Consider the following 56,183-nt stretch of genomic DNA (forward strand, 5'->3'; position numbering starts at 1 on the left):
GAGGTCGCCGACGTCGCGCAGGTGACCGAGGTCACGATCCGGAACCGCTACCAGGAGCAGATCGAAGCGATGGGGCTGCACAGTTGAGTGTCCCGCACTCGGGACCCCGCCCTGCGATCGCCGACGCCGAAGCTTCATATCCGTAGACGCCGCAGCACTACCCGATGAAACTGGACGAGTACGTCGACATCGAGCGCAACGAGCGGGCCGAGCGTCGGCGACTCGCCGAGGAGAAGTCCTACGACATCCTCGATCACCTCGAGACGTTTCAGGACCGCTTCGAGGAGACCCTTCAGGGCGATTCGCTGTACGGCGGCGTCTCACCGTCGATCTTCGTCGGGACGTCGAACTACCCGCGCGTCTCGACCGGACTGCTCTCGCCCGTCGGCCACGACGAGGACGCCGAGCGCTTCTCGACCTCCGGGGCGTGGTACGACGAGGGCGTCTCCATCGACGACGTCTTCGCGCGGCGGACGTCGCTTCTGAACTCCAATCGGTCTCAGAAGGTGACGAACGTCGCCGACTCCTGGAACGGCTTCCTCGGGACCCAGCGGGAGGTCGCGATCTCCGATCGGCCCGTGACCGTCGAGATCGGGCTGGACGAACGGCCCGACCTCGATCTGGACGCCGGCGTCGAGGACGTCGCGACTCCCGTCGGCCCCCGCGCCCGCGCCCGCTCGGCCGACCTCGCGGAGAACCCCCACGTGCCGCGGCTCGTCGAGAAGACCCTCGAAGACGACGACTGGAACGCCGAGGGGGCGATGACGTACCTCTACCGGCGCGGGTTCGACGTCTACGACGTCAACACGATCCTCTCGGCCGGCGCGCTCGGCCAGACCGAACAGCGGCGACTCGTCCCGACGCGCTGGTCGATCACCGCCGTCGACGACACCGTCGGGAAGTACCTCCGCGGGAGGGTCCGACCGAACCCCGAGATCAACGAGGTCGAGGTCCACCGCAACGAGTTCATGGGCAACGCGTTCTGGGTGATCCTCGCGCCCGGAAAGTGGGAGTACGAGCTCGTGGAGATGAAAGCGCCGGGCAGCGTCTGGAACCCCGACCCCGAGGCGGGGATGTACCTCGCCGCCGACAACGAGGGCCAGAAGGGTCGGACGGGCTACGTCGAGGAGACCGCCGGGGCCTATCACGCCGCCCGACTGGGCGTCCTCGAACACCTCGACTCCCGCGGTCGGCAGGCGAAGGCGCTCGTCCTCCGGCACGTCTCCGACGAGTACTGGGGGCCCGTGGGCGTCTGGCAGGTGCGCGAGACCGTTCGCGACGCCTTCGACGACGAGTACGGCACGGCCGAGACCTTCGCCGAGGCGGTCCGCGGCGTGGCCGAACACCTCCCGGTGTCGCTCGCGACCCTGCGGCGGAAGTCGACGATGGCCGCCGGGCTGCAGACGACGTTCGGCGATTTCGGTCCGAGTCCGTGAGTCGGTCCGACAGAGCGAGCCGAACGGTCGGGGCCGACCAGACGACCGCGTCCGATCGGACCGACCGGACCACGGCGTCCGACGAGAACGGCAGACCGCCCGTTCGCACCGCGAGCGCGGCGGTACTACTTTAACGGTTCGCCGAGACGTACCACCGGAGGACTGTACGGTGGAAATCTCAGATAAACTCTTGTGTCTGTTCAACGCGGACGTTCGTGAGGAAGACGACCGTTATCTCGTCGAAGTGCCGAAGCGCGAGGTCGAGACCGGTGCGATCGAACCCGGCGAGGCCTACCGCGTCGCTCTCATTTCTCGTGCGCTCGAAACGCCGCCGGAAACGACCGAGACCGAGCAGCCGTCCTCGGAGCCGCAACCCCCGGTCGAACCCGGCGAACTGCGGTACGTCGAGATCGAGGACATCGGCAAGCAGGGCGACGGCATCGCCCGCGTCGAGCGCGGCTACGTCATCATCGTCCCCGGGACGGAGATCGGCGACCGCGTGAAGATCGAGGTCAGCGAGGTCAAGTCGAACTTCGCGGTCGGCGAAGTGATCGAAGAAGAGGTCTGAGCGGGACTACCACGCCGCGCCCGCGCTCGATCACTAGCCGACTCGGAGCGTCACTCGACGCGCGACCGCTTCTCGCGCGGATACGTCCCGGTGAAAGTCTCGAAGTCGATCTCGGGACTCGGGACGGCCGCGACCGACTCGTAGGGCCTGTTGACGACGATGTCGCCGGCGGTTCGGTCCCCGATCCCCGGGATGGCGGTCAGTTCGTCCATCGTGGCCGCGTTGGGATCCAGCGGATACGGGACCGCCGTGACCGACCGGTAGCCGTGGTCGACGACCGCGACGTCGATCGTCCGACCGAGTTCCCGTTCCCCCGGAATGCCGACCAGAAGCGGGTACGTGCCGAGCTGTCGCCCGAACGTCCGACCGTCCTGGTGGTATTCGAGGTGGACGTCCGGCAGCACCGTCCCGACGGGAGCGAGCCGCCGAAGCATCGGCCGGTCGATCTCCTCGCGCACCTCGCGCTTGTACTCCTTGAACCGCTTTTTGTGCGCCTTCGCGATGTTCGCGCCCTCGTCGGCCATCTCCGTGCCCTCGAAGGCCATCACCTGCCGGATGTTGATCCGTCTGACCATCAACCCCGCGTCGTAGACGCGTTCGAGGAACCGCTTGTTGTGCTCGAACGTCTCCGCGCGCTCGCCCTTCAGCCCGTGGAGGAGGTTGATGCCGGGGAGGAGCTTCGGCAGCCGATTCGCCGCGTCGGGGCCGTGCGTCGGGGCGTCCGCGGGGTCGTCGCCGGGCCGCCAGCCCGCCACCTCGTTGACGATCTCGACCGCGCGAAAGCACTCGTCGGCGGTGACGTTGAGCTGGTTTTGCTCCTGAACCACGGGGTCCGCCGATTCGAGGCCGAAGGCGGCGGTGTCGCCCGGCGTGTTGTGCTCGGCGATGACCCTGATCCCCTCCCTCGCCTTCTCGGGCCATTTCACGACCGTGATCGGGTTCATATTGTCGAGGTGCAGCGTGCCCAAGTCGGGTGCGACCTCGCGGATCCCGCCGTAGAGCTCCCTGAGCGCGTCGGGGTTCGGCGCTTCGCCGTCGCCGCCGTACGCGAGGATGTCGGCCTGTCGGCCGATCCGGAGGTGTCGCACGCCGCGCTCGTAGAGCGCCTCGACCTCGCCGACGACCGACTCGGGCGACCGGAACGCGGGGTCGCCGTACATCGGCTCCGTGCAGAACGAACAGCGGTACGCGCAGCCGCGTGAGGTCTCCAGTTCGCAGATGAGGTACTCGGGGTGGTTCGGGTGCTGCTCGACGACGAACGCGCCCTTCGCGGCCCAGCGGTCCAGTTCGTCGTTGTCGCGGTAGCGGTTCTCGAACCCTTCGAGCCCGCTGTCGACGAGGTCGAAGGCGGCGGCCTCGACGTCGGCCATCGCGAGGAAGTCGTAATCGAGGTCCTGCCGCTGCATCTCCTGTGCGCCGGCGTTCTCCTCGCCGACGCCGAAGCGGATCGGCCCGCCCATCACGGAGACGCCGTCGGCGGCCCACGCGAGTTCGCGCACCTCGTCCGGCTCGGCGGGCGTCCCGCCGACGTACTTGCCGGGGACGGTCATCCCCCCGAGGTAGACGAGGAGGTCCGCGTCGGCGACGTCGGCCCACTTGCGCCTGTCGTCGCGGAGTTCGTCGATCGTGTGGTAGGTCACGTTCGACTCCGGCACGCCGGCGTCGACGATCGCACCGGCCGTGAACCGCGGGTACGTCGAGATGTACGGCGGCACGCCGAAGTGCGCCGGCTCGTCGACGTAGCCGTCGACGAGCGTCACCGAGAGATCGGCCGGATCAGTCATACCGTGGCAAAGAGCGTCGAGCGGTAAAACGCTCACTCTCTGGGGTCGAGGCCGGCGGGCGGAATCGTAAGACCGGTTACCGGCGGCACCCACCCGACGGATATGACCGAAACCGCCGATCCCGACGTCCGACTCCGGCCCGCACGTCCCGACGACGCGGCCGCCGTCCGCGACATCTACGCCCCGTACGTCCGCGAGACCCCCACGACGTTCCGCACCGAGGTCCCCTCCGTCGAGCACGTCGCCGACGAAATCCGCGAGAAGCGCGCTGCCGAGAAGTACCCGTGGTACGCCGCCGTCGACGCGGATTCCACGCTCGTCGGCTACGCCTACGCCAGCCAGCTCCGCGGCCGCAGCGCGTACCGCTGGGTCGTCGAGACGTCGATCTACGTCGACCCCGACGCCCAGCGCGACGGGATCGGAACCCGTCTCTACGACCGCCTGCTGGAGACGCTTCGGGAGCAGGGATACTGCGGCGCGTACGCCGCGCTCGGGATGCCGAACCCCGAGAGCGAGGCCTTCCACGAGCGACACGGCTTCGAGCGGATCGGGGCGTTCCCGGCCGCCGGCTACAAACTCGGCGGGTGGCACGACGTCGTCTGGTATCACCGCCGCCTGCGGAATCCGGACGGCGAACCGGCCGAACCGCGCCCGGTGTCGGCCGTCGACGACGCGTTTGCCGACTTCGCGCTCGACGAGTGACCCCTCTCCGGCAAGCGTCCGGGAGAGTCGCCACGTTCAAGCGCACCGGCCGAGTTGCACCGACAACGATGACACGAAGCGTCTGGCTCAAGGCCGACGACAGCGTCGGCGACTGGGAGACACGGAAGCGACGGATCACGGCCGGCCTCGAGGCCGGCGTCGACTGGGTGCTCGTCGACGAGGCCGACGTCGACCGCGTGCGCTCGCTCGGCGACGTCTCGGTGGCCGCGTTCCGGCGGAACGCCGACAGCAGCCTCATCGACGACGTCGAGGCCGACCGGGACGACGAGGGCGAGCGGTCGGCGGCCGACGCCTACATCGTCGGCAAAGAGGGCGAGGGAGACGGCACCGTCGACCTGCCCGGCGACTTCTCGGGGTCGGCCGACCTGACGACGCTCCGCCGCGAGGACGAGCGCGCGCAGGGCGCGTACGTCCGGATCCTCTCGGAAGACTACGAGTCCTTCGCCGAGGAGGCGGCCACCGAGGCCGACTACACCATCGTCGTCGGCGAGGACTGGACGATCATCCCCCTCGAAAACCTCATCGCGCGCATCGGCGAGGAGACGGACCTGATCGCGGGCGTCACAAGCGCCGAAGAGGCCAAGACCGCCTTCGAGACGCTCGAACTCGGTGCCGACGGCGTCTTACTCGACTCCGACGACCCCGACGAGATCCGACGGACCGTCGAGATCCGCGAGGAGGCCGAGCGTGAGACGCTCGACCTCCAGTGGGCGACGGTCACCGCGGTCGAACGCACCGGGATGGCCGACCGCGTCTGCGTCGACACGGGGAACCTGATGGAACACGACGAGGGGATGCTCGTCGGCAGTATGGGCCGCGGGCTGTTCTTCGTCCACGCCGAGACCGCGGAGTCGCCGTACGTCGCCTCGCGGCCGTTCCGCGTCAACGCGGGCGCGGTCCACGCGTACGTCCGAACGCCCGACGGCGGCACCAAGTACCTCTCGGAGCTCAAGAGCGGCGACGAGGTGCAGATCGTCGACGCCGACGGGAAGACCCGCGAGGCGGTCGTCGGCCGCGTGAAGATCGAGAAGCGCCCGATGTTCCGGGTCGAGGCCGAGATCGGCGACGACAGAATCGAGACGCTGCTGCAGAACGCCGAGACGATCAAGGTGCCCACCAGCGAGGGACGCAAGTCCGTCACCGACCTCGAAGCGGGCGACGAGATGTTGGTGTACTACGAGCAGACCGCGCGGCACTTCGGCGAGGCCGTCGAAGAGAGCATCATCGAGAAGTAACGCGAGCGGCGCTCTCAGCGTGAGCCACTCGGTCCGTTCCGGCTATTGATCCGAGCGGGCTCCGCAGTCCCGAACGATTACCGTTCCGTCTCCGGAGGCCGTTGCTCGGTCTCGGGGTACTCCCACTCCAGTTCGATCGTACACCACGGACAGAAGTCGATATCGGGGTCGAGGTCGCCGCCGCAGTTCGGACACGTCGGGCCATCGCTCGCGCGCGGCCCCTGCACGGCCAGCCGATAGGCGTCGAACGTGCTGACCATCAACAACCCGAAGATCGGGCCGGTGACCGTCGGCGGCAGCGACCCCGGATCGAGCGAGGCCAGCGCCGCCAGGTCCGCGGTGGCCATCGTCGACGCGTCGACGAACACCCAAAGCAGCACGATCGCCGCGCCGACGACGAACGAGAACCACGCCGCGGCGCGACGCCAGCGGCGGAGATAGAGGTGTCCCGCGCCGGCGACGCCGAGGCTCGCACCGACGACGGCCACGAGCGCCGTGATCATCGCACGGCGGCGCGTTCGGGGCATATCCGGTGTCGACGGGGTGGGTGCGTATAAATCTCCGGAATCTGATATCGCGGTCCGGAATCGGCGACTGCCGCCTGAATCGACCGAACGCGGCGGTCAGACGACCGAAAAGTCTACGCGAGGCCGATGCTCTCTTCGGCTTCCAGCAGTTCGTGGTACCGGTTGCGGATCGTGACCTCGGAGATGTCTGCGACGTCGCTGACGGCGGCCTGCGTCGTCTTCTCGTTGGTGAGAAGCGCCGCGGCGTAGACGGCCGCGGCGGCGAGGCCGACCGGCGACTTGCCCGAGTGGACGCCCTTCTCCTTGGCGTTCTTCAGGAGTTGGCGCGCGCGGAGCTTCGCCTCGTCGGAGAGGCCGAGTTCGGAGGCGAAGCGCGGGACGTACTGCTCGGGGTCGGCGGGCTTGACCTCCAGCGACAGCTCGCGGGCGATGTATCGGTAGGTGCGCGCGACCTCGCTCTTGGGGACGCGCGAGACCTCCGAGATCTCGTCGAGCGAGCGCGGGACGCCCGCCATTCGCGCCGCGGCGTAGACACACGAGGTGGCGACGCCCTCGATGGAGCGCCCCGGAAGGAGGTCCTCGTCGAGTGCGCGGCGGTAGATGACCGACGCCGTCTCGCGGACGTTCTCGGGGAGGCCGAGCGCGGAGGCCATCCGGTCGATCTCGCCGAGCGCCTGCTTGAGGTTGCGCTCCTTGGAGTCTCGGGTCCGGAAGCGCTCGTTCCACTTGCGGAGCCGCTGCATCTTCTGGCGCTGGTTCGACGACAGCGAGTTGCCGTAGGCGTCGCGGTCGCGCCAGTCGATGTTCGTCGACAGCCCCTTGTCGTGCATCGTGTTCGTCGTCGGCGCGCCGACGCGGGACTTCTGGTCCTTCTCCTTGGCGTCGAACGCGCGCCACTCGGGGCCGCGGTCGACGGAGTCCTCGGTGATGACGAGGCCGCAGTCGTCACAGACCGTCTCGCCGTGCTCGTCGTCGACGACGACGTTGCCGCCGCACTCCGGGCAGGATAGTTCCTCGTCGGCCGTCTCGGATTCAGTCTCCTCTTCCTTCTCGTCCGGTCGGACCCAGCGCTGGCCGGCCGAACTGCCGCTTCGGTCGTCGTTCGTTCGCGATTCGTCTCTCGTTCTCGCGTTCACGCGAGTGTACGTACTCTTCTCGCTCATCGGTATAGCGACGAATGCTCCGTGCCACAGACACGGGGTAAGAGAGGCCCGGAGCGGTCCGTATCCCTTCCACCGACGGAGAATATAAAAGCGGTTCGGAATCGCTCGCGCGAATGCGACGCACAGCCCCGATCGGAGGCATCTTTCGAAAACGACCGTTAGGATTTATATATAAGGCGTGTCCCTCCACAACGCATTTCGCCGTCGCCGCCGCGTGTCCGCGTATGACTGCCGAAGGGGGTCGGACGACGCCGACGGAGAGAGCCGCTCCGACAGTCGTCTCGCTGGCACCGAGCGCGACGGCGACGTTGGCGGCGATGGGCGCTGCGGAGCGAATCGCCGGCGTCACCGCCCACTGCGGGCTCGACCGACCCGTCGTCGGCGGCTGGTTGAACCCCGATTACGAGCGGGTGGCCGACCTCGACCCGGACCTCGTCTGCACGGCAGACGGCCTGCAGGCGGAGGTCCGCGACGACCTCCGCGAGCGCGGCTACGACATCTGTCACGTCGAGCCCGACACCCTCGAGGCCGTCGTCGACTCCTTCGAGACGCTCGGCGAGGCCGTGGGGCTCCCGGACGCCGGGGCGGAACTCGCCGGCGACGCGCGCGAGCGGATCGATGCGGTGGGTCGCCGCGTCGAGTCGGCGTTGGAAACCGGTGGCTCCGAACGCCCCGTCGTCTACTCCGAGGAGTGGGGCGAACCGCCGATGGCCGCCGGCAACTGGGTCCCCGAGGCGATCGAAGCCGCGGGCGGGCGGTACCCGTTCTGCGATCCCGGCGAGCGCTCTCGGGAAGTCACCCGCGAGCGCGTCGAGGCGGCGGCTCCCGACCACGTCGTCGTCCACCACTGCGGGCGGGGCGACCGCGTCGGTTCCGACCCGCTAGCCGACCACGGCTGGGACCTCGACGCGTCGGTGCACGTTCTCGACGACGACCTCCTGAACCAGCCGAGCCCCGCACTCGTCGACGGGATCGAGACGCTCGCGGACCTGTTCTACGGCGACGAGTAGCGTCGGTCAGGCAGCGAGGGTGGCTCGACGAGAAGCGACACACGTTTGCGCCGCGCGGTCGACGCACCGGTATGCAGATCGCAGTTGGCAGCGGCAATCCCGTCAAGCGCGAGGCGGCCGCCCGCGTCTTCGCCGAGTCGGCGGTGGCCGCCGAGCCGGTCCCGTCGGGCGTTTCCGAACAACCCGTCGGCCACGAGGAGACGAGGCGGGGCGCACGGAACCGAGCGACAGCGGCGCTTCGAGCCGGCGCGTACGACCTCGGCGTCGGTATCGAGGGCGGCGTCGCGACGTTCGGCGCGTCGGGGGCGGCCGCGTCCGAAGACGACGACCTGTTTCTCGTGATGTGGGCCGCCGTCACCAACGGCGAGCGGTGGGGCGTCGGCGCGGGGCCGAGCCTCCCGCTCCCGGAACCGATCACGGCGCGAGTCCGAGACGGCGAGGAGCTCGGACCGGTGATGGACGACGTCCTCGGGAAGTCGAACGTGGCCGAAAAGGAGGGTGCGGCGGGCGCGTTCACCGACGGGTCGATGAGCCGCACCGACGCGCTCGACGCGGCGGTGACCGCCGCCGCCTCGCCGTTTCTGAGCGATCTGTACTGACGTCCGCGAGCGGAGGGTTCGGCCGCGAGAGCCGACTCAGTCCAGGTTGACGGCCTCGTCCGTCTCCTCGCGTACGTCGCGGGTCTCCTCGACGGCGGTCGTCAGCGAGACGTTGAGCCCGAGCATCGAGCCGTAGCCGCCGATCACGGTGACGATGTTCTTTACGGCGTGGTCGAGGACGGCGGCTCCGAGCGCCAGCTCCGGCCCCAGCGGCGTCAGCGCGACGACCAGTAGCGTGAACGCGCCCTCGTAGAGGCCGACGCCGCCGGGCGACAGCGGGAGCACCTTCGCGAGGTTGCCGACGCTGACGGCGAAGAAGCTCACCGCGACCAGTTCGACGACCGGCAGGCCGGGGGAGAACGCCGCGAGGACGAACAGCGCGGTCACGACGTCGAGCGTCCAGATGAGAACGCTCGTCGCGCCGACGCGGAGGAAGCCCTCTCGCGTCCCCGCCACCGTCTGGAGGTCGCCGACGAAGCGACCGATGATCCCCGCGACGAAGTCCGCGTACGAGTCCGTGCTGATCCGGTGCATAAACGCCGTGACGAGGTCGCGATCGCTCCGCGCGGAGAGACCGATGACGCCGACCGCGCCGAGGGCGGCGAGGCTGACGGCGATGGCGACGACGACGGCGACGCGGCCCGCGCCGTCGGAGCCGACGATGGTCTCCGCGAGTTGGGCCGTCTGTCCGGTCACCGTGTAGCCGATGAGGACGACGCCGGCCATCCCCGCGATGGTGAGCAGGTCGAAGACGCGCTCGGCCGCCAGCGACGCGAACCCGGAGGGGTACGGGATGTCCCGGCGGGCCTTGACCACGTACGCGCGGATCAGGTCGCCGGCGCGGGCCGGAAAGACGAGGTTTCCGGTCTGGCTGATGAACACCGCGCCCGTCAGGAATCCGACGCGTTCGCGGAACCCGAGCGCCGAGAGGATGTCCCGGTAGCGGAGCCCGCGGAGCGGCCACGAGAGGACGTACACGAGGACTCCCGCGGCGACGAGGGTCGGGTCGGCCTCGCGCATCTCCGAGAGCACCGCCCCGAAGTCGATGTACTGCGTCATCAACACCAGCGCGAGAACCGCCAGGACGGCCCCGGCGACCATCCCGACGCGACGGGAGAGTCGCGGGCGAACGGACAGCTGCCACCACGTCCGGAGGATCTGACTGCCCATCCCGAGGACGTCCCGGACCAGGTCGACCTTCGTGTCGCCCTTCGGCGTCCAGTCGACGGGGAACTCCGCGACCTCGAACCCGCGCCGTTGGGCGCGGACGAGCATCTCGGTGTCCCAGAACCAGTGTTGGTCCTCGACGTCCTCGCGCAGGGCCTCGAACGCCTCGCGGCTGAACGCCTTGAACCCGCACTGGTGGTCCCTGATGTCCGATCGGAGGAACGTCCGCACGAGCCCGTTGTACGCGCGGCTCGGCACGCCGCGCTTGGCCGGCCGCTCGGCGACGTTCTCGGACATCCACCGCGAGCCCGTGGCGACGTCCGCCTCGCCGGAGCGGATCCGTTCGACGAGCTCTTCGAGGTGTCGCATATCGGTCGCCAAGTCCGTGTCGAAGTAGACGAGAACGTCCCCGCGGGCGGCCTCGAACGCCCGTTCGAGCGCGCCGCCGCGACCGAGACGCTCCTCGCTGTGGACGTGTCGCACGCGGTCGTCCTCGGCGGCCAGGCGGTCGGCGATCTCCGGCGTTCGGTCGTCGCAGCCGTCCTCGGCGACGATCACCTCGAACGTCCCGGGCTCTAGGAACGACGCGAGCGTCCGGAGCGTCGTCTCGACGGTCGACTCGATCGTCGCTTCCTCGTTGTACGCCGGGAGCACGACGCTGACCGCCGTCGGATCGCTCGACGGTCGTCCGTCACGCGTCGGTGACTCGAGATCGCGACGGTCCTCGCGCTCCGGGGACGTGTCGCCATCGGCTCGGTCACGAGGACCTGTCATTGGCTCCATCTGGCGCTCCGTTGGCTATGAACTTTCTGTCTCGTTCCTTGAGATTTCCTCGCACGGCCGCAGTCGCTTCGCCACCCGTCGCCGCGTTAGGCGACCGTACCCGCAACCGCGTTCGAGGTGGTAGATTTCTCGGGAGGTGGTCCCAAAACCGCAGTACTGCGCGGTGTTAACCTCCCGTACCAAACCGCTCTTAGGTGATTCTCCCGTGACTACAGATATGAGCGCGACCGCCTCGGCGACGACCACCACGAACCTCAGCGAGAAGCAGCGCCGGATCCTCCAGTACCTCCGAACCAACGTCGACGACCGGACCTACTTCAAATCGCGACTGATCGCGGAGGACCTCGGCCTCTCTGCGAAGGAGGTCGGCGCGAATATGCGCGCGCTTCTCGACGGCGACATCGGCCTCAGCGTCGAGAAGTGGGGATACTCGTCGGGAACGACGTGGAAAGTGACCCGATAGCGTCACAGCCGAGTCGCGGGCGAAGCGAACAACGGCGTTATCAGTGGCGGCGCACAACGTTCGCGCGTCAATGGACGATCTGACTCCGAGCGGACGTCGACGGTTCCTCGAGAGCGTGGGCGTCGGCGGCGCGGCCCTCCTCGCCGGCTGTACAGACCAACTCGACGTCGGCGACGGGGGCGGCGACGCCGACGAGCAGGTGACCGCGGATTCTGGAGACAACACGGCGAGCGTCGCGGCCATCGTCGCGGTCGATCAGACCGCGCTGCAGGAGGAGCAGGCCGAGATCCAGAGCGAGTTCCAAAACGGGAACCTGACGCAGGAGGAGGCCCGCGAGGAGCTCTCGACGCTCCAGGATGAGTACCTCGGGGAGGCGATCACGAACCTCACCGGGACGGTCGAGGAGACGGAGGGCGTCTCCGTCGACGACACGTACCGCTCGCTTGGCGCGGTGACCGTCAGCGGGAACGCGGCGGCCGTGCTAGCGATCCTCGATGCCGACTCGGTGAGCGCGTTGGTCTCGAAGGCCGACCTCGACGCGCAGGTGCAGACGACGCAGGAATCGTCGAACTGAAGCCTCGTTCGAGCAGTACTGACTTTTTTCAGGGGTCGTACCGGACCAGCGAGTCGGCGTCTGCGGCCAGCGAGACGGCCTCGGAGCCGAACGAGTCGGCGTACCTCACGACGAGCGTGAGCACCGTCTCCGGGCGCTCGACGGCGTACCCGTCGTCTCGCGAGAGGAGCCCCGCCTCGTCGAGTTCGCGGGCGTAGCCGCTGACGGTCGCTCGCGACACGTCCAGGCGGTCCGCGAGCGCCGACCCCGACGTCCCGGGCTCGCGGAGGAGTTCGATCAGCATCCCCCGCGGGGTGCGGCGGCGGAGGTAGCCGAGCGCGGTCTGTTCGAACGCCGAGAACCGCCCGGCCGGGAAGAACCGCTTGTAGTCGCCGTCGCGGGCGAACACCAGCACGCCGTCGTCGACGAGCCGGCCGAGGTGATGCTGCGTCTCGCCGGTTCCGAGGTTGAGGTCGTCGCGGACCTTCGAGAAGTGCGCGCCGGGGGTCGAGGTGACGTAGCCGACGATGGCGTCGCGGGCGTCGCTCGTCGTGTCGGCCTCGGCGGCGGCGCTCCCGCTCGCGCCGAGTCCGGCGAGCGGCGACGCCGCCCCCAGCGCCGCGAAGCGCCTGAGCGTCGCCCGCTTCTCCTCGTCGATTCTTCGATCCCCCATCTGTTACGTTTCCGTAAACGGCTGATTCAGTCAAAAGCGCTTCGTTCGGGTCAGTTTCGGGAGGGTCGGCGCGGTGTGTCGAACGCGGGGAAAACAGGCTCCCGTCGGGTCCGTTCGGCCCTTCGGCCTCACTCCCCCGACGACTTCCCACTCGCTGACGCTCGTGGGAATCCCGCCGGATCCGTGCTACTCCTTCTCGGTTTCGACGGCGGGGTCGGCCTCCTCCGTCGCGGCGTCGTCCGTTCCGGCCTCGTCGCTTGCGACTTCCTCGCTCGCGTCCCCGACGGCCTCGCGCGGGGGAACGTCGCCGGTGGCGTCGCCGACGACCTCGTCGGGGTCCCTGATCGTCGATTCGTCGGCCGCGTCGGCCTCGGCGACGACCTCGTCGGCGCTCCTGATGTCGGTGCCGCCGCCCTGCTTGATCGCTTCCGCCTCCTGTTCGAGCTCTTCGACGTCCATCTCGGTGGCCGCGTCGATCTGCCCGAGGATCTCCTCGATGTCGTCGAGGCCGAGGAGCTCCCGCGTCTCCGCGTCGAAGTCGAGGCTGTCGAGCCCCGCGGACTCTTGGACGTCGGAGTCGGTCAGCTGCCGGCCGTAGCGACCGAGGAGGCTCGTGAGTTCCTGCGGAAGGACGAACGTCGTCGACTCGCCCTGTCCGATCGTCTCTAAGCTCTCCATCCCCTTCTCGATGATCGCGCGCTCGCCCATCGACTCGGCGGACTTCGCGCGCAGCACCGTCGAGATGGCGTCACCCTGCGCTTCGAGGATCTGGCTCTGCTTTTCGCCCTGCGCGCGGATGATGTTCGACTGCTTCTCACCTTCGGCCTGCTCGACCGCGGAGCGGCGTTCCCCCTGCGCTTCGAGGATCATCGCACGGCGACGACGCTCCGCGGAGGTCTGCTGCTCCATCGCCTGCTGAACGTCCTGAGAGGGGTTGACCTCGCGGACCTCGACGCTCTCGACGCGGACGCCCCACTCGTCGGTCGGCTCGTCGAGTTCCCGGCGGATCCGCCCGTTGATCTCCTGACGCTTGTTGAGCGTGTCGTCGAGTTCCATGTCGCCGATGACGGCGCGCAGCGTGGTCTGTGCGAGGTTCGAGACGGCGCGCTTGTAGTCGTCGACTTCGAGGAAGGCCTTCTTCGCGTCCATCACCTTGATGTAGACGACCGCGTCGGCGGTCACCGGCGAGTTGTCGCGGGTGATCGCCTCCTGTCGCGGCACGTCGAGCGTCTGCGTCCGCATGTCGAAGGCGTACGTCCGCGAGACGAACGGCGGAATGAAGTTGATGCCCGGTTCCAGCAGCTTTCGGTACTCGCCGAAGACCGTCAGCGCCTTCTTCTCGTAGGCGTCGACGATCTCCACCATCTGATAGACGGTGACGATCGCGAGGAGGAGGACCAGTATCCCGATCGTCGGGATACCGATGCCCGCCTGTAGCGATATGGGACCAAGTGCCATATTCGGCCTTAGTGTGTCGCTCTCATAAGGGTTGGCCCCCTATATCGAAATAGCGTGGCGTGTGGCGCGGGACCCCCGTCAGCAATCGAGTGACAACGCCCTGCCTTCCTCGAATGCAGCTATCGGGGTCCGATGCCGAATCACGCCCGTTCGGTCTCGGTCTCGACGTCCTCGTCGCCCTCGTCGTCGGCGAGAGCGGTATCCGTCTCGTCGTCGGTAGCGTCCGCCCCGGTGTCGTCGACCTCCCGATCGACGTCCTCGTCGACCCGCCCCCGCGCGAGTTCCCGGTCGATCTCGTCGTAGTTCGTCGACAGCGACTCCACGGTCACGACGTTGCCGCCGCCGGGATCGACGACGACGACTTCGCTGCCGACCTCGATCTCGCCGTCGACGGAGCGGGCGGCGTAGAAGGGGTTGAACCCGCCCTCGTCGAGTTTGACTTCCCCCTCGGTCGGCGTGACGCGCTCGGTGACGCGCCCGGTCCGGCCGCGGAGGCTCGTCGAGTCGCTGGTCTGTCCGGATCCCTTCCCGCCGTAGAAGTCGAACTCGCGGTAGCCGTAGAGCGCGAGCGCGCCGAAGACGAGCACGAGGACGCCGAGCACGATCGGCGACGCGAGCGGGCCGAGGACGAGCCCGACGAGCCCCGCCGCGAGGAGCGCGATACCGAGCACGACGAAGTGCGCCCCAGGCGCGAAGGCTTCGAGGACGCTCAGTCCCAGCCCGGCGGCGACGAGCAGGAGCGGCAGCGTCTCCGGCGGGATCGAGAGCTGCAGGGCGACCGAGAGGGCTCCGTCGAACATACGCTGGCTAAGGCTGGCGGCGGATTAAGCGTTGTCACGGTCTGGAGCCGAATCGGCCCCGTCCGCCGGTGCGGCGGTCGGCAGTTCCAGAAACACGCTCGTCCCGTCGTCGGAGCTCTCGAACGCGACAGCGCCCCCGAGGGCGTCGACACCCCAGGAGACGATCCAGAGCCCCAGTCCGCTCCCGTGTTCGAGCGCGGTCTCCCCGTCGCCGTCGAGGATGGCGAGTTCGTGTTCCGGGATCCCCGGCCCGTCATCTCGGACCGCGATAGTCAGAAAGCCGTCTTCTCCGTGGCCCTCTGCGCCAGTCTCCGGATCACGTCCGGGGCCGGCGAGCCGAATCGCGGCCGTCGGCGACGCGGAGTCGTTGTGTTCGAGCGCGTTTTCGAGCACGTTCTCGAAGACGACGTCGAGAAGCGGGCGGTCCGCGCGGACGACGGCGGTCTCGGGGACGTCGATGTCGACGCTCGCGTTCGGGTACGTCGACGAAAGCTCGTCCCGGATGTCCTCCACGAGCGGCCGGACCTCGACGGCCGCCGGTTCGGTGTCCGCTCTCCCGAGCGCCCCCTCGATCTGTCTCGCCTTCTCGCCGAGGGCGACGACGCCAGCCGTGTTCCTCGCTGCGGTCTGAATCATTTCCCTGACTTCGGGGTCTTCGACCCTGTCTGCCGCGATGTCCAGATAGCCCTCCACGACGTTGAGGTCGTTGCGGAGGTTGTGCCGGAGCACCCGATTGAGCACGGCGAGTCGCTGCTCGCGCTGGCGCTCCTCGGTGATGTCCTGACAGACGATGGTGTCGCCGACGGCCGTTCCGGAGGCGTCAGTGAGCGGGGCCGTCGTGACCGCGTACGTCCGGTTTCGCCCGTCGAAGCGCCGCGACAACGTCTGCTTGCCGCCCGACGGATCGATCTCGGGGAAGAACTCCTCGAAGGGTCGTCCGAGCGCGTCGCCCGTGTCCGTGGCCGACAACCGAGCGGCCTCGTCGTTGAGTTCGATGATCCGACCGCCGCTGTCGACGATGACCACGGGCGATCCGAGGTTCTCGATGGCGGCGCGGTCGGCCGTTCGGCGCGCCGCCGGGACCATCTCGAACATCTCCCGCGAGAAGAAGGCGTACATGTCGAAGGCCAAGTGGATCGGAAACACCAGCGGCGTGAGGTTCAGCGGCGGCGTGGGACCGAGTTCCGCCAACCAGAGGAGGAACGGGAGCCCCGGGAAGATCGGCGAGACGGCGATCGCGGCGGCCTGCGATCGGTACAGGGGACCGTAGCTGAACACCGTGTCGGCGAGGAGAAACGACCCGACGGCGATCATCAAGATGAACCCCGCGGCGTTCACGAACAGCCACGGCTGGTGGGCGTACACCACCGTCGCCGCGCCGAAGGTCGGATCGATCCGGTAGCCGCTCCACGCGACGTGGTGCAGCGAGTTCGTGAGGACGACGAGCGTGTGCAACGCCTGCAGGCCGACGACCGCCGCCATCGCCCTCGAGCGGAGGACCTTCTGCCGGCCGGTGTACTCCAGCGCGAAGGCGAGGAAGAAGACCCCGATGAAGTTGATGCTGAACCAGATCGGTATCTCGAACAGTTCCCTGATACCCGGGTCGAACACGAAGAGGGCGACGCCGTACGACAGCGCCCACAGGGCCTCACACCCGATCGTCGCGACGAAGAACCGGCCGCCCAGGCGATCGCGGTAGGGCCAGAGGTACCGCATAAATCCCAGCGAGATCAACCCCGAGAGCAGCGAACCGATCGCCATCCACGAGAACGAGAGCGAGGAGAACACCACCGTCACGGGGGACGGACGTGACGAGTATAAAATTACGGAGACGTATTGGGGAGTGACGGGCGCGACGGCGCTCGCCCTCGGTCAGTTCCCGTCGCCCGCGACGGTCGCTTCGACGTCGATCGCACTCTCGCGAGTGAAGCGGACGTCCGTGTCGCCGGTCGTCAGCAGGGTCGCGCTCTCCCCGTCGGCGGGCACGCTGAAGACCGTCCAGACCTCGCGGCTCTCGCCGGGTTCGAACAGCCCGGCGCTCGGGAAGCCCGTGACCCCGTCGAGCGGCTGGTGGCCGTAGCGCTCGCCGGCGACGTCGAGCGCCAGCGAAGACTGATCGAGCTGCGTCGGGCTGTCGGCGGTGTTGGTGACGTTCATCCGGACGAGGAGGAGCCGCTCGCCCTCCGGCGCGTCGTACGTGGTGCCGTTGACCTCCAGCGAGGTGGTCGTCCGTGCGTTCCAACGGGCGTCGAGGGTCGCGTTCTCCCCCGCCGTCGACATCGCCGAGACCGCGAGGCCGTCGCCCCCGCCGCCGACGCCGAAGGGCGCACCGAGCCCCACTGCGGGCCCCATCGTGGCCCCGAGGACGAACGCGACGACGAGGACGACCGGGAGCATCAGCGCGGGGATCGAGCGGTTCGAGATCCCCCGGAGGCCCGCGAGCGGTCCGGACGGCAACGGCAGCCGTGATCCGCCGTCACCCCCGTCCGGGGCGTCTCCGTTCGCCCGCCCGTCGCGTCCGGCGTCCCCACCCGGGCCAGTCTCGCTATCCCCGCCCCCGCCGCTCAGTTTCGCGCGGAGCGCCGCCACAGAGTCGTCGGCGTCGGCGGCGCGTTCGAGGAGCGAATCGGGCAGCGGCAGGCCGAGCACTTGGAGACGCGCCGCGACGCCCTCGATCGGACCCGTTTTCGTGTAGCGTGCGAGCACGTCCTCGAGCCCGCCGGCTTCGACCGTGTCTTCGAGCTTCGAGCGGTCGAGGAGGTGGACGCCCCGCTGGGCGGCCAGCTTCTTCGCCCCGTCGGCGAAGGCCCCCTGCGTCGCCACGACGGCGACGTCGATCCCGCGCTTGCGGCAGAAGCCGACGAACTGCTTGAGGTGCCGGTCGGTGACGGTCGCCGTCGCCGTCGGGAAGACGTAGATGACGCCGCGCTTGCCGTCTCCGCGCTTGCCGATCACGAAGTGGGTCTCGTCTGCGCGCTCGCGGACGGAGGTCTCCCAGCCGCGGGCGTCCCACAGGTCCGCGAGGAACGCGACGAACGCCGGCGGTTCCAGTTCCGGGATCACGACCCCTCACCCCGACGGGCGAGCAGCAGTGCCGCACCGACCACCGCCGCGACGGCGACGCCGGGCGACAGCGGCAGGCTCGATTGCGAGGTCCCCCCGGGCTGTAACGGCGTCCGCGTCTCGACGGGGTACGGCGTCGCGGTCGGCGTGCCCGTCGCCGTCGCCGTTCGCGTCGGGGTGGCGGTCTCTGTCTCTGCTTCCGGGAACTCGACGACGGCCGTGTCGTTCACGACCGCATCGTCGACCCGATACGCCGCGGCGCTCGGGTCGTAGGCGTTCTCCTCGCCCGCCCGGACGACTTCCGCACGGAGCCGCTGCGTCTCGAACACGACGTTTTCGAGCTCTGCGGAGACGTTCTCGTGCTGTCCGGGTTCGAGGTAGTCGCTGCGACCGACCGGCTCACCGCTCTCGTCTTCGAGTCGGACGAAGCCGCCCTCGGGGACGACGGCGCTCGCGACCTCGACGGACGTTCCCTCGACGGTCTGGTTCTCGAGGCGGACCGACGGGTCCGGGGCGACCAGGTACACCTCCTGGGCCGTCTCCAGGAAGTGGCCTCGGACCCACAGCGTGGCGTTGGTACCGCGGGAGACCTCCGAGAGGTCGAACGCGGCCTCGAAGTTGCCGTTCTCGTCGACGGTGGCGTCGGCGAGTTCGAGGAACGCGTTCGGATCCGTCGACCGCAGTCGGACCTCGAACTCGGTGTTCGGCGCGCGGGTCGTCGACCCCTCGACCGCGTACGTCGGGTCGTCCCACGGGTAGTGGACAGAGTCGTTCACGGGCGACAGCGAGACCGACTGCCGTCGGAGCGTGAACGTCGTCGTCGCGACGGTCGCAGCGCCGTCCGAGAGTCCGCTCTCGTCGGTGAGCGTCAGCGCTGCGCGGTAGCGGTTCCGTTCGGACTGGGACTCGATCTCGACGTCGCTCGTGTCCCAGAGGACGTAGAACTCGTCGGTCGCGAAACTCGGGAACACCGTCACTGCGGCGGAGTCGGTCGCGACGTACTCGCGGGGGGCGTTGTTCGGTCCGGGGTCCGTCTGCGTGAAGTTCACCTTGAGGCCGTTGGCGGCGGCGCTCCCCGTGAGGTCGCTGGCGTTCAGCGCCGTCTCCAGCCCGCTCTCCTCGATCCGCAGCACGGCGTAGTCGCCGCGGGCGACGTCGCCTCCCGCGGTCATCTCCGACTCCAGCGGCCCCGTGTTGGCGTCGCCGTCCTCGCCACCGCCGAGGTACTCGTCCGGTTCGAACGCGCCCGGCGCGCGGAAGGATTCGGCGGCCGACTCGCCGCGCGGTTCCACGGTGAGCGTGCTGACGTCGCGCTCGACGCCGTCGACGTCGACGCGGAGCAGGTAGTCCTCGGGCTCCATCGGTTCGTCGAGGGGCTCGGAGTGAAGGGTCGCCGAACCGCCCTCGACGAACGCCGACGGATCGGACGCCGTCGTTCGTCGGGTGTCGAGGACGATCTCGTCGGTCCCGCCGCCGCCGAGTTCGACCGTGACGTGGAAGCCGAACTCCGGGCCGCCGATCGTCACGTTCGCGGATTCGGAGTGTGAGACCGCGATGGTCACCTCGTCGCCGCGCGTCACGCTGACGTTGCCGTCGGGGAACGCTCCCGACGCGTCGTCGACCTGTTGCCGAGAGTCGGTGTCGACGGCTCCCAGTTCCGACGTCGCGGGGACCGGCGACACATCGCCGAGGTCCGCTGCCGGCTGTTCCCGGTCGGGAGCGGGTGCGACCCCCGAGACGGGCGTCGCGCTCCCGACGAGAAGCGAGAGGGCGAGGACGAGGACCAGCGGAGTTGGGACGTGAGGCATCGGCGAGGGCGTTGTCTACCGACGCTACCGACCACGTTACATAAAGCACTGCGGTCAAACCATCAGATCTGATAACAGACGGGCAACGCGGCGTCTCACCAGGAGTGCGGTCGACGCCCGCGACGTCAGATGAGGCCCGGAGCGACCGCGCTCACGAAGAGGAGGATCGTCCCGACGACGCCGATGACGACGAACAGCGCGTTCTCCGCGCCCGGCGATTCGGGCTCGATCGGCGGCCGGAAGAACTCCGCCTCGCCCTCGTCGGCGGCGGAGTCTTCCCTCGTCGTTCGCGCTTCGCCGGCGATTCGCGGCCTCGGGATCTGCTCGCCGCGCCCCGGGTTCGAGGCGTCGTCGGAAGCATCGTCGGCCTCCACGACAGTCCCGCTCGGGTCGTCTCGCTCAGTCATTGCCGGCGATAGGATCCGCGTGGAAAAAGACCTGCCGCCGTCGGACGCCGCCAGTCACTCCTCGATCGCGGACCGCCCGCGGTGGCTGATGAGGTTGCCCTCGTAGACGACGCCCCGTTCGGCGTGCAGCGTCAGGGTCGCGCCGTCCGAGAGCCACTTCGGCAGCGGCGCACCGGAGATCATCGGAATCCCGAGTTCTCGGGCGACGAGCGCGGGGTAGCCGGTCATCCCCGGGCGGGCGTCGACGATTCCCGCGATCTTGTCGGTGTCGCCGGTGAACTCGCCCTCGAAGTGCGCCGGCAGCGAGAGGATCGCGCCGTCGGGCACCGACGAGAGGTCGCCGTCGTCGACGACCGCAAGCGGGCCGGCCACGCGGCCGCCGACGACCTTCCGGCCGTTCGCGACGGTCTCGGCGGCGACGTGGAGCTTCAGCATGTTCGTCGTGTTCGTCCCCTCCAGTTCGGTCATCATCCCCGAGAGGACGACGACGGTGTCGCCGGACGCGGCGACGCCCGCATCGAGGGCGGCGTCGACGGCGTCTTCCATCATCGCGTCGATCCCCTCCCGATAGGCGGAGTACTTCGGTACGACGCCCCACGAGAGCGCCAGTTGCCGCCGCACGCGGTCGGTCGGCGTTATGGCGACGACGGGGACGGCCGGGCGGAACTTCGCGGTCTTCCGCGCGGTGTAGCCGGACTCGGAGGCGGCGACGATCGCGCTGGCCCCGACGTCGCGGGCGAGATAGCGCGCCGAGCGGGCCAGCGCCTCGGTCCGGGAGTCCCCGTCGGCGGTCGGGATGTGTCCCTCGCGGCTCTCGGAGTACTCCTCGCTGGCTTCGACCTGGCGGACGATCCGGTCCATCGTCTCGACGACGCGCACGGGATCGTCGCCGATCGCGGTCTCCCCCGAGAGCATCACCGCGTCGGTCCCGTCGAGGACCGCGTTGGCGACGTCTGAGGCCTCCGCGCGGGTCGGCCGCCGGGCGTGGACCATCGAATCGAGCATCTCCGTGGCCGTGATGACGGGCGTCCCGGTGGCGTGGCACTTGCGGATGATCCGCTTTTGGATGATCGGGACGTCCTCCAGCGGCATTTCGACGCCCAAGTCCCCGCGGGCGACCATCACGCCGTAGGCTGCGTCGATGATCTCGTCGAGGTTCTCGACCGCGCCGGCGCGCTCGATCTTCGCGACGACCGGGATGTCGGCACCGAGTTCGTCGAGCGCGTCGCTGATGGTGTAGACGTCCTCGGCGTCGCGGACGAACGAGGCGGCGACGAAGTCAGCCTGCTTCTCTGCGGCGACGGCGAGTTCCCTCCGGTCGCTCTCGGTGATGAGGTCGATGTCGAGATCGACGCCGGGCAGGTTGACCCCCTTCCGTCCGCCGAGGCGTCCGCCCGAGTCGATCCGGGCGATCACGGCGTCGTCCTCGACGCGGCGCACCGTCGCCTCGATCCGCCCGTCGTCGAGCAGGATCGTGTCTCCGGGCTCGGCGGCGGCGATCGAGTAGGAGAGCCCGACCGTCTCCGGCGTCGCGTCGTCGCCCTCGACGAACCGGACCTCGCTGTCGGTCTCCAGCGTGATCGAATCGTCGAGGGGGGCTGTCCTGACTTCGGGTCCCTGTAGGTCGACCATCGCGGCCAGCGGCCGATCGATCGCGTTGTCGACCGCGCGGATGCGGTCGATCACCTCGCGGCGGTGGTCGGGCGTCCCGTGGCTCGCGTTGAGCCGCGCGACGCTCATCCCCGCGTCCGCGAGGCCGCGGATCGTGGCCTCCGTGTCGGAGGCCGGGCCGAGCGTACAGACGATCTTGGCCTTGCGCATACCCCGGGCTACAGGCGAATAGGTGAAAAAGGATCCGACAAGTGACTACGATCGTGGTAAAAATCTCAACCGCGAGGCCGTTCGCCCCCGGCGAACCCTCGATTTCGATCCCGACTCCGACGGTTCACTGTTCGGGCATCGCGGCTGGGATCCACTCCGGGCGTTCGCCGTCCCAGTCGGCGCGCCACTCCCCGTACGCGTCGTTCTCGGCCAGTGACCGGACGACTCGCTCCAGCACGTCCCGGCTCACGACGTACGCGCCGTCGGTCCGGCCGGTGAACCGGAGCTCGAAGGACCCGTCTTCCTGCGCGTGGACGGCGACGCGGCGGATGCCATCGCGGATCCCCTTCGGGACGTCCGCGTCGAACTGGAAACTGGCCGCGGCGAGTCCCGGTGAGAGCCGGACTGGGGGCCCACGGGAGAGTTTCACGTCGGCGCTCGTGAGACCGAAGTACATCTCCCGTGGTTTTCACATCTGATAGCAAAAACGTTGGGGTCAGACCGGCGGCGTCCCGGCTCCGCCGACCCCTTCGATGCCCTACTGGACCTTCGTCCCGGGGACGGCGTCCCCGTGCGTCGTCAACAGGTCCGCCTGCTCGCCCGCCGCGAGCAGCATCCCGTTCGATTCGACGCCGAACAGTTCGGCTTTCTCGAGGTTGGCGACGACGATGATCTTCGTGCCCGGGAGCGAGTCGAGGTCGTGGAGCTGTTTGATCCCGGCGACGATCTGGCGCTCCTCGACGCCGATGTCGACGGTCAGCTTCGCGAGTTTGTCCGCGCCCTCGACGCCCTCGGCGGCGACGATCTCCCCGACGCGGACGTCGAGTTCCTGGAAGTCCTCGAAGCTGATGCGCTCGTCGGCGATCGGTTCGAGGTCCGCGGCTGCGGCCTCGCCGTCGTCGTCGCCCTCGTCAGCGCCCGCTTCGCCCTCGGACTCGGCATCGGCGGTCGCCTCGGCGACGCGCGCTTCGAGCTTCTCGTTCAGTTCGTCGACGCGCTCCTCGGGGATCTTCTCGAACAGTTCCGTGGGCTCCCCGAAGTCCTGCGCGGAGACGTCGAGCGCGGCCTCGACGCCGACCGCGTGGACGTCGCCGTCCTCGTTCAGGTCGTTCCAGATGTTCTCGGCGGCCTCGGGCGTGACCGGCTCGAAGAGCACGGCGACCGCCTTCGCGATCTGAACGCAGTCGCGGATGACCTGCGCCTTCTCGGGGTCGTCGTCTTCGAGCTTCCAGGGCTCGTTGCGCTGGATGTACTCGTTGCCGAACTGCGCGAGGCGGACCGCGCTCTCGCCGACCTCCCGCACCGAGTACCCGTTGACGCCGGCCTCGAACTCCTCGATGGCCGTCTCGATCCGCTCGCGGACGTCCTCGGAGACGTCCACGTCCGGCGCGCCGCCGAACTCGCGGGCCGCGAAGAGCAGCGACCGGTAGACGAAGTTGCCGACGGTGCCGACGAGTTCGTTGTTCACGCGCTCGCGGAAGCGCCCCCACGAGAAGTCGACGTCCTGCTGGAAGCCGCCGTTGGTCGCGAGGTAGTAGCGCAGCAGGTCGGGGCGGAAGCCCTCGTCGAGGTACTCGTCGGCCCAGACCGCGCGGTCCCGGGAGGTCGAGAAGCCCTTGCCCTCGAGCGTGATGAACCCGGAGGCCATCACGGCCCGCGGTTCCGCGTAGCCCGCGGCGCGCAGCATCGCCGGCCAGAAGACGGTGTGGTGCTGGATGATGTCGCGGCCGATGATGTGGACGATCTCGCCGCCGTCGCCGCCGTCGGCCCCCCACGCCTCCGCCCAGTCGAAGACGTCGCTGCCGACGCGCTCTGTGTACTGCTTCGTCGAGGAGATGTACTCGATCGGCGCGTCGACCCAGACGTAGAGGACGAGGTCGTCCTCGCCGGGGTAGTCGACGCCCCAGTCCATATCGCGGGTGATACACCAGTCCTGCAGTTCGCCCTCGATCCACTCGCGGGGCTGATTCTGGGCGTTCGCGGTCCCCTCGAGGCGGTCGATGAACTCACCGAGGTACTCCTGCAGGTCGGAGACGGCGAAGAACTTGTGCTCGCGTTCGCGGTACTCCGCGGGGTTGCCGGTGATCGTCGAGACGGGGTCTTCGATCTCGCCGGGTTCGAGGTGTCGCCCGCACCCCTCGTCGCACTCGTCGCCGCGGGCGTGCTCGCCGCAGTACGGACAGGTCCCCTCGACGAACCGGTCGGGCAGCCACTGGTCGGCGTCGGGGTCGTAGGCGACGGGGATCTCCTTCTCGTAGACGTACCCGGCCTCCTCCAGCGCGCGGACGATCTCCTGAGTGGTCTCGACGTTCGTCGCGTCGTGAGTGTGGCCGTAGTTGTCGAACTCGACGTCGAACTTCGGGAACGTCTCCTCGTACTGCTCGTGGTGTCGGAGCGCGAACTCCTCGGGCGTGACGCCTTCCTCGGCGGCGTTGACCGCGACCGGCGTGCCGTGCATGTCCGACCCGGAGACGAACGCCGTCTCCTGGCCGAGTCGCTTCAGCGCGCGGCTGTAGATGTCGCCGCCGACGTACGTTCTGAGGTGACCGATGTGCAGGTCGCCGTTGGCGTACGGCAGCCCACAGGTGACCACCGCCGGGTCCTCGGTGGGGAACTCCTCGTGACTCATAGGGGACACTCTCGGCGGCGGGACCAAAATCCCGCTGATTCGGACTCGCCGTTGGGGAGGCGGCGAGCGCGACGGAGCGAACGCCGTTCGCCCCGTGTCGGCTACCGGACCGCGTCGAGGTCGGCGAGGAACGCCCGCAGCATCCCTCGCGTCACGTGCGGCATCATCACGACCCGCGCGAGCCCGTCGCCGGTGCGCGAGAGCCGCCAGCCGTCGTCGCGGAGCGCCCGAAACGTCGGGTCTTCGAGGTCGACGACCACGATCGGGAGTTCGACGTCGGCGACGTCGAATCCCCGACCGCGGAGTTCGTCGGCGAACCACCGCGCGAGGCGGTCGGCGCGCTCGTACTCGCGGCGGTAGCCGTCGGGCCACAGCGCGTCCATCGCGGCGACCGCGCTCGCGACGCCCGCGCCGCTCCGAGTGCCCGTGAGCGACGCCTGCGAGGTGGATTCGAGATACGGCGTGTCGACAGCCAGCGCGTCCATTCCCGCGGATTCGCGGAACAGCAGACCGCCCGCGGGGATCACCGCCCGCCCGCACTTGTGGGGGTCGATCGTCATCGAGTCGACCGGCGCGTGCCCGAAGTGCCACTCGTGATCGGTGAACGGGAGAAGGAAGCCCCCCCAGGCCGCGTCGACGTGGCAGTAGGCGTCGGCGTCGTGTGCGAGGTCGACGAGTTCCGGGATGGGGTCGACGCGCCCGTACTCGGTCGTCCCGGCGACGCCGACGACGAGGATCGTCTCGTCGTCGACCGCGGCCGAGACGGCGTCGACGTCCGCCCGGTGGTCACCGTCGGTCGGGACCGTCCGTAACTCCACGCCGAGCACCTCCGCGGCCTTGGTGAACGAGAAGTGGGCGCTCTCGGGAGCGACGACGTTCGGGTCGGTGACGTCGCTGCGGTTCCGAGCCGAGCGGACCGCCTGGATGTTCGCTTCGGTCCCGCCGCTGGTGACGTAGCCGTGGGGGCTCTCGGTCGATCCGACGTCGGATCCGCGCGAGGCCGGTCGGTCGAGTCCGGCGAGTCGGGCGAGCCCGTCGACCGCGCGCCGTTCGAGTTTGTTCACCTCGGCGTACGTCGCCGGATCGCCCGGGTTGGTCGCGAGGAATCGCTCCGCGGCCTCCCGGGCGTCGGGATGTGGCTCCGTGCACATCGAGGAGAGAACGCGCTCGAACGTCTGCGGGGCCGCCCGCTGCATAGGGTCACTCAGGAGTCGGTCGCGTTTAGTCATTCTGTTCTCGGTTCCGTGGGCTGATCGCACCGACGACGCCCGGGGGCGGCTCAGCGGACCGAATCGAGCAGGAGCCGCTGTTCGACCCGCTTGGCCTCGTGTTGGACGTCGCGGACGGCGTCGATGTTCGCCGACACCGACGAGATCCCGCGCTCGACGAGGAACTGGACCATCCGCGGTTTCGACGCCGCCTGTCCGCAGATGCTCGTCTTGACGTCGAGTTCGCGGCACGTGTCGATGGTGTCGCCGATGAGCTTCAACACCGACGGGTGCAGTTCGTCGAAGCGGTCGGCGACGCGTCCGTTGTTCCGGTCGACCGCGAGGGTGTACTGGGTGAGGTCGTTGGTGCCGAAGGAGACGAAGTCGACCCCCTCCTCGGCCATCGACTCGACTTCGAGCGCGGCCGCGGGCGTCTCGATCATCACGCCCCACTGGCGCTTTTCGGGGTCGACGCCCGCCTGCTGCATCAGGTTCCGGGCCTGGGCGACGTCCTCGGCGTCGTTGACGAGCGGGAACATGATCTCGACGTTGTCGTACCCCATGTCGAAGATGCGGCGGAACGCCTCCAGTTCGTGTTTGAACAGCCCGGGGTTGTCGAGCGAGCGGCGGATGCCGCGGTACCCCAGCATCGGGTTGTGCTCGCGCGGCTCGTCCTCGCCGCCCTCCAGCTGTCGGAACTCGTCGGTGGGGGCGTCGAGCGTCCGCACGCGGACGGGCCGCGGGTAGAACTCCTCTGCGGCGGTCCGGATCCCGTCGACGAGTTCGTCGACGTACGCGCGCTCGCCGTTGTCGGCGATGTACTTCGTCGGCGTCTTGCCGAGCGAGAGGACCATGTGCTCGATCCGGAGCAGCCCGACGCCGTCCGCGCCGGTCGCGGCGGCGCGCTCGGCCGCCTCCGGAATCGAGACGTTGACCTTCACTTCGGTCGCGGTCATCGGCTTGACGGGCGTCTTCGGGCGCGCCTCCTCGATGGGTTCGTGCTGTTCGTCCTGGGGCTCGACGCCCTCGCGGATGGTCCCCTTGTCGCCGTCGATGGTGATGGGCTGGCCGTCTTCGAGTTCGCGGGTCGCCGAGCCGACGCCGACGACCGCCGGAACGCCCAGTTCGCGGGAGACGATCGCCGCGTGGGAGGTCATCCCGCCCTCGTCGGTGACGATTCCGGAGGCGCGCTTCATCGCCGGAACCATGTCCGGCATCGTCATCTCGGTCACGATGATGTCGCCGTCGCCGACCTGATCGAGGTGATCGAGCTTCGTCACGATGCGGGCTTCGCCGGACGCGATGCCGGGACTGGAGCCGAGCCCGCGGAGGAGGACGTCTCCCCCGTTGTCGTCGTCGCCGCCGCCGTTGGCCGCCGCGTCGGCGGTCGCTTCGGCGTCCTCGTCGTCGATGGTGGTGATCGGACGCGACTGGAGCATGTACACCTCGCCGTCGTAGATCGCCCACTCGACGTCCTGCGGCGTCCCGTAGTGGTCCTCGACGCGCCGTCCGAGTTCGACGAGTTCCGCGATCTCCTCCTCGGAGAGCACGCGGGCGCTTCGCTTCTCGTCGGGGACCTCGCGCTCGACGGTCTCGCCGGTCTCTTCGTCCTTGAGCATCATCATCTTCTTGTCGGCGACGGTTGCGGTCTCGACCTCCGCGGTCTCGCGGTCGACGACGTAGTTGTCGGGGGAGACCGATCCGGAGACGACCGCCTCGCCGAGGCCCCACGCGGCCTCGATGATGATCTGCGGCTCGCCCGTCGAGGGGTGCGAGGTGAAGAGGACGCCCGACTTCTCGGCGTCGACCATCTCCTGAACGACGACCGCGATGTCGACCTCCTCGTGGGGGAACCCCTGTCGGTTCCGGTAGTAGATCGCGCGCTGGGAGAACAGCGACGCCCAGCACTCCTTGACGCGCTCGACGAGGGCGTCCTCTTGGACGTTCAGGAACGTCTCCTGCTGGCCCGCGAAGGAGGCGTCCGGGAGGTCCTCGGCGGTCGCGGAGGAGCGAACCGCGACGAAGCGCTCGCCGTCCCCGAGGCTCGCGTACGCAGAGAGGATCTCCTCTCTGACCTCGTCGGGGACCGGCGTCTCCATGATGAGTTCGTGGGCGCGCTCGTGCGCCTCGCGAAGCGCGGACGTGTCCTCGTGGTCGACGTCGACGACCGAGAACAGCTCCTCGTCGATACCCGCGTTCTCGATGAACTCGCGGTAGGTTCCGGCGGTCACGACGAAGCCCGACGGCACGGGTAGCCCTGCGTCTGTGAGTTCGCCCAGTGAAGCCGCCTTCCCGCCGACGCGGTCGATGTCGGCGGACCGCACGTCGTCCAGCCAAGCTACAGCCATTAGCGTTAGAAGTTCCGCAGATGGTCCTAAAGTACTTTCCGGAGGATGCAACGGTGAATAAAACATACTCGGAACTGAGTACATCGTCCGTGACTGTTCCGACCACGAGGCGAACTTCAACCCCAGCGAGACATTCTTTACCGCCGCTGTCCTTTGTCCCGGTGTGCTTCCGGAGTGGATCTCGCTGCTGCCGCCGTGGCTCGTGCTGGGCCTCCTCGGCGGCGGCCTCGCCTCCCTCGTCGTCGCCGGCGTGTTCCTCGTGGGGGGCCGACTCTTTCCGGACGCCCCACGGCCCGGCGGCTATCGGATCGACGGGCCGTCCCGCCGCCGACTGGAGATCCGCGGGTACCTCCGATCGATCTCCGAACCGTTCGTCGAGGACCACGCCGTCGGCGGCGAGACCGTCGAGTTCTACCTCCCGCAACGGGACGTCGCGCTGACCTTCGACGCGCAGGCGTACTTCCGGCTCGAACGCGCGGGCACGTACACCGTGCTCTGCGAACACGAGATGCCGGCGCGCGCGCTCGGACGACGGCTCCCCTTCGAGGTTCCGAGCACGGACTTCGGCTCGCAGCGTCCCCGCGGCGAAGATCCGGTCTCCGAGGCGTTCGACTACCTCGACCTCGCGCCGACCGCGGAGCCGGACGAGGTCAGAGACGCCTACCGCGACCGGGTGAAGTCGGTGCACCCGGACCACGGCGGCTCCCAGTCGGAGTTCAAGCGACTGCAGGAGGCGTACGCGACGGCGCGAGAGCACGCCACAGACTGATTTCGGCGTCGAGCAGACGATGAGCGTACCCAGGAGAGCGTTTTTATGCGATGGCGGGACCAGAGCGGTCGTGATCTGACGACCACCACGGCGCGCACAGCGGTTGCGTGGCACACCGCGTCGTGATCTGCGTTGGCGGCGGCGTGCACTCGCGGTCGCTGCCGACGCCTGCCGCTCTGTGCCGCCTGCTCGCCCCTTATTCCAGTCGGTGCTCCGTCACTGCTCGGATCGGCCCGACAACAACGCGGTCGCCCGTCGACTACCGCGCGGTCGAGACGTCGCCGTCGCCGGTGGTCTCGGTCACCTCGTAGAGCACCTCCGCGTCCCGCAGCGCGTCCGTCACCCGCCCCACGAGATCCGTCGTCGCGACGACCACGCTGTCGACGCCGCGGGCGGCGGCCGCGGCGGCGACCTCGCCGGCGGCGAACGTGGTCTCGACGTCGACGTCGGCCGCGCGCAGCGCCACCACCGCTTCGACGCCGGCGGCGACGACGAGTCCCACGTCCGCGCAGGTTCGCGCGAGTTCGTCGGTCGAGACGGCCCGGCTCCCGCCCGACCGCGCCGAGGGGATCTGGACGACGGTGACTCGTCCCGGGTCGATCTCGATGATCCCCTCGAAGCCGGTGACGCTCACGTCCTCGCCGGGGTCGGCGGCGGTAGTGGCCACGCCGGTGGCCGGTCCATCGTCCTCCGGCGCGGCGTGCAGCAGGCCGTCGCGGAGCGACAGCGTCACCGTGTCGCCGCTCTCGATCCGCTCTGTCGCGATCGCCGCGTCCTCCTGGACGCTCTCGAGGACGTCGTCGGTGACGTGCTCAGCGAACCGTCGGAGTCCCTTCGCCTCCTGAAAGAGCCAGTCGACGCCCTCTTTCGTCACCCGGTAGCGCGAGCGCGCCTCCTTCTCGACGTAGCCGTCGTCGACGAGTTCGCGGATGTACTCGCTGACGGCCTGGCTCGTCACGCCGACCGCCTCGGCGATCTCCCCCTGACTCACCGCCGGCTGCCGGTCGGCGATCTCGACGAGGATCCGAAACCGGGTCGCCGTTCGCTTGTCTTCGAGCGCGCCGCTCATACCGGCCCGTGGGTCGCCGCCGAGAAAAACCCCAACGGAACGGCGTCGCCCGTCGGGACGCGCTCGGGGGTCGACGCGACGAGCGGCGGCGCTGCCGACAGCGATTTCACGGCATCAGTCCAACAGCCGTCGTGGACGACGACACCGCGCTGACGACTGCCGCGGACGACATCGCGTTCCGCTCGCGGTCGATCTACCTCCGCGGAGCCGACGCGCTCGTGCTCGCAGACCTCCACGTGGGTCGGGGCGAAGCGTCGAACGTGACCCTCCCGGTCGGCGAGCGGCGTGACCTCACCAGCCGGCTGGACGCGCTTCTCGATGCGACCCGACCGGCGACGACCGTCTTCGCCGGCGACGTGCTCCACCGGTTCGGTCCCGTCTCCGAGCGGAGTCGGGAGACCGTCGCGGCGCTCCGCGACTGCTGTGCAGACGCGGGGAGCGATCCCGTGTTCGTCCGCGGGAACCACGACACGGCGCTCGACACCGTCTGCGACGACGTGCGCGAGTGCTACGTCGTCGGCGGGGAACCGAAGACCGTCGTCTGCCACGGCCACGAGGAGCCGCCCGTCGCGGCCGACCGCTACGTGATCGGCCACGACCACCCGGCGATCGAGATCGAGGGCCGCCGCCGTCCGTGCGCGCTCGTCGCGCCCGACGCGCACCGCGGGGCCGACGTGGTGATGGTGCCGGCCTTCTCTCGACTCGCGCCCGGCGTGGAGATCAACGACGCCCGAGCCGACGACCTGTTGTCGCCGCTGCTCGACGGTCTCGACGACGTTCGACCGGTCGTCTACGACGACGACCGGGCGGAGGCGCTCGCGTTTCCGCCGCTCTCGTCGTTCCGCCGGATGCTGTGAGCGTCCGCCTCAGCGGTCGCGCTCGACGGCCCGCGCGGCCTCGCGGCCGCTCCGCAGCGCTCCCTGGATCGACGACCACGCGGTGTAGTCGCCGGCCAGATACGTCGCGCCGCCCGCCGCGCGAACGCCCGGGAGCGTCTCGTGGAGCCCCGGGGGCTGCGCGAACTGCGCGAACTCGATGCGGTGCGTCCGAACCGGCTCCAGCGCCGAGAAGTCGCGTTCGGGGTACCACGCTTCGAGCGTCAAGCGCGTCTCCTCTGCCAGCGCGTCGGCGTCGCGGTCCAGCGCGGTCTCGCCCAGGAACGTCGCGTTCAGGAGCGCAGAGCCGTCGGGCGCGTACTCGGGGGCGACCTCGGAGATCGGAACGACGGTGTTCGGCGACGGATCGCCGGCGTTGAGCAGGAGCTTCCGGCCGGTCCGCGGGACCGACTCCTCTGGCAGGCGGTAGTACTGCGTCACGCAGCTTCGCGCCTCCCGCGGGATCGAATCGATCCCCGTGAGCCGGTGGGCCTCCTTCGGGTCGGTGGCGACGACGACCGCGTCGGCCGCGATCGTGCCCGCCTCCGTTTCGACGGCGACGCCGCCGTCCCTGCCGCGGACGCTATCGTCACCTCGATCCTCGCCGACGCCGTCGTCGATCGAGGTGACCCGCTCGTCGAGTCGGATCGACGCGCCGGCGTCGCGAGCGCGGTCGGCCAGTTGCTCGGGGACCGCGCCCATCCCCGCCGCCGGGACCGCGATCCGCCCCTCCGAGAGCGCCTTGAAGGTGTACTCGAAGACGCGCTTCGAGGTCGAGAGCGACCGATCGAGCGTGATGCCTCCGTAGAAGGGCGCGACGAAGTTGTCGACGTAGTCCTCGGAGAAGCCCCACTCCCGGAGGTACGATCGAATCGACCGGTCCGAAGCGCGGAAGATCTCCGACTCCGTCCGGGTGCCGACGTGCTGTCTGAGAAGCAGCGTCCGGAACTTGTCGCTCAGCGTCACCTCGCTGTTCCGGAGCGACGCGCCAGCGGCGCGGACGTCCCGGAGCGGGTCCGAGAGGACCGACCGCGATCCCGGGCGCGCGATGACCGCGCCGGGTCGGAAAAAGCGGAGGTCCAGCGCGTCCAGATCGAGTTCGCGGCGGACAGCCGGATACGCGGTGAAGAGCACCTGGAACCCCCGATCGAGCGTGAACCCGTCGCGGTTCTCGGTCCGCACTCGTCCGCCGACGGTCGAACGCCGCTCCACGACGGTCACGTCCGCGCCCGCGGTCGCGAGTCGACGGGCGGCGACGAGACCGGCCAACCCCGCGCCGACGACCACGACGGAATCTCCGTCCATACGCCGACTTCGGTCGGCGACCACAAAGAGACTGCGTCCGCCGCGCGAAGTGAGTAGGGATTTGTCCGTCGGACCGAAAGGTCGGGTATGTCGACTACTGAGGCGTTTCGCGGACTCGTCTGCACCGAGACCGACGAGCGCGACGACGCGACCGCGACAGGACGCAGCGAGGCCGGCGCGCGGCTCGAAGCCGCCTACGACTACGACGCCGTCGACTGGACCGGCGACACGCTCGCGGGCGGGCCGGAGTCGATGTGGCGGTACGCCGACCTGCTGGCCTTCGAGGACCCGCTCACCGCGGCCGAGGGGGGAACGCCACTCGTGTCGGCACCGTCGCTCGCGTCCGAAGCGGACCTCGGCTCCCTCTCGATCAAAGACGAGGGGCGAAACCCGACGGGGACGGTACTGGACCGCGGCCTCGCCACCGCGGTGACGGCCGCGCGAGAGGCCGACGCGGACCTCGTCGCGCTCGCGTCGCCGGGCAACGCCGGGCAGTCGGCCGCCTCGTACGCCGGATGGCCGATCTCCGCTCGTACGCCTTCGTCCCCTCCCGTTCGCCGTTCTCGAACAAGGCGATGATCAACGTCCACGGCGGCGAGATGCGCGTCGTCGGGGGGCGGTACCCCGACGCCGAGGACGCCCTTCACGAGCAACTGCAGTCGGCGTGGTACACCCTTCAGGAGTTCGACAACCCGCACCGACACGACGGGATCAAGACCGTCGCCTTCGAGATCGCCGAGTCGCGCTCGTGGTCCGCCCCGGACGCCGTCGTCGTTCCGGAGGGGACGGGCGAGGTCGTCGCCGGCGTCGAGAAGGGATTCCGCGAGCTCCGCGAGATCGGGCTGCTCGACGACGTGCCGCCGGTCTACGCCGCTCAGCCCTCGGGCTGTGCCCCGATCGTCGCCGCCCACGAGCGCGGGGCCGACGCGATCGAGCCGTGGGAGTCGCCGGACACGATCGTCGGCGAACTGGAGATCCCCGAGCCGAAGGGTGGCGACGTCGCCCTCGGGGCGGTCCGGTCGACGGGCGGTGGCGTCGTCGCCGTCGACGACGAGGACAGCTTAGAGAGCGCCGTTCTCGCCGCACAGCGGGTCGGCGTCGAAGCGGGGCCTGCGGGCGGTGTCGCGCTCGCGGGGGCGGCGGCGCTCGCAGAGGAGGGAGCGTTCGACAGCGACGCCGACGTCGTCGTCCTCAACGCGGCCTCGGGCGTGAAGACCGCCGACGTGCTCCGGAGTCACCTGATGGGCAAGGGGATCTAGACGGGGGCGCTCCCGATCCGAACCGGGGACAGCACTGACTCCCCGGCCCGCATTTCGGGCCCGCGAGGCAGTATTTTGATCGTCAGATTATTACTTTAGACGAGTCTAAAAGTGGATATGCTGAGCGACGTGATGGAGGATTATCTCAAAACGATCTACCAGATCCAGGCCCGTTCGGGGCCGCCCGTCTCCACGTCGGCGATCGCGACGGCGCTCGATAAGACGCCCGCGACGGTGACGAGTATGCTCGGGACGCTCGAAGAGCGCGGGCTGATCACCCGCGAGAAGTACAAGGGCGCAGAGCTGACGCGCGAAGGGGAAACGGTCGCACTCGAGGTCCTCAGACACCACCGGTTGCTCGAAGCGTATCTCGCGGAACGACTGGACTACTCCTGGAGCGAGGTCCACGAGGAGGCCGACGCGCTGGAGCACCACATCAGCGAGGAGTTCGAGCGACGCGTCGCGGCCGCGCTCGACGACCCCGCGGTCGATCCGCACGGCGACCCGATCCCGTCGGCCGACCTCGCGCCGCTGGAAGACGACGACGCGACCCCGCTATCGACGAGAGAGGTCGGCGACACCGTCGTCGTCTCGCGCGTCAGCGACCGCGACCGCGAGGAGTTGGAGTACCTCGCCGAGGCGGGGATCACCCCCGGGACGACGCTCGGGATCGTCGACGTCGCCCCCTTCGGAATGGTCACCGTCGAGACCGACGACGGCGGCGAGCAGAGCCTCCCGGAGTCGATCGCCGAGGCGATCTACGTCGTCGACGCTGATACGGATGGCACCGACCGCGACGCCGGTAGCGACGTGCAGGAGGCTGGCAACGCGTGAGTACGTACCTCGAAATCGTCGTCGTCGCGTTCGTCGCCCAACTGGCCGTGCTCCCGGGCGAAAAGGTGCAGTTCATCATCGCCGGGCTGTCGACCCGCTACGATCCGAAGGTGGTCGTCGCGGCCGCGGGATCGGCGTTCGCGGGCTGGACCGCGATCGAGATCCTCGTCGGACGCGCGCTGCAGGAGGCGCTCTCGCCGACCGTCCTCGACGCGGTGACGGCCGTGCTCTTCCTGACCTTCGCGGTCCTGCTGTACCGGTCGGCCCCGGCGTCGGGAGACGGGACCCCGTCGGCGACGACCGACGGCGGAGTCGTCGATCTCGACTCGGTGACGCTCCCCGGGCCGCTGGAGCGCTACTCGGGGTCGCTCGGCGGGTTCGTCCCGATCTTCGCGCTGATGGTCACCGGCGAGTTCGGCGACAAGACGCAGTTGGTCACCATCGGGCTGGCCGTCCAGTACGGGGCGACCTCCGCCATCTGGGTCGGCGAGATGCTGGCGATCATTCCGATCAGCCTCGCGAACGCGTACTTCTTCCACGCGTTCGCCCACCGGGTCGATATGCGGAAAGCGCACTTCGCCGCGGCCGCGCTGTTCGCCTTCTTCGGGCTCGATACGGTGCTCTCGATCCTCACCGGCTTCTCGCTGTGGGAGTCGTTCATCGGGGCCGTCAGCGCCGCCGCGGTCGGACTCCTCTAGGCGGCCTAGCGCCTTCGGACCGGGCGCGACCGGAGAATCGACTCCCGCTCCGCCGTTTCGGACCTTTTTTCTCGGTTTGTACCCTCTGTTAGCTCGATGACGAGTCTCCCCGTGACGCTCGCTGCCGGGATCCTCTTCGGCATCGCGCTCGCCGCACCGCCCGGGCCGATGAACGCCATCATCGCGGAAGAGAGCGTTCTCAGCGGCTGGGTCGCCGGGTTCAAGGCCGGGCTCGGGGCGATGACCGCCGACGCCATCTTCTTCGTCCTCGCGCTGCTCGGCGTCGTCGCGTTCGTCGAGCAGTTCCCGATCGTCCGCGCGGTGATGATCGGTCTCGGCGGCGTGTTGATGCTGTACTTCGCCTACGGTGCCGTCGCCGACATCCGGTCGTCGTTCCGGAGGAACGCGGCGGACGAACCGCAGGAGAGTTCGGACGCGGAGAACCTCGGAGCGCGCGCGACGACGGGCTTCCGCAAGGCGTTCGTGCTCGCGCTCACCAACCCCTATCAGATCCTGTTCTGGCTGACGATCGGCGTCGGGATGCTCCAGCCCGGACGGGTCGACGTCCTCGCGGAGATGCCGTACGCGGGCGGGGCGCTCTCGGGCCTCGTCGTCGTCGACACCGGCTCCCCCGCGCTGATCGCGGGCTTCTTCGGCGGGATCGTCGTGTGGATCGTCGGGTTCCCGGCCGCGCTCGTCGGTGCCGAACGCCGCGTCGACGCCTTCGCGCCGATCGTCGCGGGCATCAGCGCCGTCGTGCTCGCGGCGTTCGGTGTGCTGTTCGTGGCCCAGAGCGCAGAGATTCTGTTGTAACGTCTCCGCCGCCGGCGAACTCGAAGCTGGCAGCGTCGCGGACGCGCCGGGCGCGTTCTCACGAACGGGAAACACTTTGAGCGACCCGACGAAACGAGCGGTATGTTCGAGAAGACGACGTGGATCAAGCTCCCGCGGAACGTCCTCGTCGGTCACGGCGTCCTCGACGACCTCTCGGCGGCGGTCGAGGAGCTCTACCTCTCGGGACGACCGCTCGTCGTGACGAGTCCGACGCCGAACGACCTCGTCGGCGACCGCGTCCGCGCGCAGTTCGACGTCGCGGGGACCGTCGTCGTCGAGACGGCGAGCTTCGACGCGGTCGAGCGCGTCGTCGACGCCGCTTCCGAGGCCGACGCGGGCTACCTCGTCGCGCTCGGCGGCGGCAAGCCGATCGACACGGCGAAGATGGCGTCGGATCGGCTGAAATGCGGTCTCGTCTCCGTTCCGACGGCCGCCAGCCACGACGGCATCGTCTCGGGACGCTCTTCGATTCCCGAGGGCGACACCCGCCATTCGGTGGCCGCCGATCCGCCGCTGGCGGTCGTCGCCGACACGGAGATCCTCGCACAGGCTCCGTGGGAGCTCACGAGCGCGGGCTGTGCGGACATCATCTCGAATTACACCGCGGTGAAGGACTGGCAGCTCGCGCACCGTCTCAAGAACGTCGAGTACAGCGAGTACGCCGGCGCGCTCTCGCAGATGACCGCCGAGATGCTCGTGGAGTCGGCCGACGCCATCAAGCCCGGCTTCGAGGAGTCGGCGTGGCTGGTCGCGAAGGCGCTCGTCTCCTCCGGCGTCGCGATGTCGATCGCGGGCACCTCGCGACCCGCCTCTGGCGCGGAGCACCTCATCTCTCACCAGTTAGATCGGCTCGTCCCCGGGCGCGCACTCCACGGCCACCAGGTCGGCGTCGCCGCCATCGTGACGGAGTACCTCCACTCCGGCGAGCGCGGCGAGTGGAGCGACATCCGCGACGCGCTCGCGCAGATGGACGCGCCGACGACCGCGTCGGGGCTCGGAATCGACGACGAGACGTTCCTCGAAGCGCTGACGACCGCCCACACGATCCGGGACCGCTACACGATCCTCGGCGACGGCGTCAGCGAGGCGGCCGCGCGCGAGGCGGCGACGTTCACCGGCGTGATCTGACCGGAGCGTAGTCCGTCGACGGCCGCGCGAGCCCGGATCCGAAGGACCGAATAGGAGCGACTCCCAACGCGCGGTATGGCAACCTCCAGCGCCGACAACGCCGCAAAGCGGCACCCGCTCGCGGTGACCGCCCTGCTCTCGGTCGTCGGGTACGCGGCCGTCGTCGGCACCTTTCTCGGCGTCGTCCCCGCGAACGTCTTCCCCGAACTGTCGCTGTGGGAAGTGAACCGGCTCTCGGACGCGATCGCCCTAGTGAACGCCGTGAACGTCCTCGTGATCGCGACCGGCTGGCGCTGGATCCGCCGCGACGAGATTCGCAAGCACGCCGCCGCGATGGTGACGTCGTTCCTCCTCATCCTCGTGTTCTTGGTGCTGTATCTCACCAAGATCGGCGGCGGCGGCACGAAGGAGTTCGTCGGCCCGGCGTTCGTCTACTACCCGTATCTGGCGATGCTGGCGGTCCACATCGTCCTCTCGATCGTGTCGGTGCCGGTCGTGCTGTACGCGCTGGTGCTCGGAGCCACCCACACGCCCGCGGAACTCAGAAGCGAGACGCCGCACCGGCGCGTCGGGCGAATCGCCGCCGCCGCGTGGCTGCTGTCGCTCGCGCTCGGCGTGCTCACGTACCTGCTCTTGAACCACGCGTTCAGTTGGGAGTACGTCGAAGCCGCCGCCGCGGCGGTATCTTTGCTCCCCTGAGTGGCCGGGGCCGTCCCGTGAATGTCGAAGATTTTTATCGCCGCGACGAAACCCACGGGTATGCGCGTCGCGTTCGTCTCGCTGTACACCGATCAACGGCGCTCCGACGGCGCGACGCAGCGGCTCCGCCGAGTCGCGGAGGGCCTCGCCGCACGCGGACACGACGTGTTTTGCTGCTGTGCGAAGTGGTGGGAGGGGCCGATAGACGCGTTCGAGCACAACGGCGTCGAGTACGTCGCCGTCACGGACTCGCCGGCCGTCCGGTCGTTCACCTCGAAGCTGCCGTTCGCGCTCCGGCGGGTGTCGCCGGACGTGATCCACTGCGCGAACAGTCCGCCGTCGCAGGTCGTCGCCGCCAAGACCGCCGCGCGGTTCCTCCGCGTGCCGGTCGTCGTCGACTGGTGGGCCGAGCGCGAGGGCGACACCGATCGAATGGCCCGGAAGGCTGCGAGCGGTGCCGACCGGGTGATCGCCCCGTCGCGGCTGGTCAAGACCGAGGCCCGCGAGCGCGGCGCGGCCGCCGAGTCGGTCACGCTCGTCCCGGAGTCGATCGACTTCGACCTCGTCCGCGAGGCGGACGTCGACAACCGCGCGGACCTCGTGTACGCGCGCCGACTCGACGAGCACGCCAACGCCGAGACGTTCCTGCTCGCGCTCGCGGAACTCCGCGACCGGGAGTGGCGCGCGGTCGTCGTCGGCGACGGCCCCGAACGCGATTCGATCGAGCGGACCGCCGCCGACCTCCGCATCGACGACCGCGTCTCCTTCCTCGGCGACCTCGCGCCCGAGGAGTTCGTCCCGATCCTGAAGGGCGCGCACGTGTTCGCCCAGACAGCCACGGTCGAGCCGTTCGCCAGAGAGTTGCTCTGGGCGCTCGCCTGCGGATGCGTCGGGATCGTCGAGTACCAGGCGCGGTCGAGCGCGCACGAACTGGTCGAGAGCTTCGATCGGGGCGCGCTCGTGACGAGTCCGCAGGAACTCGCCGACGAGGTCGCCGCCGCGGCCGCGCACGACACGGCCTCGGTCAACGAGGCGTTCGTCGGCTACGACCACGGGGAGATACTCGACTCCTACCGGCGGCTGTACGAATCAGCGATCGAGGAGTACGGGTTCTTCTGAGCGCCACTCCGCGGTCGAGAGCGCCCGTCCGATGCCCACATCCCCCCAGAGTTACGTGCCGACCCGTCGTACGGGGAGGCGATGTCGAATGCCCTCCACCTCCTCGTTCGACTCGTGCACGTGCTCGGAATGGCGGCGGTCCTCGGCGGGACGGTCGTCGGGTGGCAGACCCTACGGGCGGGAAGTGAGGTCCCGCTGGCGACGGTGCGGCGCGTCGAGGTAGTCTTCTGGGCCGCGATGGGTCTGCTGGTCGCGACCGGCGTCGGGAACCTCGGGACGCTGGGACCGCCCGGTCCGTCGACCCGCTGGGGGACCGTGCTGACGATCAAGCTCTCGATCGTGATCGGCGTCGTCGCCCTCTCGGCCGTCCGATCGCTCGCCGTGCTTCGGTTGCGAGCGGGAGAGAGCGCACTCCCCGGCGTCGCCTTCGACAGGCTCCGCCTCCTGTACGCGAGCACCGCGTGGGGGCTAATCGCCGTCGTCGCCCTCGCGGAGGCGCTCGCCCATGGGTGACGCTACCGACGGAGTCGGGCGCGTCGACGTCGCCGCTCCCGCCGAGGCGTGGACAGTGGCGACGTTCGATCTCGTGGGCTTCGCGCTGCTGCTGCTTCTCCCCGTCCACCTCTCGGGCGCGTTGGGAGACGCGCTCGCGGGACTCGGGACGGTTCCCGGCCTGCTGCTCTTCGGGTACCTGTGGGTGCTCGTCGCCGTGAGCGTCCGGTGGGTGCTCGCCGACGGCGGCCTCGTCGGCCGATCCGGGCCGTCGTCGCTTCTCGCTCGGGGAGCACTCGGCGGGGCCTGCGTCGGGAGTGGATTCGTCGCCGGAGTCGTCATCGTCGGCGGCGCGGTCCTCGCCATCGACGATCCCTCGATCGTCACGTCGCTCGCGGTGTTCGGAAGTATCGCCGTGGCCGTCGCTGCGATCGTCGGCGCGGTCGTAGGGGCGCTGTTCGCCGTCGTCAACGTCGCTCTCGCCCGGGTGAGCGAGTGGGTGGTGCCGCTCGCGGACGCGGACGCGACTGCAACGAACGCCGAGGGCGGCGCAGGCGACCCGTAGACCTCGAAAAGTGAGCACCGGACGCGCGGGCCACTCTGAAACGGTTACTCGTCGTCTTCGAGTTCGTAGTCGCCGCCGTACTTCATAAAGAAGAACGCGAGGCCGAGCGTCGCCACCATCGCGAACGTCGTCGCGACGCCGAGCGTCTTCGCGGAGTCGGGAACTTTCGGGACGTTCGCCGGTTCGGGCGTCGAGATCTCCTCGACGACCTCGATGGTCCCGACCATCCCGGAGACCTCGTGGGGCTCACAGTAGTACTCGTAGGTTCCGAGCGTCTCGAACGTGTGCTCGTAGGTGAAGCCGGTGTTCTCGAGCGCTTCGTGCCCGCCCCAGTCCGCGCCGTCGGGCTGGCTGTCGACGACGATGTTGTGGTTGTCCGACTCCCAGACGAACTCGACGGTCGTCCCCGGCATAACCTGGAGCGGTTCGTCCGTTCCGGGCGTGAACACGAGCGACCCGTCGGGCCCGACGAGAACCTGTTCGGTTCCGCCGCCTTCCTGTCCCGCGGCCGCTCCGGTGGCACCAGCGACCGCAGCGGTTCCGGCCGCTGTCGTGAGGAAGGCGCGACGGGACATATCCGCGTTGCCGTCAGTCATACACGGGCGTTGGGAGTCGGCTGTAGTGAATACTTTGGTTTGTCTCCTCGAGCAGGGTGCGGCGAGGGAACGGTTCGGTAGATCGCGGCGTCTGCGACACGTCGTCACTGTCGTCGTGGGTGCGGTGCAGTGGCAGGTGCGGATTCTATGTGTTGGGATCTGCTGAAATCCTCGGCAAGAGCGGTATACTGACTCGATCCGCTCAGTACAGCTTGTAGACCTAATAAAACGTGTTTTGAAAAATGCGTCTGATAGTATCAGAACACACCGGTACTATCTTGCCAAATTTATATGTAGAGCGTATGTACTCGACATATGTTTCGTAGAACGTCGATGACCCTAAGGCAAGGAGGGGCCTTCGCCGTATGGGGATTCGGAGTCTTCCTTGTCCTCAGTTTTTGTTTTGCTGTTCTACAAATAAGAGGCAATGACCTACTTGTGATTGCAATCGTCGTCAGTTTCGTGTCGTTCTGGACGATATTTCTTCCACTCTGGCGGCGTCTACCAGAGGACTGGAGACGAAGTTGACCACACAATAGTCGAGTTTTGCTCAACACGCACGTCTACCAAATGGTTGTTTCACGCCTATTTATCTCTGGATAATGATGTTTCAGCAGACCCGCGTGTTGTAGTCGCGGTTGCTGTGCTGTGGCGGTCAGCCAGCGATTTCACCGCGAGGCGAGCGCACGCGAGCCTCGCGGACTTTTTCCCACCAGGTTTTTGCGCGGAGGGTTCCAGCGGACCCCTCCGCAGTAAAAAGGTGGTTCCGCAACGCTTTTGCGGGTCGTCTCGGACGTGATGGCTATGGCAGACGTAGAGGCGGAACTCCGCCAGCAGTTCATCGACGCGTTCAGTGGCGCCGACTTCCCCGTCAGCAGCCAGATGGACCTCGTCCCCGCGCTCCCGAACGGTCCGGGAACGAAGTTCGAGGCGGGCGACGTGACGCTCACCGCGATGGAGATGGCCGCGAAACTCGGGAACCACCAGGAATTCCCCTACAACGACGTCGAGTCCCTCGTCGACGACGTCATCGAGGGGCTCAAAGCCGAAGGGATGATCTGAGCGGCCGACTCGGGTCACCCGAACGCTTTCGTCCGTATCGAGCGAATCGACCAGTATGGCCCACGACATCGAGCGCTACCTCAACGTCCGGAGTGCCTACGGGGCGTCGTTCAGCCCGAGCGACGAACTCGCGTTCCTGATGGACACCACGGGCGTCCCGCAGGTCTGGACGCTCTCGGAACCCGGCGCCTGGCCGGAGCAGCGGACCTTCTTCGACGAGCGCGTGACGTTCGTGTCGTGGTCGCCCGAGCGCGAGGAGTTCGCGTTCGGGATGGACCGCGGCGGCAACGAGCGCCAGCAGCTGTTCCGCTACGACACCGCGACCGGCGAGATCACCGACTGGACCGAGGCCCCCGACGCGAAGCACCGGTGGGGCGGCTGGAGCCACGACGGCGAGCGGATCGCGTTCGCGGCCAACCGACGCGACGAGTCCGTCTTCGACGTCTACGTACAGCGCCGGGACGAGACCGGCACCGACGCCGAACTGATCGCCGAGGGCGACGGCTGGCTGACGCTCGGCGGGTGGTCGCCGGACGACTCCCGGCTTCTGGTCACGGAGTCGTACTCGAACTTCGATCAGGACGTCGCGGTCCTCGACGTCGCGACCGGCGAACTGACCGAACTCACGCCTCACGAGGGGACGGTCCGCTTCCAGAGCGCGACGTGGGGCCCCGACGGCGAGCACGTGTATCTCGTCTCCGATCGCGCGAGCGACACGCTCGATCTGTGGGCGGTCGACGTCGAAAGCGGGGCGTTCTCGCTCGTCGCCGAGGACCCCGACTGGGAGATCGGCGGCGTCGCCGTCGACGAGGACACCGGACGGATCGCCTACTCGACGAACGTCGACGGCTACACCGAACTGACCGTCGGCGAACTGACGACGGCGACGACGATCGAAGCGACTGCGAAGCCGGACCTCCCGCGGGGCGTCGCCGGCGGAGTCGCCTTCGACGACGCGGGCGAGCGCTTCGCGCTGACGGTGACCCGGCGCAGCGATCCGGCGAACGTCTACGTGGTCGACGGGGCGGGCGAAGCGACGCGCTGGACGCGCGCGGCGACCGCGGGGATCCCCCGCGAGACGTTCGTCGAACCCGAACTGGTCCACTACCCGACGTTCGACGGCAGGGAGATTCCGGCGTTCTTCTCGCTGCCGGAGACCGACACCGGCCACGGCGAGACGCCGGTGATCGTCGACATCCACGGGGGGCCCGAGTCGCAGCGCCGCCCCTCCTTCAGCGCGGTCACGCAGTACTTCCTCGCGAACGGCTACGCCGTCTTCGAGCCCAACGTCCGCGGCTCGGCGGGGTACGGGAAGGCGTACGGCCACCTCGACGACGTCGAGAGGCGAATGGACGCGGTCGCGGACGTCGAGGCCGCCGTCGAGTGGCTCCACGATCACCCGGCGGTCGATCCCGACCGAATCGTCGCGATGGGCGGCTCCTACGGCGGCTTTATGGTCCTCGCGGCGATGACCGAATACCCCGACCTGTGGGCCGCCGGCATCGACATCGTCGGCATCGCGAACTTCGTCACGTTCCTCGAGAACACCGGCGAGTGGCGTCGGTCGCTCCGGGAGGCCGAGTACGGGTCGCTGGAGGACGACAGGGAGTTCCTCGAATCGATCTCGCCGCTGAACACCATCGACGAGATCCGCGCGCCGCTTTTCGTCCTGCACGGCGAAAACGACCCGCGCGTCCCCGTCTCGGAGGCCCACCAACTCGTCGAGGAAGCCAAAGCGCACGTCCCCGTTCGAGAGCGCATCTTCGAGGACGAGGGACACGGGTTCACGAAGCTGGAAAACCGGATCCGCGCCTACGAGGAGATCGTCGAGTTCCTCTCCGAGCACGTCGAGTGACGCGAAGGGTGAGACAAATATGTTATACAACCGAGTTGTTGTGCGCTGCAGGAGACGCACGAATACTGATTTGTCAGCCCCTTGTACGGGACAGCGAGCGAACCGGACCGACGGACCCATCAGGGGACCGAACGTCTTAATGTGTTGACGTGCGAGGGACTGAGATATGACGGGAAATCCGAGTGGGGGTCGCGTTCTCGTCGTCGTGCCGTCGGAGGTGGACCTTTCGGAGGGGACAGACAGTACGTCGACGGACGCGACCGGCGGTCCCGACGGCATCGACGCCGCGACGGATCGATCGGGTGATTTCCTGCGCGGAGGCCGAGCGTCCGCGTCGTCCGGCGGAGACGACGCCTCGACAGGTGCCGACGGCGACGGCGCCGGAGTCGAGCGCACCGGAGGCGACGGAGCGCCGCGGAACCGCACGGACGACGAGACGGACCGGCGCCCCGGAGACGAACCGAAGCGGGAGGACGTCGTCAGGGAGTTGAAGCGGCGGCTCTCGGCGGAGGTGGTCGTCCGGTGCCCGCAAACCACCATCGAATACGTCGAGGAACTCGGCCCGACGATCGATTGCGTCGTGGTCCTCTGGGAGAACCGGCCGCTGATAGACAGGCTCATCAGCGAATGTGCGCTCCCGACGATCGTCTTCGAGCCGCCGGTCATCGGCCGAATCGACGAGATCGTCGACGGCGACGATCCGGTGGCGGAACTGCTGGAAGTCGTCCGAATCGAGATCCGACACGATCGCGTGCAGAACGACTTACAGGAGTCGAACGCGCGGTTGACCGCGCTGAGCCACTACGCCGAAGACATCACCGCCTGTGAGACCGTCGAGGCGGTGGTCGAACGGACCGTCGAAGCGACGACGGACGCCCTGGCGTTCGACTACTGCGTCGTGCTCCTCGCCGAGGGCGACCTGTTGGTCCCGCGGGCCTCGACGCTCCCGGAGCCGCCGGCGAGCCCCTGTAGTCGCTCCGAGGGCATCGCCGGTCGGACGCTGGCGCGCGGCGAATCGGAGATCGTTCCGGATATGCAGACCGACCCCGACGCGATACCCGAACACGACGAACTGCACGCGGTCTTGAGCGTCCCGATCGACGACCGAGGAGTGATCCAGGTCGTCTCCGCCGAGCGCGACGCCTTCGACGACCGGGACCGGGAGTTCGTCGAGATCCTCGCGGGCTACACCCGGGAGGCGCTGCAGCGGATCGAACGGGAAGTGACGCTCCGCGAGGAACGGGACCGGTTACACGCCTTCTTCGGCGAACTCCCCACGCCGGCGATATACGTCGAACGCCGCGACGGGACGGTGATCGTCGAGGAGGCGAACCGCACCTACGCCGATCAGATCAGCGAGATCGAGTCCGGACAGCCCCTCTCGGAGATCGCGCTCGATCGGTCAGAACTCGACTACTACGAACGCGCGTTCGAGTCCGGATCGGTGACGAACGGGAGCGTCGAGCGCGAGCGGGCCGACGGAGAGGTACAGCGGGTCGCGCTCAGCGTCGTCCCCGTCTCGCCGCCGACAACTCACGAGTGCGCCTACGGGCTCTACATCGACGAAGTGACCACCAGAGCCCTCGAATCGTTTCAGTGAGTGCGACTCCGACGTGGACACGGGGCCGAGTCGTGCTCGGGGGACGCTGATTCCGGGCCCGATTCCGTGGCGGGGAGCGTCGCCACCGCAGCAGCGGTAGAACCAAACGCCCCGCGGGCGAAAACGCTGGTATGAGCACCGACACCGAGCGAGGCCTGCGGCACCGACCGATCCGGTGTCTCATAGCGAAGGTGGGGCTCGACGGTCACGACCGGGGCGCACACGTCATCTCTCGGGCGTTCCGCGACGCGGGCTTCGAGGTCGTATACTCCGGGCTGCACCGCGCTCCGGAGGAGGTGGTGCAGGCGGCCGTCCAGGAAGACGTCGACGTGCTGGGGCTCTCGATCCTCTCGGGGGCGCACAACACGCTCGTTCCCGCCGTCATCGAGGGGCTGCAGTCCTACGGCGCGTTCGAGGACACGCTCGTCATCGTCGGGGGGATCGTTCCGGACGAAGACCGCGAGCGACTTCGGGAGATGGGCGTGGCCGCGATCTTCGGCCCCGGGACGCCGATGGAGGAGACGATCGAGTTCGTCCGAGAGAACGCGCCGCGGCGCGAGCGATGAGCGGCGACGACGTCGACGAGAGCGGCGGACCAGATCCCGGGGACGACGAAGCTGCGGGAGATCCCGGAGCCGACGTGACCGCGCGAAACGACCGGCTCGTCGAATCGCTGCTGGCGGGAGAGCACCGAGCGCTCGCGAGAGCCATCACGCGGATCGAGAACCGCGAGCCCGGCTACCGAGACCTCGTCTCGCGGTTGTACGGCCACACCGGGACGGCGACCGTCGTCGGCGTCACCGGCAGCCCCGGCGCGGGGAAGTCGACGCTCGTCGACAAACTGACCGCCGCCTACCGCGACCGCGGGGACACCGTCGGCGTCATCGCGGTCGATCCCTCCTCGCCGTACTCCGGGGGTGCCGTCCTCGGCGACCGGATCCGGATGAGCGCCGCGGCCGGCGATATGGACGTGTTCGTCCGCTCGATGAGCGCGCGCGGGCAACTCGGCGGGCTCTCGACCGCGACCGCCGACGCGATCACGGCGCTGGACGCCTTCGGCAAGGACGTCGTCGTCGTCGAGACGGTCGGGGCCGGTCAGAGCGAGGTCGACGTCGTCCGCGCGGCCGACACGGTCGCGGTCCTCGTCCAACCGGGCAGCGGCGACGACGTCCAGATGCTGAAGGCCGGGATCCTCGAGATCGGAGACGTCTTCGTCGTCAACAAAGCCGACACCGACGGCGTCGAACGGACCGTCGCGGAGTTGACGGAGATGATCCGACGGCGAGACGACAGTTCACAGCGGGGCCGGACCGCACAGCCCGCGGCGGCGGACGAGGAACCGTGGCAGCCGCCGGTCGTCGAGACGGTGGCGACGAGCGGGAGCGGGGTCGACGAACTGCTCTCCGCGCTCGACGACCACGCCGCCTACCTCGCTCGAACGGGCGCGGGCGAGCGCAGAGCCGTCGACCGCCTCACCGAGGAGATCCGACGCCTGGTCCGCGCGGACGCGAACGACCTGTTGGCAGACGAGATCGAGCGCCGGGGCGGCATCGAATCGTTCGCCCGACGCGTCCGCGACCGCGAGACCGACCCCTACGCCGCTGCCGACGAGATCCTCGAACCGCTCCGGGAGTGTCTCGAATCGCGGGGAGATAACTCGACGGACGGGCCGTCGACCCCCGAGTGACCGGGTCCGACGGGGGTGTCCTAATCTCTCGACCGGTGGTGCCAGCAGGCTGAAACCCGTCCCGCCCGTACGTCGCGTATGCGCATCCGCTCTCTCCTCGCCGGGGTCGCGCTCGGAGCCGGGACCACCGCGCTGGCGAACGCCGCCCTGCGACGCCGAGCGCCCGAGTTGGAGCCGCCGCTCGACGGCACCCACCGCACCTTCGAGTGGAACGGAATCGACGTGCAGTACACCGAGGCCGGCGATCCGGCGGACCCGGATCTCCTCCTCTTGCACGGCATCAACGCCGCGGGGTCTAGCGGCGAGTTCCGCGCCGTCTTCGAGGCGCTCGCGGACTCCTATCACGTGATCGCGCCCGACCTCCCGGGGTTCGGTACCTCCGATCGACCGCCGCTTCGCTACTCCGCGACGCTGTACGAGGAGTTCGTCCGCGACTTCGTCGACGCGTTCGACCGCCCGGCGGTCGTCGCCTCGTCGCTGACCGCGGCGTACCTCGTCGCAGTCGCCGACGACCCCGACCTCGCCTCGGTCGTCCTGATCTGCCCGACCGAGCGCGGCGGTCCAGACCGCAACCTCCTCGCGCGTGAACTGCTCCGCTCGCCGCTGGTCGGCGAGGGGCTCTTCAACCTCCTCGCGTCGAAGCCGTCGATCCGGTACTTCAACGCCGATCACGGCTACTACGACACCGACCGCGTGAGCGAGGCGTGGATCGACTACGAGTGGCGGACCGCCCACCAACCGAACGCGCGCTACGCCCCAGCGTCGTTCGTCAGCGGCTTCCTGAACAGCGACGTCGACCTCGAATCGGCACTGGCCGGCATCGACGCACCGGTGACGCTCGTCTGGGGGCGGGAAGCGGACATCACGCCGCTCCGTCGCGGGCGCGCGCTGGCGGACGCGGCCGACTGCCGCCTCGTCGTGATCGACGACACGAAGCTCCTCCCGCACGTCGAGTTCCCGGAGGCGTTCGTCGACGTCGTCCGCGACGCCATCGAACAGTAGCGGCCGGGGCACTGCGACGAACCGCTGGGTCTTTTTCCCTCACCGGAGTACCGTGCCGTATGCAGACCGGCGAGAGCGTGAGGCGAGGGCGGGGTTGGTCGGGTGAGCGGCTGTGAGCGTGCGTTGTCTCCTCGCGCGCGACCGCGGCTCGACTTCCCCCGGGGACGTCGAAGGGGAGGTCCTCGACGCGCTCGACGCGCAAGCGGGAATCACGACCGAAGCCGTCGGCGCGGACGAGGTCGCCTCCGGTGTCGACGACGCCGACGCCGTCTTCGCCCTGGGCGCGGCGGCGCTCGAAGCGCTCGCGACGTCCGGAGTGGACTGTCCGGTGGTCCCCGTCGACGCGGGCGTCCGCCGCTACGACGTCGCCCCCGAGGACGCGCCTGCGATCGCTGAGGCCCTCCTCGCCGGCGAACTCGACACCGACCCTCACCCAGTTCTCGCGGTCGACGTCGACGGCGACCGTGCGGGATACGCCGTCTACGACGTGACGCTGATGACCTCTGAGCCGGCGAAGATCTCGGAGTACGGCGTCGAGACCGCCGACGGCTGGAACGACACCGTCCGCTCCGACGGCGTCGTCGTCGCCACGCCGCTCGGGAGCACCGGGTACGCCCGCGCGGTCGGCGGGCCGACGCTCGGGCCCGAAACGGGGGTCCTCGCGATACCGGTGTCGCCCTACGCGATGAACCCGGAGACGTGGGTCCTGCAGGCACCGATCACGCTGTCGATCGAACGCGACGAGGCGAACGTGTCGCTGCATCTCGACGACGACGTCGTCCGGTCGGTCCCGCCGAACGTCCCCGTCGACGTCACGGCGGACCGGACGCTCCCGGTCGTCAGTGTACGGAAGTAGCGCCGCCGGTCGCCCGCTCAGATGACCGCGTTCCAGACCGGCTCGATGAGGTAGAAGAAGCTCTGGTACCCCGCGTACAGCAGCGCGACCACCGACGCGCCGATCGCCGCGGTCGGCCGTTCGAGCGCCTTCGACTTCGAGCGCGCCTCGACGAGGCGGGACTCGTACTCGAAGAAGTCGGAGATGAACACCGACAGCGCGAGGATCGACATCACCATTCCGCCGTGCGGTTCGATGACCAGGAAGACGAAGGAAGCGAGGACGAGCCCCAGGGTCGTCGCCGTGTGCGGCAGCCAGCGGTCGATCGCCTCGTCGTCGTCACCGGAGTCGGCCTGCGTGAGGTGCCGACGGTGCTGGAGGAAGCGCGTGAGGATGTTGAGGACGACGAACCCGAAGATGACGAACGGGATGACCGGCTCGAGTGCGGCCAGCGCATCGAGTGGGACGAGGAACTGTAGCGGTTGCATACCCGACGTTGGGTACAGGACTCATTAGAGTTTTTCCAATCCGGCGCGGGAACGGACGTGAGAATCGGCCGTACTGCGAGCGACTTCCGCTCGTCGGGCGGTGACGGTTCTTCGAGGAACGGATCGCAGAGGATTGGACGGCGGGGCCCGACCACTCACTGCGCGCGTTCTTCTAGGGCTTCGCGAGCCTGCCGGATCGCCGGAATGACGACCCAGAACGTCAGCGCACCGATGATCGTGAACCAGAAGAGCGCGTCCATAAGCATCACGCCGAGGGTGTCGAACATCGTCGCGGAATCGCTGAGCTCCACCGGGGAGACGAGCTGTTGTTCACTCGCGAAGCTCGGCGTCCGGTACCAGCCCGCCAGCACCATCCACCCGAGACCCGACGCCGTGAAGATTCCCAGCCCTTTGATGAACTCGTCAGCCATTGGTGTTCGAATCTTCGCCGGAATCCTCTTGAGACTTTCCCATTCCGCGGGCGCGGAACCGCGTGCCGATCACGTACACTCCCGCTCCGAACGCGATGATCGCGAGCCCCAGCGCGGCGAAGACGGTGCTCAACAGCCCGTCGCCGATCGCGAGGCCGACGGCGGCGAGGACGCTGCGGACGGTGTTTCCCAGAAAGCTCACGTTCAGCGTGGCCGCGTCGAGAAGCATAAACCCGAACACGACGCTCACGACGGCGATGAGCGTCGAGAACACCGTGACGGTCTTGTAGATCCGCATCGGCACGACGACGTCGCGGCCGCCGCGCGCGTCCCGATCGGTGTCGTCCTCGCGCGAACTGTCCGCCGCGCCCTCTGACGCCGACGCCGGATCTCCGTCACTCATTGGACGCCCTTCGCACCGGTGGAAAAAGGCCCTTTCCGTATCTCGGCGAGCGGGCGGCGATCAAACGGGCGCGGTCGAACGAGGAACGCAGCGAAAAATCAGCGTCGGGACGGGAGATCTGACGGAGGCAGTCTGCCCTTACTTCGGCGGACGAAGCCGGTAGTACCGCCGGTTGAGGTCGTACATGTACCCCTCTCGCATCGTCTTCAGCACCGCCCAGGTGATGAAGCCGCCGACGATCGGCAGCAGGAACGTCAGGTCGAAGGCGAGTTTGACGTTCATCGGCAGGAGGTTCTTCGCGGAGTAGACGCTGATGGTGAGCGCGAAGATGACGCCGCCGACGCCGATGGCCGACCACAGCGGCTGTTCGACCGGGCGTCGGGCGCTCCCCTTGTTCAGGAAGGGGACGATGGCGATGAACCCGACGACGACGACGTTCGCGAGGACGCCGTACATCCGGTCGGACATCAGTTTTTCCCCGCCGAGGATCGATAGTTCGGGGTTCAGCGGGCCGAGTTTGAGCAGACCGAACGACCAGTAGAGGTACCAGTCGGGCAGGATGATCGCGGGCGTACTCGATGGGTTCGCCGGGTCGCCGATGTGCGGCGGCAGCGTCGCCGACAGGAACAGCAGCATTCCCACGAAGAAGCTGGCGATCGCCAGGTTTCGGATGATCTCGTGGGGCCACGTCGGAAACGCGAGCACGTCGCGCTCGACGTAGTCGGACTCCTGTCTGAGGTCCTGGTCTTCGCGACGGGAGCGCTCGAAGTACTCGTAGGTGAGCTGTGAGAGCCCCTGCGTTCGTTCCTTACGCTCGCGCCACGTCGGCGTCTCGTCGTCGGGGGCGACGATGCCGCTGCCGTCGGCGCGGACGTCGTCGGTGGTGGATTCTTCGTCGGTCATTGTATCAGTGTGGCTCCGCGATGCCCTGCACCCAGACGATCCCAATGTGGATGGCGATGAGCGAGGTCACCACGAACGGGAGCAGGAACACGTGGATGATGTACATTCGTTGCAGCGTTGCCTGGCTCAGCGAGAACCCGCCGAACAACAGTTGGGCGGCCCACTCGCCGACCAGCGGGACCGATAGCGCCATCTCGACGCCGATCTGGCCCGCCCAGTAGGCGAGTTGGTCCCACGGGAGCAGGTAGCCGGTGTACCCGAACACCATCGTCAGGCTGATCAGGACGATGCCGAGCAACCAGTTCAACTCCCGCGGCTCCTTGTACGCCCCGGTGAAGTACACGCGGAGCATGTGGAGGAACACCGCCGCGACCATCACCTGCGCCGACCAGCGGTGGATCGACCGCAGCATGAATCCGAACTGGAGGTCCTGCATGATGAACGCGATGGAGTTGTAGGCGGTCGAGGGGTCGCCGGTCGTCGCCGGCGAGTAGTAGAACCCCAACAGCGCGCCGCTGATGGCGGCGACGACGTACGCGAGCGTGGAGAACAGCCCCAGCGTGTACAGCGGGTACCAGTACCAGAACTTGTTGTCGAGGTTGTACTGTTCGGTGTGGCTCTTCGGCATCTGGAGGTTCACCCGGTAGTACAGGGTCTCCAGCAGTTCCAGGTAGTCGACGATTCGGAGCCGCTTGTCCAGCCAGATGAGCGTCGTGAGGAAGACCGACTCCACGGGAGTCAGGTCCTTCTCTTTCATCCAGCCCTTGTGGTCGTAGTCGTCTTTCTTTTCGAGGCTCATTGTTATCGCTTGTAGTAGGGGTAGACCGCGCGTTTGACGTGATCCCACGCGCCGTCGGCGAACGGCACGCCGTCTGCGTCCTCCTCGCGGATGTAGAGGTCCTCCCACTTGCGACGTCGCTTCTTGACGATCACGACGTCCGGCAGGAACTCCTTGCGGTACATTGCGAGGATGAACGCCAGATCAATGAAAATGACGGCTAACACGGCGCCGAGGTACATATTCCCGGTGTCGGTCAGTCCCCATCCGGACAGGAGACCGTAGGTGAACAGGAACACGAAGACGACCTCGATGATCGTCAACAGGACGATGGCGATCGCCGCGGCGGTGCTCTCTCGCGCCGGTTCGTACCGGTGGATGTCGCCGTAGGTGCTTCCACTCGATGACATCGTCAGTTCCTCCCGGTCCCCGTGTGCGGGGACTCACCGTATTTCAGGATGTAGAACGTGAAGATCACCGTCACGAGGATGCCGAGGATCGTCGCCGCGCCGACCCAGTGGGCGTGGATCGGGACGCCGAGGTCGTGCAGTTCCTTCTCGCCGCCACCGCCGCCGCCGGCGTCGGGGTTCTCGACGACTTCGAGGGTGGCTTCCATCCCCGCCGATCGGTGGGGGTCACAGTAGTACTCGTAGGTTCCCAGCGTCTCGAAGGTGTGTGAGTACGTGAACCCCGTGTTCTCGATCGGTTCGTGACCGCCCCAGTCGGCGCCCTCCGGCTGGTTCTCGACGACGATGTTGTGGTTGTCCGAGTCCCAGACGAACTCGACGGTCGTCCCCGGAGCGATCTGTAGCGCTTCCTCAGTTCCCGGTTCGTACACGAGCGACCCGCCCGGACCGACGGTCACGGTGACGGTCTCGCCGCTTCCGGAGCCGCCTCCGGATTCCGTTCCGGTTCCGGTTCCGGTCCCAGTGCCAGTACCGGTCCCAGTCCCGGTTCCAGTTGCCGTGCCTGTGGCTGTCCCGCCCTCGGTCTCGGTCTCCTGGGCGGCACCGAGTCCGGCGGTGGCAGAGGCCGTCGTGGCAGCAGCAGGGACGCTCGCTGCTCGCAGAAAGTCCCGCCTCTTCATACAGTTCGTTCTGAGGAAGCAGCGCGCTTAAACCCACCGACTCCCCCCTCACGGCGGGCCCTAGCGAGAGGCCCCGTCGGCGTCGGATTCGCCGTCCTCGCCCACATCAGTGTCGTGGGCCGCGTCGACCTGGCGCGAGGAACTCTCCGCCTCGTCCGGCACCGCCGATTCCGGAAGGAACTCCGGACGGTCCTCCCTGATGGCCTCCAGCGCGCGGAGGCGGTTTCGGAACTCCTCCGTCCGGAACCGGTCCGAGAGCCGCGCGTTGGCGACGACGAGAAAGAGGAAGAAGCCGATGACCAGAAAGCCGATCGCGGCGATCGGCGCGACGATCGTCGAGAGCGACGGGAGCGCGATCCACGCGACGAGCAGACCGAGCCCGACGACCATCTGCGCGGCGGCGACGATCTGCAGCATCAGGTTCCCGAACTCGCCGCTGCCCTCGACGACGGCCTCCGGTTCCGGCAGCGACGCGTCTTCGGGGGCGTCCATCAGCTCGTAACTGTCCATCGAGCAGAGCGCGACCGTCGGCTTGACGTCGCGGAGGACGGTCCCCTCGCCCTCGACGCTCCCGTCGGGGTGGACGATCGCGTACCCCTCGTCGGAGTAGGCGACGACCCGGTCCTCTCCCGCCCGGATCCGTTCGACGACGGCGAAGATCTCGCGGATCGCGACCCGCGCGTTCAGCTCCTGCTCGACGCGGTCGAGGAGTTCCTCGCCGACGATCCACGTGCCGGGATCGAACACCGCCTCCCACTCTTCGAGACTCATCTCGGCCATGTCCTCGGGGCCGAAGTCGTCGAAGTCGTAGGTCTCTTCGACCTGCCGACGGAGTTCGTCGAGCCCCTCCGCGTCGGCTGGCGGTGCGTCGTCTCCGGACGCGGATTCGCCGCCAGCGGTCCGCGGCGGGTCGTCCGCTCCGTCCGACGGCGAGTCGTCGTCCGCGGTCGACGCCGACGGCCCGCCTGCAGCCGTCGGGTCGTCCTGCGAGTCCGCGCCGGACCTGCGCTCTGTCGCGTCCGACCCCTCAGAGGACTCCGTCATTACCCGAGTGTTCGACCGGCAGACTCCTTAGGGTAACGGTTCTTTCACCAAACGCGAGCAAGTCGGTCACTTTACACGCCGGGGATTCCAAGCCGGGACAATGGTATCCGAGTCGACCATCGCGACCGCCGCCGCGCTGATGGTCACGGCCAGCCTCCCCTTCTACCTCTACGGCGCGTGGATCATGATCGACGCCGACACGGTCACTTGGGACGTCCTCGTCTACCACCTGCAGTTCATCGTTCCGGGGCTGGTTCTCACCACGATCCCGGTCCTGACGTGGATGCTCCCGCGGCTCCTCGATCAACTCGGCGGCGTGATCGTCCTCCACGCGATCCTGGGACTGCAGGCGTACGCGCTCTTGGTGCTCGCGCTCACGGGGATCGTCAGAATCCTGCAGGTGAAACGCGACGCGGACCTCTACGAGGACCCCGAACAGGAGATCGACCTCGACGAACTGCACCCGGACATGAGCGCGTGGCGCGGCCGGCTCCGGGTCGGCGTCTTCGGCTACGTGCTCTTCTGGTTCCTCGCGTGGCTCCTCGGGATGTCGCAGTACGTCGGACGGTACGTCCTCGGATAGTCCGCAGGTCGTCCGAAACCGTCCGCGGATCTCCTCGGACCCCTCGCGTCGCCCGACGTCTAACTGCTGGCCGCCACCTTCCGAATTAGCTCCACGCCTCGCCGGACGCGAGGTCGACGTCGGCATCGAGCTTCGAGGACGGGCAGACGTCTTCGAGAACGCACGCCTCGCAGTCGGGGTTGCGCGCGGTGCACACCGCGCGGCCGTGGCTGATGAACAGATGGGTGAACTGCTGCCAGTCCGACTCGGGAACGAGCGCCATCAGTTCGCGCTCGATCTTCGTCGGCGTCTCCGCCTCGGCGATGCCGAGCCGACGGGAGATGCGCTGGACGTGCGTGTCGACGACGATGCCCTCGACGACGTCGTGCCCGTGCTGCAGGACGACGTTCGCGGTCTTGCGACCGACGCCCGAGAGGTCGGTGAGTTCGGCCATCGTGTCCGGGACCTCGCCGTCGTGCTCGGAGACGAGCGTCTCGCCGATCGACTTGAGGTAGCCGGCCTTGTTGTTGTGGAACGTGATCCCGTAGATGTCGTCGGCGAGTTCCTCTTCGTCGGCCGCGGCGTAGTCGGCCGCGCTCTGATACTTCTCGAACAGCTCCTCGGTCACCTGGTTCACCCGCTCGTCGGTGCACTGCGCCGAGAGCACGACGGCGACGAGCAGTTCCAGTCGGGTCGAGTAGTTCAGCGAGATCGTCGAGTCCGGGTACTCCTCGTAGAGCCGGTCGAGAACCTCCGCGGCCTGTTCTTCGCGAGTGTCGCGCGGCGTGCCCATACGCGGGCATCGGATGGGGCCGTGTTGAGACTGTCGACCGCGGTCGGTTCAGCCGCTCGGAACCCACCGCTGCGACTCAGTCGTCGGCGCTCGACTCGATCGCCGCGAGCGACGCGTCGGCGACGCGGTCGACGGAGGAGCGGTTGCTCGTCGGGTCCTTCTCCACGGTGACGAGGTCGTCGGCGGCCGCGACGAGGTCGTCGTCGTGGCTCACGATCAGGATCTGCGCGACGCCCAGCCGACGCATCTCCTCGACGAGGTCGACCAGCCGGGAGACGTGGCCCGAATCGAGGAAGACCGTCGGTTCGTCGAGGATGAGCGGCGGCATCGGCGCGGACCCCTCGATCCCCTCCGCGAGGAGGCGGTAGATCGCACACCGCAGCGAGAGGTTGAACAGCGCGCGCTCGCCGCCGGAGAGCTGTTCGGGGTCGAGCGCGGTGCCGTCCTTCTGGAAGACGGTCAGTTCGTACTCGTCGTCGAGGCGGATCCGGGAGTACGCGTCGTTGGCGTAGACGAGGTCGAACGTCTCGTTGAGCATCCGTTCGAGCGTCTCGACGTTCCGCCGCCGGAGCTCCGCGCGGAGGTCGCTGTAGGTCGATTCGAGCGTCGAGATCTCCTCGTGCAGCGACTCCAGCGACTCCACCTTCGCGGCGATCTCGTCTCTGTCCTCCCGGAGCGATTCGAGCTCCGAAAGCGACGTCTTCACGCCGCCGATGTCGCTCGTGAGTTCGTCGCGCCGCTCGCGGAGCTCCGCGAGCTTCTCTTCGACGTCTTCGAGGTACTCCTCGGCCTCTCGCTTGTTCGACTTCGCCGCCTCGACGCGCTCCTCGTCGACCGCCTCGGCGAGTTCCTCGCGCCGCTCGCGCTTCTCTTGGAGGTACTCCCGGCGCTCGTCGTTGCGCTCGCCGATCGTCTGCCGGCGCTCTCGGAGGCGGTCGATCTCCGATTCGGCCGCGTCGATCTCCGCGCGGAGCGATTCGACGCGGTCCAAGCGCTCGCGGGCAGTCGAGAGCTCTTCGAGGTCGGTTTCGAGGGATTCGACGGTCTCCGCGGCGTCTTCGGCGGCCGCCGACTGCGTCTCGGCCGCCTCGCGCTTCGCGTCGGCCTGCGCGTCGAGCTCCTCAGCCTCCTCCCGCGCCGATTCGGCCTCCTCTCGGCGGTCCTCGGCGGTCTCCCTCGCGTCTT

55 protein-coding genes and 2 pseudogenes (1 of these 57 running past the window's edge) are annotated in these 56,183 nt (G+C 68.5%); 28 read left to right on the top strand and 29 right to left on the bottom strand.

Annotated elements, in window-relative coordinates; translation table 11 throughout:
• From ACP99_RS06250 to ACP99_RS06260, 3 genes and pseudogenes are all read left to right on the top strand, one after another.
• Positions 1–87: pseudogene (locus tag ACP99_RS06250) on the top strand (transcription factor TFIIB); the annotation flags it as partial.
• A gap of 77 nt (positions 88–164) precedes the next feature.
• Positions 165–1,436: a DNA repair protein NreA gene (gene nreA / locus ACP99_RS06255; protein WP_049985776.1), complete on the top strand. Its 1,272-nt coding sequence runs from the start codon at positions 165–167 to the stop codon at positions 1,434–1,436.
• Between the two features lie 169 nt (positions 1,437–1,605).
• Positions 1,606–2,004, top strand: coding sequence for a TRAM domain-containing protein (locus tag ACP99_RS06260; RefSeq protein WP_049985777.1), 399 nt, complete (start codon positions 1,606–1,608; stop codon positions 2,002–2,004).
• A gap of 50 nt (positions 2,005–2,054) precedes the next feature.
• On the opposite strand, the gene ACP99_RS06265 is transcribed toward ACP99_RS06260, so the two are convergent.
• On the bottom strand, positions 2,055–3,788 hold the full coding sequence (locus tag ACP99_RS06265; RefSeq protein WP_049985778.1) for a radical SAM protein: 1,734 nt from the start codon (positions 3,786–3,788) through the stop codon (positions 2,055–2,057).
• 102 nt (positions 3,789–3,890) lie between these two features.
• On the opposite strand from ACP99_RS06265, the gene ACP99_RS06270 reads away from it, so the two are divergent.
• Positions 3,891–4,490 (top strand): GNAT family N-acetyltransferase, encoded by a 600-nt coding sequence (locus ACP99_RS06270; RefSeq protein WP_049985779.1) that lies wholly within the window; start codon positions 3,891–3,893, stop codon positions 4,488–4,490.
• A gap of 68 nt (positions 4,491–4,558) precedes the next feature.
• Positions 4,559–5,746, top strand: a complete 1,188-nt coding sequence (locus tag ACP99_RS06275) for a 3-dehydroquinate synthase II (RefSeq protein WP_049985780.1) — start codon at positions 4,559–4,561, stop codon at positions 5,744–5,746.
• A 77-nt stretch (positions 5,747–5,823) separates the two neighbouring features.
• Here the strand turns inward: ACP99_RS06275 and ACP99_RS06280 are convergent, their stop codons facing one another.
• Both ACP99_RS06280 and ACP99_RS06285 read right to left on the bottom strand, forming a co-directional pair.
• Positions 5,824–6,273 (bottom strand): zinc ribbon domain-containing protein, encoded by a 450-nt coding sequence (locus tag ACP99_RS06280; RefSeq protein ID WP_049985781.1) that lies wholly within the window; start codon positions 6,271–6,273, stop codon positions 5,824–5,826.
• Between the two features lie 113 nt (positions 6,274–6,386).
• On the bottom strand, positions 6,387–7,436 hold the full coding sequence (locus ACP99_RS06285; protein WP_197052371.1) for a transcription initiation factor IIB: 1,050 nt from the start codon (positions 7,434–7,436) through the stop codon (positions 6,387–6,389).
• A 224-nt stretch (positions 7,437–7,660) separates the two neighbouring features.
• Here ACP99_RS06285 and ACP99_RS06290 point away from each other — a divergent pair, with 224 nt between their 5' ends.
• Complete coding sequence (locus tag ACP99_RS06290; protein WP_049985782.1) at positions 7,661–8,446, top strand: helical backbone metal receptor; 786 nt, start codon at positions 7,661–7,663, stop codon at positions 8,444–8,446.
• 71 nt (positions 8,447–8,517) lie between these two features.
• Entirely contained in the window at positions 8,518–9,045 is a 528-nt protein-coding gene (gene yjjX / locus ACP99_RS06295) for an inosine/xanthosine triphosphatase (RefSeq protein ID WP_049985783.1), read from the top strand.
• Between the two features lie 36 nt (positions 9,046–9,081).
• Here yjjX and ACP99_RS06300 read toward each other — a convergent pair whose 3' ends face one another.
• Positions 9,082–10,986 (bottom strand): flippase-like domain-containing protein, encoded by a 1,905-nt coding sequence (locus ACP99_RS06300; protein WP_081927204.1) that lies wholly within the window; start codon positions 10,984–10,986, stop codon positions 9,082–9,084.
• A 226-nt stretch (positions 10,987–11,212) separates the two neighbouring features.
• On the opposite strand from ACP99_RS06300, the gene ACP99_RS06305 reads away from it, so the two are divergent.
• Positions 11,213–11,458 carry a DUF7123 family protein gene (locus ACP99_RS06305; protein ID WP_049985784.1) on the top strand — a complete coding sequence of 82 codons (246 nt, stop codon included), beginning with the start codon at positions 11,213–11,215 and terminating at the stop codon, positions 11,456–11,458.
• 70 nt (positions 11,459–11,528) lie between these two features.
• Entirely contained in the window at positions 11,529–12,032 is a 504-nt protein-coding gene (locus tag ACP99_RS06310) for a hypothetical protein (protein ID WP_049985785.1), read from the top strand.
• Positions 12,033–12,060: 28 nt separating this feature from the next.
• On the opposite strand, the gene ACP99_RS06315 is transcribed toward ACP99_RS06310, so the two are convergent.
• From ACP99_RS06315 to ppsA, 12 genes are all read right to left on the bottom strand, one after another.
• Positions 12,061–12,684 (bottom strand): winged helix-turn-helix transcriptional regulator, encoded by a 624-nt coding sequence (locus tag ACP99_RS06315; RefSeq protein ID WP_049985786.1) that lies wholly within the window; start codon positions 12,682–12,684, stop codon positions 12,061–12,063.
• A gap of 186 nt (positions 12,685–12,870) precedes the next feature.
• Positions 12,871–14,142, bottom strand: coding sequence for an SPFH domain-containing protein (locus ACP99_RS06320; RefSeq protein WP_049985787.1), 1,272 nt, complete (start codon positions 14,140–14,142; stop codon positions 12,871–12,873).
• Between the two features lie 140 nt (positions 14,143–14,282).
• A complete protein-coding gene (locus ACP99_RS06325; RefSeq protein ID WP_049985788.1) occupies positions 14,283–14,942 on the bottom strand; it encodes an NfeD family protein in 660 nt (219 codons plus the stop codon).
• A gap of 24 nt (positions 14,943–14,966) precedes the next feature.
• On the bottom strand, positions 14,967–16,733 hold the full coding sequence (locus ACP99_RS06330; protein WP_156105617.1) for a histidine kinase N-terminal 7TM domain-containing protein: 1,767 nt from the start codon (positions 16,731–16,733) through the stop codon (positions 14,967–14,969).
• A gap of 81 nt (positions 16,734–16,814) precedes the next feature.
• Positions 16,815–18,005 (bottom strand): restriction endonuclease, encoded by a 1,191-nt coding sequence (locus tag ACP99_RS06335; protein ID WP_049985790.1) that lies wholly within the window; start codon positions 18,003–18,005, stop codon positions 16,815–16,817.
• Positions 18,002–19,813 (bottom strand): DUF7282 domain-containing protein, encoded by a 1,812-nt coding sequence (locus ACP99_RS06340; protein WP_049985791.1) that lies wholly within the window; start codon positions 19,811–19,813, stop codon positions 18,002–18,004. Before ACP99_RS06340 ends, ACP99_RS06335 begins: the two co-directional genes overlap by 4 nt.
• 125 nt (positions 19,814–19,938) lie before the next feature.
• Positions 19,939–20,220: a DUF7312 domain-containing protein gene (locus tag ACP99_RS06345; RefSeq protein WP_049985792.1), complete on the bottom strand. Its 282-nt coding sequence runs from the start codon at positions 20,218–20,220 to the stop codon at positions 19,939–19,941.
• Between the two features lie 54 nt (positions 20,221–20,274).
• Positions 20,275–22,041, bottom strand: a complete 1,767-nt coding sequence (gene pyk, locus ACP99_RS06350; RefSeq protein ID WP_049985793.1) for a pyruvate kinase — start codon at positions 22,039–22,041, stop codon at positions 20,275–20,277.
• Between the two features lie 124 nt (positions 22,042–22,165).
• On the bottom strand, positions 22,166–22,498 hold the full coding sequence (locus ACP99_RS06355) for a hypothetical protein (RefSeq protein ID WP_049985794.1): 333 nt from the start codon (positions 22,496–22,498) through the stop codon (positions 22,166–22,168).
• A gap of 81 nt (positions 22,499–22,579) precedes the next feature.
• A complete protein-coding gene (gene metG / locus ACP99_RS06360; RefSeq protein ID WP_049985795.1) occupies positions 22,580–24,670 on the bottom strand; it encodes a methionine--tRNA ligase in 2,091 nt (696 codons plus the stop codon).
• A 101-nt stretch (positions 24,671–24,771) separates the two neighbouring features.
• The gene (mfnA, locus tag ACP99_RS06365) at positions 24,772–25,866 is read right to left on the bottom strand and encodes a tyrosine decarboxylase MfnA (RefSeq protein WP_049985796.1); all 1,095 of its coding nucleotides are present in this window, start codon (positions 25,864–25,866) and stop codon (positions 24,772–24,774) included.
• Between the two features lie 83 nt (positions 25,867–25,949).
• A complete protein-coding gene (gene ppsA, locus ACP99_RS06370; protein ID WP_049985797.1) occupies positions 25,950–28,226 on the bottom strand; it encodes a phosphoenolpyruvate synthase in 2,277 nt (758 codons plus the stop codon).
• A gap of 163 nt (positions 28,227–28,389) precedes the next feature.
• On the opposite strand from ppsA, the gene ACP99_RS06375 reads away from it, so the two are divergent.
• Positions 28,390–28,995: a J domain-containing protein gene (locus ACP99_RS06375; protein WP_049985798.1), complete on the top strand. Its 606-nt coding sequence runs from the start codon at positions 28,390–28,392 to the stop codon at positions 28,993–28,995.
• A gap of 259 nt (positions 28,996–29,254) precedes the next feature.
• Here ACP99_RS06375 and ACP99_RS06380 read toward each other — a convergent pair whose 3' ends face one another.
• Positions 29,255–30,064, bottom strand: coding sequence for a DUF7839 domain-containing protein (locus ACP99_RS06380; RefSeq protein ID WP_049985799.1), 810 nt, complete (start codon positions 30,062–30,064; stop codon positions 29,255–29,257).
• A gap of 131 nt (positions 30,065–30,195) precedes the next feature.
• On the opposite strand from ACP99_RS06380, the gene ACP99_RS06385 reads away from it, so the two are divergent.
• Positions 30,196–30,921 carry a metallophosphoesterase gene (locus ACP99_RS06385; RefSeq protein WP_231554229.1) on the top strand — a complete coding sequence of 242 codons (726 nt, stop codon included), beginning with the start codon at positions 30,196–30,198 and terminating at the stop codon, positions 30,919–30,921.
• Between the two features lie 9 nt (positions 30,922–30,930).
• Here the strand turns inward: ACP99_RS06385 and ACP99_RS06390 are convergent, their stop codons facing one another.
• Complete coding sequence (locus ACP99_RS06390; RefSeq protein WP_049985800.1) at positions 30,931–32,244, bottom strand: NAD(P)/FAD-dependent oxidoreductase; 1,314 nt, start codon at positions 32,242–32,244, stop codon at positions 30,931–30,933.
• Between the two features lie 87 nt (positions 32,245–32,331).
• Here ACP99_RS06390 and ACP99_RS06395 point away from each other — a divergent pair.
• The 9 genes and pseudogenes from ACP99_RS06395 to ACP99_RS06435 all read left to right on the top strand — a co-directional run bounded on the left by ACP99_RS06395 (position 32,332) and on the right by ACP99_RS06435 (position 39,872).
• Positions 32,332–33,503: pseudogene (locus ACP99_RS06395) on the top strand (pyridoxal-phosphate dependent enzyme).
• A gap of 117 nt (positions 33,504–33,620) precedes the next feature.
• A complete protein-coding gene (locus ACP99_RS06400) occupies positions 33,621–34,337 on the top strand; it encodes a metal-dependent transcriptional regulator (RefSeq protein WP_049985801.1) in 717 nt (238 codons plus the stop codon).
• Complete coding sequence (locus ACP99_RS06405) at positions 34,334–35,035, top strand: TMEM165/GDT1 family protein (RefSeq protein ID WP_049985802.1); 702 nt, start codon at positions 34,334–34,336, stop codon at positions 35,033–35,035. Before ACP99_RS06400 ends, ACP99_RS06405 begins: the two co-directional genes overlap by 4 nt.
• A 96-nt stretch (positions 35,036–35,131) precedes the next feature.
• Positions 35,132–35,848 carry a LysE family translocator gene (locus ACP99_RS06410; protein ID WP_049985803.1) on the top strand — a complete coding sequence of 239 codons (717 nt, stop codon included), beginning with the start codon at positions 35,132–35,134 and terminating at the stop codon, positions 35,846–35,848.
• Between the two features lie 102 nt (positions 35,849–35,950).
• Entirely contained in the window at positions 35,951–36,997 is a 1,047-nt protein-coding gene (locus ACP99_RS06415; RefSeq protein ID WP_049985804.1) for an NAD(P)-dependent glycerol-1-phosphate dehydrogenase, read from the top strand.
• Positions 36,998–37,072: 75 nt separating this feature from the next.
• A complete protein-coding gene (locus ACP99_RS06420) occupies positions 37,073–37,696 on the top strand; it encodes a DUF420 domain-containing protein (protein ID WP_049985805.1) in 624 nt (207 codons plus the stop codon).
• Positions 37,697–37,756: 60 nt separating this feature from the next.
• Entirely contained in the window at positions 37,757–38,815 is a 1,059-nt protein-coding gene (locus tag ACP99_RS06425) for a glycosyltransferase (RefSeq protein WP_049985806.1), read from the top strand.
• Positions 38,816–38,896: 81 nt separating this feature from the next.
• Complete coding sequence (locus ACP99_RS06430) at positions 38,897–39,328, top strand: hypothetical protein (RefSeq protein WP_049985807.1); 432 nt, start codon at positions 38,897–38,899, stop codon at positions 39,326–39,328.
• Complete coding sequence (locus tag ACP99_RS06435; protein ID WP_049985808.1) at positions 39,321–39,872, top strand: hypothetical protein; 552 nt, start codon at positions 39,321–39,323, stop codon at positions 39,870–39,872. Before ACP99_RS06430 ends, ACP99_RS06435 begins: the two co-directional genes overlap by 8 nt.
• A 44-nt stretch (positions 39,873–39,916) precedes the next feature.
• Here ACP99_RS06435 and ACP99_RS06440 read toward each other — a convergent pair whose 3' ends face one another.
• Complete coding sequence (locus tag ACP99_RS06440; RefSeq protein ID WP_049985809.1) at positions 39,917–40,468, bottom strand: plastocyanin/azurin family copper-binding protein; 552 nt, start codon at positions 40,466–40,468, stop codon at positions 39,917–39,919.
• Between the two features lie 804 nt (positions 40,469–41,272).
• Here ACP99_RS06440 and ACP99_RS06445 point away from each other — a divergent pair.
• The 7 genes from ACP99_RS06445 to ACP99_RS06475 all read left to right on the top strand — a co-directional run bounded on the left by ACP99_RS06445 (position 41,273) and on the right by ACP99_RS06475 (position 48,530).
• Complete coding sequence (locus tag ACP99_RS06445; protein ID WP_049985810.1) at positions 41,273–41,530, top strand: MTH865 family protein; 258 nt, start codon at positions 41,273–41,275, stop codon at positions 41,528–41,530.
• Between the two features lie 55 nt (positions 41,531–41,585).
• The gene (locus ACP99_RS06450; protein WP_049985811.1) at positions 41,586–43,385 is read left to right on the top strand and encodes a S9 family peptidase; all 1,800 of its coding nucleotides are present in this window, start codon (positions 41,586–41,588) and stop codon (positions 43,383–43,385) included.
• A 166-nt stretch (positions 43,386–43,551) separates the two neighbouring features.
• Positions 43,552–44,985: a GAF domain-containing protein gene (locus tag ACP99_RS06455; RefSeq protein ID WP_049985812.1), complete on the top strand. Its 1,434-nt coding sequence runs from the start codon at positions 43,552–43,554 to the stop codon at positions 44,983–44,985.
• A gap of 131 nt (positions 44,986–45,116) precedes the next feature.
• Positions 45,117–45,551: a cobalamin B12-binding domain-containing protein gene (locus ACP99_RS06460; RefSeq protein WP_049985813.1), complete on the top strand. Its 435-nt coding sequence runs from the start codon at positions 45,117–45,119 to the stop codon at positions 45,549–45,551.
• Positions 45,548–46,672 carry a methylmalonyl Co-A mutase-associated GTPase MeaB gene (meaB, locus tag ACP99_RS06465; protein ID WP_081927206.1) on the top strand — a complete coding sequence of 375 codons (1,125 nt, stop codon included), beginning with the start codon at positions 45,548–45,550 and terminating at the stop codon, positions 46,670–46,672. The genes ACP99_RS06460 and meaB overlap by 4 nt, the downstream gene beginning before the upstream one ends.
• A gap of 78 nt (positions 46,673–46,750) precedes the next feature.
• Positions 46,751–47,674: an alpha/beta fold hydrolase gene (locus ACP99_RS06470; protein WP_049985814.1), complete on the top strand. Its 924-nt coding sequence runs from the start codon at positions 46,751–46,753 to the stop codon at positions 47,672–47,674.
• A 112-nt stretch (positions 47,675–47,786) separates the two neighbouring features.
• Positions 47,787–48,530, top strand: a complete 744-nt coding sequence (locus ACP99_RS06475) for an NAD(+)/NADH kinase (RefSeq protein WP_049985815.1) — start codon at positions 47,787–47,789, stop codon at positions 48,528–48,530.
• Between the two features lie 17 nt (positions 48,531–48,547).
• On the opposite strand, the gene ACP99_RS06480 is transcribed toward ACP99_RS06475, so the two are convergent.
• From ACP99_RS06480 to ACP99_RS06515, 8 genes are all read right to left on the bottom strand, one after another.
• Positions 48,548–48,997, bottom strand: coding sequence for a DUF7313 family protein (locus ACP99_RS06480; RefSeq protein ID WP_049985816.1), 450 nt, complete (start codon positions 48,995–48,997; stop codon positions 48,548–48,550).
• 155 nt (positions 48,998–49,152) lie between these two features.
• Positions 49,153–49,428, bottom strand: coding sequence for a DUF7314 family protein (locus tag ACP99_RS06485; protein ID WP_049985817.1), 276 nt, complete (start codon positions 49,426–49,428; stop codon positions 49,153–49,155).
• Entirely contained in the window at positions 49,421–49,831 is a 411-nt protein-coding gene (locus tag ACP99_RS06490) for a DUF7315 family membrane protein (RefSeq protein ID WP_049985818.1), read from the bottom strand. The genes ACP99_RS06485 and ACP99_RS06490 overlap by 8 nt, the downstream gene beginning before the upstream one ends.
• A gap of 138 nt (positions 49,832–49,969) precedes the next feature.
• Positions 49,970–50,734, bottom strand: coding sequence for a cytochrome bc complex cytochrome b subunit (locus ACP99_RS06495; protein WP_049985819.1), 765 nt, complete (start codon positions 50,732–50,734; stop codon positions 49,970–49,972).
• 4 nt (positions 50,735–50,738) lie between these two features.
• Entirely contained in the window at positions 50,739–51,533 is a 795-nt protein-coding gene (locus tag ACP99_RS06500) for a cytochrome b (protein WP_049985820.1), read from the bottom strand.
• A gap of 2 nt (positions 51,534–51,535) precedes the next feature.
• Positions 51,536–51,922, bottom strand: coding sequence for a DUF7318 family protein (locus ACP99_RS06505; RefSeq protein ID WP_049985821.1), 387 nt, complete (start codon positions 51,920–51,922; stop codon positions 51,536–51,538).
• Between the two features lie 2 nt (positions 51,923–51,924).
• Positions 51,925–52,599 (bottom strand): plastocyanin/azurin family copper-binding protein, encoded by a 675-nt coding sequence (locus ACP99_RS06510; RefSeq protein WP_049985822.1) that lies wholly within the window; start codon positions 52,597–52,599, stop codon positions 51,925–51,927.
• Between the two features lie 60 nt (positions 52,600–52,659).
• Positions 52,660–53,643 carry a DUF7319 domain-containing protein gene (locus ACP99_RS06515; protein ID WP_081927208.1) on the bottom strand — a complete coding sequence of 328 codons (984 nt, stop codon included), beginning with the start codon at positions 53,641–53,643 and terminating at the stop codon, positions 52,660–52,662.
• Positions 53,644–53,743: 100 nt separating this feature from the next.
• On the opposite strand from ACP99_RS06515, the gene ACP99_RS06520 reads away from it, so the two are divergent.
• A complete protein-coding gene (locus ACP99_RS06520) occupies positions 53,744–54,226 on the top strand; it encodes a DUF7321 family protein (protein WP_049985823.1) in 483 nt (160 codons plus the stop codon).
• Positions 54,227–54,311: 85 nt separating this feature from the next.
• Here ACP99_RS06520 and nth read toward each other — a convergent pair whose 3' ends face one another.
• Positions 54,312–54,998, bottom strand: a complete 687-nt coding sequence (gene nth, locus ACP99_RS06525) for an endonuclease III (protein WP_049985824.1) — start codon at positions 54,996–54,998, stop codon at positions 54,312–54,314.
• Between the two features lie 76 nt (positions 54,999–55,074).
• Positions 55,075–56,183, bottom strand: the 3' end of a protein-coding gene (gene rad50 / locus ACP99_RS06530) for a DNA double-strand break repair ATPase Rad50 (RefSeq protein WP_049985825.1). The gene runs 1,612 nt beyond the window's last position; the window shows 1,109 of its 2,721 coding nt (coding positions 1,613–2,721); its start codon lies off the right edge, out of view; it ends in the stop codon at positions 55,075–55,077.

The organism is Halobellus rufus (assembly GCF_000739575.1).
GTDB lineage: Archaea > Halobacteriota > Halobacteria > Halobacteriales > Haloferacaceae > Haloquadratum > Haloquadratum rufum.

Coding starts and splice junctions, on each gene's coding strand:
- ACP99_RS06420 (WP_049985805.1), top strand. CDS start 37,073: ATGGCAACCTCCAGCGCCGACAACGCCGCAAAGCGGCACCCGCTCGCG.
- ACP99_RS06450 (WP_049985811.1), top strand. CDS start 41,586: ATGGCCCACGACATCGAGCGCTACCTCAACGTCCGGAGTGCCTACGGG.
- ACP99_RS06340 (WP_049985791.1), bottom strand. CDS start 19,813: ATGCCTCACGTCCCAACTCCGCTGGTCCTCGTCCTCGCCCTCTCGCTT.
- ACP99_RS06440 (WP_049985809.1), bottom strand. CDS start 40,468: ATGACTGACGGCAACGCGGATATGTCCCGTCGCGCCTTCCTCACGACA.
- ACP99_RS06435 (WP_049985808.1), top strand. CDS start 39,321: ATGGGTGACGCTACCGACGGAGTCGGGCGCGTCGACGTCGCCGCTCCC.
- ACP99_RS06470 (WP_049985814.1), top strand. CDS start 46,751: ATGCGCATCCGCTCTCTCCTCGCCGGGGTCGCGCTCGGAGCCGGGACC.
- mfnA (WP_049985796.1), bottom strand. CDS start 25,866: ATGCAGCGGGCGGCCCCGCAGACGTTCGAGCGCGTTCTCTCCTCGATG.
- ACP99_RS06320 (WP_049985787.1), bottom strand. CDS start 14,142: ATGGCACTTGGTCCCATATCGCTACAGGCGGGCATCGGTATCCCGACG.
- ACP99_RS06485 (WP_049985817.1), bottom strand. CDS start 49,428: ATGGCTGACGAGTTCATCAAAGGGCTGGGAATCTTCACGGCGTCGGGT.
- ACP99_RS06380 (WP_049985799.1), bottom strand. CDS start 30,064: ATGAGCGGCGCGCTCGAAGACAAGCGAACGGCGACCCGGTTTCGGATC.
- ACP99_RS06445 (WP_049985810.1), top strand. CDS start 41,273: ATGGCAGACGTAGAGGCGGAACTCCGCCAGCAGTTCATCGACGCGTTC.
- ACP99_RS06455 (WP_049985812.1), top strand. CDS start 43,552: ATGACGGGAAATCCGAGTGGGGGTCGCGTTCTCGTCGTCGTGCCGTCG.
- ACP99_RS06505 (WP_049985821.1), bottom strand. CDS start 51,922: ATGTCATCGAGTGGAAGCACCTACGGCGACATCCACCGGTACGAACCG.
- ACP99_RS06265 (WP_049985778.1), bottom strand. CDS start 3,788: ATGACTGATCCGGCCGATCTCTCGGTGACGCTCGTCGACGGCTACGTC.
- ACP99_RS06270 (WP_049985779.1), top strand. CDS start 3,891: ATGACCGAAACCGCCGATCCCGACGTCCGACTCCGGCCCGCACGTCCC.
- ACP99_RS06275 (WP_049985780.1), top strand. CDS start 4,559: ATGACACGAAGCGTCTGGCTCAAGGCCGACGACAGCGTCGGCGACTGG.
- ACP99_RS06290 (WP_049985782.1), top strand. CDS start 7,661: ATGACTGCCGAAGGGGGTCGGACGACGCCGACGGAGAGAGCCGCTCCG.
- ACP99_RS06430 (WP_049985807.1), top strand. CDS start 38,897: ATGTCGAATGCCCTCCACCTCCTCGTTCGACTCGTGCACGTGCTCGGA.
- ACP99_RS06345 (WP_049985792.1), bottom strand. CDS start 20,220: ATGACTGAGCGAGACGACCCGAGCGGGACTGTCGTGGAGGCCGACGAT.
- ACP99_RS06425 (WP_049985806.1), top strand. CDS start 37,757: ATGCGCGTCGCGTTCGTCTCGCTGTACACCGATCAACGGCGCTCCGAC.
- ACP99_RS06390 (WP_049985800.1), bottom strand. CDS start 32,244: ATGGACGGAGATTCCGTCGTGGTCGTCGGCGCGGGGTTGGCCGGTCTC.
- ACP99_RS06495 (WP_049985819.1), bottom strand. CDS start 50,734: ATGACCGACGAAGAATCCACCACCGACGACGTCCGCGCCGACGGCAGC.
- ACP99_RS06325 (WP_049985788.1), bottom strand. CDS start 14,942: ATGTTCGACGGAGCCCTCTCGGTCGCCCTGCAGCTCTCGATCCCGCCG.
- ppsA (WP_049985797.1), bottom strand. CDS start 28,226: ATGGCTGTAGCTTGGCTGGACGACGTGCGGTCCGCCGACATCGACCGC.
- nreA (WP_049985776.1), top strand. CDS start 165: ATGAAACTGGACGAGTACGTCGACATCGAGCGCAACGAGCGGGCCGAG.
- ACP99_RS06355 (WP_049985794.1), bottom strand. CDS start 22,498: ATGTACTTCGGTCTCACGAGCGCCGACGTGAAACTCTCCCGTGGGCCC.
- meaB (WP_081927206.1), top strand. CDS start 45,548: ATGAGCGGCGACGACGTCGACGAGAGCGGCGGACCAGATCCCGGGGAC.
- ACP99_RS06285 (WP_197052371.1), bottom strand. CDS start 7,436: ATGAGCGAGAAGAGTACGTACACTCGCGTGAACGCGAGAACGAGAGAC.
- ACP99_RS06510 (WP_049985822.1), bottom strand. CDS start 52,599: ATGAAGAGGCGGGACTTTCTGCGAGCAGCGAGCGTCCCTGCTGCTGCC.
- ACP99_RS06410 (WP_049985803.1), top strand. CDS start 35,132: ATGACGAGTCTCCCCGTGACGCTCGCTGCCGGGATCCTCTTCGGCATC.
- ACP99_RS06520 (WP_049985823.1), top strand. CDS start 53,744: ATGGTATCCGAGTCGACCATCGCGACCGCCGCCGCGCTGATGGTCACG.
- ACP99_RS06515 (WP_081927208.1), bottom strand. CDS start 53,643: ATGACGGAGTCCTCTGAGGGGTCGGACGCGACAGAGCGCAGGTCCGGC.
- ACP99_RS06500 (WP_049985820.1), bottom strand. CDS start 51,533: ATGAGCCTCGAAAAGAAAGACGACTACGACCACAAGGGCTGGATGAAA.
- ACP99_RS06315 (WP_049985786.1), bottom strand. CDS start 12,684: ATGGGGGATCGAAGAATCGACGAGGAGAAGCGGGCGACGCTCAGGCGC.
- ACP99_RS06300 (WP_081927204.1), bottom strand. CDS start 10,986: ATGACAGGTCCTCGTGACCGAGCCGATGGCGACACGTCCCCGGAGCGC.
- ACP99_RS06480 (WP_049985816.1), bottom strand. CDS start 48,997: ATGCAACCGCTACAGTTCCTCGTCCCACTCGATGCGCTGGCCGCACTC.
- ACP99_RS06415 (WP_049985804.1), top strand. CDS start 35,951: ATGTTCGAGAAGACGACGTGGATCAAGCTCCCGCGGAACGTCCTCGTC.
- yjjX (WP_049985783.1), top strand. CDS start 8,518: ATGCAGATCGCAGTTGGCAGCGGCAATCCCGTCAAGCGCGAGGCGGCC.
- ACP99_RS06280 (WP_049985781.1), bottom strand. CDS start 6,273: ATGCCCCGAACGCGCCGCCGTGCGATGATCACGGCGCTCGTGGCCGTC.
- ACP99_RS06490 (WP_049985818.1), bottom strand. CDS start 49,831: ATGAGTGACGGAGATCCGGCGTCGGCGTCAGAGGGCGCGGCGGACAGT.
- metG (WP_049985795.1), bottom strand. CDS start 24,670: ATGAGTCACGAGGAGTTCCCCACCGAGGACCCGGCGGTGGTCACCTGT.
- pyk (WP_049985793.1), bottom strand. CDS start 22,041: ATGCGCAAGGCCAAGATCGTCTGTACGCTCGGCCCGGCCTCCGACACG.
- ACP99_RS06400 (WP_049985801.1), top strand. CDS start 33,621: ATGCTGAGCGACGTGATGGAGGATTATCTCAAAACGATCTACCAGATC.
- ACP99_RS06305 (WP_049985784.1), top strand. CDS start 11,213: ATGAGCGCGACCGCCTCGGCGACGACCACCACGAACCTCAGCGAGAAG.
- ACP99_RS06460 (WP_049985813.1), top strand. CDS start 45,117: ATGAGCACCGACACCGAGCGAGGCCTGCGGCACCGACCGATCCGGTGT.
- ACP99_RS06310 (WP_049985785.1), top strand. CDS start 11,529: ATGGACGATCTGACTCCGAGCGGACGTCGACGGTTCCTCGAGAGCGTG.
- nth (WP_049985824.1), bottom strand. CDS start 54,998: ATGGGCACGCCGCGCGACACTCGCGAAGAACAGGCCGCGGAGGTTCTC.